Origin of the sequence: Bacillus sp. CH30_1T (assembly GCF_008364765.1) — a bacterium.
Classification (GTDB): domain Bacteria; phylum Bacillota; class Bacilli; order Bacillales; family Bacillaceae_B; genus Rossellomorea.
On sequence record NZ_VTUY01000014.1, the window covers coordinates 1 to 57,671 of the forward strand.

General features: G+C 37.5%; 65 protein-coding genes, 1 tRNA gene and 2 pseudogenes (1 of these 68 running past the window's edge). 52 read left to right on the forward strand and 16 right to left on the reverse strand.

Going from position 1 to position 57,671, the window contains the following annotated elements:
- Positions 1-188, reverse strand: a 188-nt coding sequence (locus tag F0342_RS21325) for a transposase (protein WP_464764950.1), incomplete at its 3' end; no start/stop codon positions are given.
- Positions 189-370: 182 nt separating this feature from the next.
- Here F0342_RS21325 and F0342_RS21330 point away from each other — a divergent pair.
- From F0342_RS21330 to phoU, 7 genes are all read left to right on the forward strand, one after another.
- Positions 371-1,585 carry an MFS transporter gene (locus tag F0342_RS21330; protein ID WP_149157846.1) on the forward strand — a complete coding sequence of 405 codons (1,215 nt, stop codon included), beginning with the start codon at positions 371-373 and terminating at the stop codon, positions 1,583-1,585.
- Positions 1,586-1,762: 177 nt separating this feature from the next.
- Positions 1,763-3,892 carry a peptidoglycan D,D-transpeptidase FtsI family protein gene (locus F0342_RS21335; protein WP_149157928.1) on the forward strand — a complete coding sequence of 710 codons (2,130 nt, stop codon included), beginning with the start codon at positions 1,763-1,765 and terminating at the stop codon, positions 3,890-3,892.
- Between the two features lie 357 nt (positions 3,893-4,249).
- On the forward strand, positions 4,250-5,185 hold the full coding sequence (locus F0342_RS21340) for a PstS family phosphate ABC transporter substrate-binding protein (RefSeq protein WP_149157847.1): 936 nt from the start codon (positions 4,250-4,252) through the stop codon (positions 5,183-5,185).
- Positions 5,186-5,316: 131 nt separating this feature from the next.
- On the forward strand, positions 5,317-6,222 hold the full coding sequence (gene pstC / locus F0342_RS21345; RefSeq protein ID WP_395940714.1) for a phosphate ABC transporter permease subunit PstC: 906 nt from the start codon (positions 5,317-5,319) through the stop codon (positions 6,220-6,222).
- A 2-nt stretch (positions 6,223-6,224) separates the two neighbouring features.
- Complete coding sequence (pstA, locus tag F0342_RS21350; protein WP_149157849.1) at positions 6,225-7,103, forward strand: phosphate ABC transporter permease PstA; 879 nt, start codon at positions 6,225-6,227, stop codon at positions 7,101-7,103.
- A 58-nt stretch (positions 7,104-7,161) separates the two neighbouring features.
- On the forward strand, positions 7,162-7,962 hold the full coding sequence (gene pstB / locus F0342_RS21355) for a phosphate ABC transporter ATP-binding protein PstB (RefSeq protein ID WP_316252643.1): 801 nt from the start codon (positions 7,162-7,164) through the stop codon (positions 7,960-7,962).
- Between the two features lie 88 nt (positions 7,963-8,050).
- The gene (phoU, locus tag F0342_RS21360; protein ID WP_188048648.1) at positions 8,051-8,710 is read left to right on the forward strand and encodes a phosphate signaling complex protein PhoU; all 660 of its coding nucleotides are present in this window, start codon (positions 8,051-8,053) and stop codon (positions 8,708-8,710) included.
- Between the two features lie 105 nt (positions 8,711-8,815).
- Here phoU and F0342_RS21365 read toward each other — a convergent pair whose 3' ends face one another.
- The gene (locus F0342_RS21365; protein ID WP_188048649.1) at positions 8,816-9,163 is read right to left on the reverse strand and encodes a helix-turn-helix domain-containing protein; all 348 of its coding nucleotides are present in this window, start codon (positions 9,161-9,163) and stop codon (positions 8,816-8,818) included.
- A 352-nt stretch (positions 9,164-9,515) separates the two neighbouring features.
- Here F0342_RS21365 and F0342_RS21370 point away from each other — a divergent pair, with 352 nt between their 5' ends.
- From F0342_RS21370 to F0342_RS21410, 9 genes are all read left to right on the forward strand, one after another.
- Positions 9,516-10,223 carry a DUF4912 domain-containing protein gene (locus tag F0342_RS21370; RefSeq protein ID WP_149157851.1) on the forward strand — a complete coding sequence of 236 codons (708 nt, stop codon included), beginning with the start codon at positions 9,516-9,518 and terminating at the stop codon, positions 10,221-10,223.
- Positions 10,220-12,535: a glycosyltransferase gene (locus tag F0342_RS21375; protein WP_188048650.1), complete on the forward strand. Its 2,316-nt coding sequence runs from the start codon at positions 10,220-10,222 to the stop codon at positions 12,533-12,535. Before F0342_RS21370 ends, F0342_RS21375 begins: the two co-directional genes overlap by 4 nt.
- Positions 12,532-13,539, forward strand: coding sequence for a nucleotidyltransferase family protein (locus F0342_RS21380; RefSeq protein WP_149157853.1), 1,008 nt, complete (start codon positions 12,532-12,534; stop codon positions 13,537-13,539). Before F0342_RS21375 ends, F0342_RS21380 begins: the two co-directional genes overlap by 4 nt.
- Before the next feature lie 6 nt (positions 13,540-13,545).
- Positions 13,546-14,127 carry a hypothetical protein gene (locus tag F0342_RS21385; protein WP_149157854.1) on the forward strand — a complete coding sequence of 194 codons (582 nt, stop codon included), beginning with the start codon at positions 13,546-13,548 and terminating at the stop codon, positions 14,125-14,127.
- Positions 14,128-14,184: 57 nt separating this feature from the next.
- On the forward strand, positions 14,185-14,334 hold the full coding sequence (gene rpmG, locus F0342_RS21390) for a 50S ribosomal protein L33 (protein ID WP_064091498.1): 150 nt from the start codon (positions 14,185-14,187) through the stop codon (positions 14,332-14,334).
- Between the two features lie 110 nt (positions 14,335-14,444).
- Positions 14,445-15,008: a 5-formyltetrahydrofolate cyclo-ligase gene (locus F0342_RS21395; protein ID WP_149157855.1), complete on the forward strand. Its 564-nt coding sequence runs from the start codon at positions 14,445-14,447 to the stop codon at positions 15,006-15,008.
- Positions 15,001-15,783, forward strand: a complete 783-nt coding sequence (locus F0342_RS21400; RefSeq protein WP_262481846.1) for a DUF92 domain-containing protein — start codon at positions 15,001-15,003, stop codon at positions 15,781-15,783. Before F0342_RS21395 ends, F0342_RS21400 begins: the two co-directional genes overlap by 8 nt.
- Positions 15,784-15,870: 87 nt before the next feature.
- Entirely contained in the window at positions 15,871-16,050 is a 180-nt protein-coding gene (locus tag F0342_RS21405; RefSeq protein ID WP_149157856.1) for a hypothetical protein, read from the forward strand.
- A gap of 647 nt (positions 16,051-16,697) precedes the next feature.
- Positions 16,698-18,221 carry a rhomboid family intramembrane serine protease gene (locus F0342_RS21410; RefSeq protein ID WP_149157857.1) on the forward strand — a complete coding sequence of 508 codons (1,524 nt, stop codon included), beginning with the start codon at positions 16,698-16,700 and terminating at the stop codon, positions 18,219-18,221.
- On the opposite strand, the gene F0342_RS21415 is transcribed toward F0342_RS21410, so the two are convergent.
- A complete protein-coding gene (locus tag F0342_RS21415; protein ID WP_149157858.1) occupies positions 18,218-19,096 on the reverse strand; it encodes a hypothetical protein in 879 nt (292 codons plus the stop codon). The two genes, F0342_RS21410 and F0342_RS21415, sit on opposite strands and share 4 nt — an antisense overlap.
- A 141-nt stretch (positions 19,097-19,237) precedes the next feature.
- Here F0342_RS21415 and F0342_RS21420 point away from each other — a divergent pair, with 141 nt between their 5' ends.
- The 7 genes from F0342_RS21420 to F0342_RS21450 all read left to right on the forward strand — a co-directional run bounded on the left by F0342_RS21420 (position 19,238) and on the right by F0342_RS21450 (position 27,408).
- Positions 19,238-20,698, forward strand: coding sequence for a spore germination protein (locus tag F0342_RS21420; protein ID WP_149157859.1), 1,461 nt, complete (start codon positions 19,238-19,240; stop codon positions 20,696-20,698).
- Positions 20,699-20,849: 151 nt separating this feature from the next.
- Complete coding sequence (locus tag F0342_RS21425) at positions 20,850-21,056, forward strand: YqgQ family protein (protein ID WP_113970503.1); 207 nt, start codon at positions 20,850-20,852, stop codon at positions 21,054-21,056.
- Between the two features lie 5 nt (positions 21,057-21,061).
- On the forward strand, positions 21,062-22,030 hold the full coding sequence (locus F0342_RS21430; protein WP_149157860.1) for an ROK family glucokinase: 969 nt from the start codon (positions 21,062-21,064) through the stop codon (positions 22,028-22,030).
- 358 nt (positions 22,031-22,388) lie between these two features.
- The gene (locus F0342_RS21435) at positions 22,389-24,257 is read left to right on the forward strand and encodes an LTA synthase family protein (RefSeq protein WP_149157861.1); all 1,869 of its coding nucleotides are present in this window, start codon (positions 22,389-22,391) and stop codon (positions 24,255-24,257) included.
- A 103-nt stretch (positions 24,258-24,360) separates the two neighbouring features.
- Positions 24,361-25,554, forward strand: a complete 1,194-nt coding sequence (locus F0342_RS21440) for a M14 family metallopeptidase (protein ID WP_149157862.1) — start codon at positions 24,361-24,363, stop codon at positions 25,552-25,554.
- Between the two features lie 433 nt (positions 25,555-25,987).
- Positions 25,988-27,094, forward strand: a complete 1,107-nt coding sequence (locus F0342_RS21445) for a YqgU-like beta propeller domain-containing protein (protein WP_149157863.1) — start codon at positions 25,988-25,990, stop codon at positions 27,092-27,094.
- Positions 27,094-27,408: an MTH1187 family thiamine-binding protein gene (locus F0342_RS21450; RefSeq protein ID WP_149157864.1), complete on the forward strand. Its 315-nt coding sequence runs from the start codon at positions 27,094-27,096 to the stop codon at positions 27,406-27,408. Before F0342_RS21445 ends, F0342_RS21450 begins: the two co-directional genes overlap by 1 nt.
- Positions 27,409-27,462: 54 nt before the next feature.
- Here F0342_RS21450 and F0342_RS21455 read toward each other — a convergent pair whose 3' ends face one another.
- Together F0342_RS21455 and F0342_RS21460 are read right to left on the reverse strand one after the other, a co-directional pair.
- The gene (locus tag F0342_RS21455; RefSeq protein WP_149157865.1) at positions 27,463-27,816 is read right to left on the reverse strand and encodes a winged helix-turn-helix transcriptional regulator; all 354 of its coding nucleotides are present in this window, start codon (positions 27,814-27,816) and stop codon (positions 27,463-27,465) included.
- 222 nt (positions 27,817-28,038) lie between these two features.
- The gene (locus F0342_RS21460) at positions 28,039-28,212 is read right to left on the reverse strand and encodes a DUF2759 domain-containing protein (RefSeq protein WP_148969664.1); all 174 of its coding nucleotides are present in this window, start codon (positions 28,210-28,212) and stop codon (positions 28,039-28,041) included.
- A 198-nt stretch (positions 28,213-28,410) separates the two neighbouring features.
- Between F0342_RS21460 and F0342_RS21465 the strand changes: the two genes are divergently transcribed.
- The gene (locus F0342_RS21465; RefSeq protein WP_149157866.1) at positions 28,411-29,046 is read left to right on the forward strand and encodes an MBL fold metallo-hydrolase; all 636 of its coding nucleotides are present in this window, start codon (positions 28,411-28,413) and stop codon (positions 29,044-29,046) included.
- Between the two features lie 46 nt (positions 29,047-29,092).
- Here F0342_RS21465 and F0342_RS21470 read toward each other — a convergent pair whose 3' ends face one another.
- The gene (locus tag F0342_RS21470) at positions 29,093-29,338 is read right to left on the reverse strand and encodes a DUF2626 domain-containing protein (protein WP_113970494.1); all 246 of its coding nucleotides are present in this window, start codon (positions 29,336-29,338) and stop codon (positions 29,093-29,095) included.
- A 524-nt stretch (positions 29,339-29,862) separates the two neighbouring features.
- Here F0342_RS21470 and F0342_RS21480 point away from each other — a divergent pair.
- Positions 29,863-30,249: a Spx/MgsR family RNA polymerase-binding regulatory protein gene (locus F0342_RS21480; protein WP_188048651.1), complete on the forward strand. Its 387-nt coding sequence runs from the start codon at positions 29,863-29,865 to the stop codon at positions 30,247-30,249.
- 235 nt (positions 30,250-30,484) lie between these two features.
- Here F0342_RS21480 and F0342_RS21485 read toward each other — a convergent pair.
- A tRNA-Gln gene (locus tag F0342_RS21485) sits at positions 30,485-30,556 on the reverse strand.
- Between the two features lie 82 nt (positions 30,557-30,638).
- Entirely contained in the window at positions 30,639-31,277 is a 639-nt protein-coding gene (locus F0342_RS21490; RefSeq protein ID WP_149157869.1) for a cupin domain-containing protein, read from the reverse strand.
- 219 nt (positions 31,278-31,496) lie between these two features.
- Here F0342_RS21490 and F0342_RS21495 point away from each other — a divergent pair.
- Positions 31,497-32,210, forward strand: a pseudogene (locus F0342_RS21495) (ATPase, T2SS/T4P/T4SS family); the annotation flags it as partial.
- A 102-nt stretch (positions 32,211-32,312) separates the two neighbouring features.
- Positions 32,313-32,600 (forward strand): hypothetical protein, encoded by a 288-nt coding sequence (locus tag F0342_RS21500; protein ID WP_149157871.1) that lies wholly within the window; start codon positions 32,313-32,315, stop codon positions 32,598-32,600.
- 363 nt (positions 32,601-32,963) lie between these two features.
- Here F0342_RS21500 and F0342_RS21505 read toward each other — a convergent pair whose 3' ends face one another.
- The gene (locus F0342_RS21505) at positions 32,964-34,415 is read right to left on the reverse strand and encodes a recombinase family protein (protein WP_149157872.1); all 1,452 of its coding nucleotides are present in this window, start codon (positions 34,413-34,415) and stop codon (positions 32,964-32,966) included.
- 66 nt (positions 34,416-34,481) lie between these two features.
- Positions 34,482-35,042: an ImmA/IrrE family metallo-endopeptidase gene (locus F0342_RS21510; protein ID WP_262481847.1), complete on the reverse strand. Its 561-nt coding sequence runs from the start codon at positions 35,040-35,042 to the stop codon at positions 34,482-34,484.
- A gap of 312 nt (positions 35,043-35,354) precedes the next feature.
- On the opposite strand from F0342_RS21510, the pseudogene F0342_RS25765 reads away from it, so the two are divergent.
- Together F0342_RS25765 and F0342_RS25770 are read left to right on the forward strand one after the other, a co-directional pair.
- Positions 35,355-36,410, forward strand: a pseudogene (locus tag F0342_RS25765) (HAMP domain-containing protein); the annotation flags it as partial.
- Positions 36,411-36,533: 123 nt separating this feature from the next.
- Entirely contained in the window at positions 36,534-37,352 is an 819-nt protein-coding gene (locus tag F0342_RS25770) for a methyl-accepting chemotaxis protein (protein WP_395940715.1), read from the forward strand.
- Between the two features lie 351 nt (positions 37,353-37,703).
- Here F0342_RS25770 and F0342_RS21520 read toward each other — a convergent pair whose 3' ends face one another.
- On the reverse strand, positions 37,704-37,904 hold the full coding sequence (locus F0342_RS21520; protein ID WP_149157874.1) for a hypothetical protein: 201 nt from the start codon (positions 37,902-37,904) through the stop codon (positions 37,704-37,706).
- Positions 37,905-38,067: 163 nt separating this feature from the next.
- Between F0342_RS21520 and F0342_RS21525 the strand changes: the two genes are divergently transcribed.
- Entirely contained in the window at positions 38,068-38,280 is a 213-nt protein-coding gene (locus F0342_RS21525) for a helix-turn-helix domain-containing protein (RefSeq protein WP_188048652.1), read from the forward strand.
- Between the two features lie 175 nt (positions 38,281-38,455).
- Here F0342_RS21525 and F0342_RS21530 read toward each other — a convergent pair whose 3' ends face one another.
- Positions 38,456-39,301 carry a hypothetical protein gene (locus F0342_RS21530; RefSeq protein ID WP_149157876.1) on the reverse strand — a complete coding sequence of 282 codons (846 nt, stop codon included), beginning with the start codon at positions 39,299-39,301 and terminating at the stop codon, positions 38,456-38,458.
- 136 nt (positions 39,302-39,437) lie between these two features.
- Between F0342_RS21530 and F0342_RS21535 the strand changes: the two genes are divergently transcribed.
- On the forward strand, positions 39,438-39,890 hold the full coding sequence (locus tag F0342_RS21535) for a hypothetical protein (protein ID WP_223145740.1): 453 nt from the start codon (positions 39,438-39,440) through the stop codon (positions 39,888-39,890).
- Between the two features lie 44 nt (positions 39,891-39,934).
- Here the strand turns inward: F0342_RS21535 and F0342_RS21540 are convergent, their stop codons facing one another.
- Positions 39,935-41,434, reverse strand: a complete 1,500-nt coding sequence (locus F0342_RS21540) for a hypothetical protein (RefSeq protein WP_149157878.1) — start codon at positions 41,432-41,434, stop codon at positions 39,935-39,937.
- 3 nt (positions 41,435-41,437) lie between these two features.
- Positions 41,438-42,505 carry a hypothetical protein gene (locus F0342_RS21545; protein ID WP_149157879.1) on the reverse strand — a complete coding sequence of 356 codons (1,068 nt, stop codon included), beginning with the start codon at positions 42,503-42,505 and terminating at the stop codon, positions 41,438-41,440.
- A gap of 257 nt (positions 42,506-42,762) precedes the next feature.
- On the opposite strand from F0342_RS21545, the gene F0342_RS21550 reads away from it, so the two are divergent.
- The gene (locus F0342_RS21550; RefSeq protein ID WP_149157880.1) at positions 42,763-43,677 is read left to right on the forward strand and encodes a DNA/RNA non-specific endonuclease; all 915 of its coding nucleotides are present in this window, start codon (positions 42,763-42,765) and stop codon (positions 43,675-43,677) included.
- Between the two features lie 97 nt (positions 43,678-43,774).
- Positions 43,775-44,221: a chemotaxis protein CheX gene (locus F0342_RS21555; RefSeq protein ID WP_149157881.1), complete on the forward strand. Its 447-nt coding sequence runs from the start codon at positions 43,775-43,777 to the stop codon at positions 44,219-44,221.
- A 412-nt stretch (positions 44,222-44,633) separates the two neighbouring features.
- Here F0342_RS21555 and F0342_RS21560 read toward each other — a convergent pair whose 3' ends face one another.
- Positions 44,634-45,020, reverse strand: coding sequence for a helix-turn-helix domain-containing protein (locus tag F0342_RS21560; protein ID WP_149157882.1), 387 nt, complete (start codon positions 45,018-45,020; stop codon positions 44,634-44,636).
- 166 nt (positions 45,021-45,186) lie between these two features.
- Here F0342_RS21560 and F0342_RS21565 point away from each other — a divergent pair, with 166 nt between their 5' ends.
- The 11 genes from F0342_RS21565 (at position 45,187) to F0342_RS21615 (ending at position 50,661) form a co-directional block, all read left to right on the forward strand.
- Entirely contained in the window at positions 45,187-45,444 is a 258-nt protein-coding gene (locus F0342_RS21565) for a helix-turn-helix domain-containing protein (protein WP_149157883.1), read from the forward strand.
- Between the two features lie 176 nt (positions 45,445-45,620).
- Positions 45,621-46,139, forward strand: a complete 519-nt coding sequence (locus tag F0342_RS21570) for a helix-turn-helix transcriptional regulator (RefSeq protein WP_149157884.1) — start codon at positions 45,621-45,623, stop codon at positions 46,137-46,139.
- Positions 46,136-46,384, forward strand: a complete 249-nt coding sequence (locus tag F0342_RS21575) for a hypothetical protein (protein WP_149157885.1) — start codon at positions 46,136-46,138, stop codon at positions 46,382-46,384. The genes F0342_RS21570 and F0342_RS21575 overlap by 4 nt, the downstream gene beginning before the upstream one ends.
- A gap of 218 nt (positions 46,385-46,602) precedes the next feature.
- Positions 46,603-46,818 (forward strand): YqaI family protein, encoded by a 216-nt coding sequence (locus F0342_RS21580; RefSeq protein ID WP_149157886.1) that lies wholly within the window; start codon positions 46,603-46,605, stop codon positions 46,816-46,818.
- A gap of 110 nt (positions 46,819-46,928) precedes the next feature.
- A complete protein-coding gene (locus F0342_RS21585) occupies positions 46,929-47,870 on the forward strand; it encodes a YqaJ viral recombinase family nuclease (RefSeq protein ID WP_149157887.1) in 942 nt (313 codons plus the stop codon).
- Complete coding sequence (locus tag F0342_RS21590; protein ID WP_149157888.1) at positions 47,870-48,715, forward strand: recombinase RecT; 846 nt, start codon at positions 47,870-47,872, stop codon at positions 48,713-48,715. Before F0342_RS21585 ends, F0342_RS21590 begins: the two co-directional genes overlap by 1 nt.
- On the forward strand, positions 48,708-48,887 hold the full coding sequence (locus F0342_RS21595; RefSeq protein WP_149157889.1) for a hypothetical protein: 180 nt from the start codon (positions 48,708-48,710) through the stop codon (positions 48,885-48,887). The genes F0342_RS21590 and F0342_RS21595 overlap by 8 nt, the downstream gene beginning before the upstream one ends.
- Positions 48,884-49,147, forward strand: a complete 264-nt coding sequence (locus tag F0342_RS21600) for an AbrB/MazE/SpoVT family DNA-binding domain-containing protein (protein ID WP_149157890.1) — start codon at positions 48,884-48,886, stop codon at positions 49,145-49,147. Before F0342_RS21595 ends, F0342_RS21600 begins: the two co-directional genes overlap by 4 nt.
- A 10-nt stretch (positions 49,148-49,157) precedes the next feature.
- Positions 49,158-50,027 carry a DnaD domain-containing protein gene (locus F0342_RS21605; protein ID WP_149157891.1) on the forward strand — a complete coding sequence of 290 codons (870 nt, stop codon included), beginning with the start codon at positions 49,158-49,160 and terminating at the stop codon, positions 50,025-50,027.
- 4 nt (positions 50,028-50,031) lie between these two features.
- Positions 50,032-50,235, forward strand: coding sequence for a hypothetical protein (locus F0342_RS21610; protein ID WP_149157892.1), 204 nt, complete (start codon positions 50,032-50,034; stop codon positions 50,233-50,235).
- 9 nt (positions 50,236-50,244) lie between these two features.
- Positions 50,245-50,661 carry a RusA family crossover junction endodeoxyribonuclease gene (locus F0342_RS21615; protein ID WP_149157933.1) on the forward strand — a complete coding sequence of 139 codons (417 nt, stop codon included), beginning with the start codon at positions 50,245-50,247 and terminating at the stop codon, positions 50,659-50,661.
- A 340-nt stretch (positions 50,662-51,001) separates the two neighbouring features.
- Here F0342_RS21615 and F0342_RS21620 read toward each other — a convergent pair whose 3' ends face one another.
- Positions 51,002-51,223: a hypothetical protein gene (locus F0342_RS21620; protein WP_149157893.1), complete on the reverse strand. Its 222-nt coding sequence runs from the start codon at positions 51,221-51,223 to the stop codon at positions 51,002-51,004.
- Positions 51,224-51,856: 633 nt separating this feature from the next.
- On the opposite strand from F0342_RS21620, the gene F0342_RS21625 reads away from it, so the two are divergent.
- The 8 genes from F0342_RS21625 to F0342_RS21660 all read left to right on the forward strand — a co-directional run.
- A complete protein-coding gene (locus tag F0342_RS21625) occupies positions 51,857-52,057 on the forward strand; it encodes an XtrA/YqaO family protein (protein WP_149157894.1) in 201 nt (66 codons plus the stop codon).
- Entirely contained in the window at positions 52,054-53,118 is a 1,065-nt protein-coding gene (locus tag F0342_RS21630) for a GTP pyrophosphokinase (RefSeq protein WP_149157895.1), read from the forward strand. Before F0342_RS21625 ends, F0342_RS21630 begins: the two co-directional genes overlap by 4 nt.
- A gap of 84 nt (positions 53,119-53,202) precedes the next feature.
- Entirely contained in the window at positions 53,203-53,703 is a 501-nt protein-coding gene (locus F0342_RS21635; protein WP_149157896.1) for a sigma factor-like helix-turn-helix DNA-binding protein, read from the forward strand.
- 73 nt (positions 53,704-53,776) lie between these two features.
- Entirely contained in the window at positions 53,777-54,520 is a 744-nt protein-coding gene (locus F0342_RS21640) for a DNA-methyltransferase (protein WP_149157897.1), read from the forward strand.
- An 89-nt stretch (positions 54,521-54,609) separates the two neighbouring features.
- Positions 54,610-55,011, forward strand: coding sequence for a hypothetical protein (locus tag F0342_RS21645; protein WP_149157898.1), 402 nt, complete (start codon positions 54,610-54,612; stop codon positions 55,009-55,011).
- Between the two features lie 65 nt (positions 55,012-55,076).
- Positions 55,077-55,511 (forward strand): terminase small subunit, encoded by a 435-nt coding sequence (locus tag F0342_RS21650; RefSeq protein ID WP_149157899.1) that lies wholly within the window; start codon positions 55,077-55,079, stop codon positions 55,509-55,511.
- Positions 55,501-56,787 carry a PBSX family phage terminase large subunit gene (locus tag F0342_RS21655; protein WP_149157900.1) on the forward strand — a complete coding sequence of 429 codons (1,287 nt, stop codon included), beginning with the start codon at positions 55,501-55,503 and terminating at the stop codon, positions 56,785-56,787. Before F0342_RS21650 ends, F0342_RS21655 begins: the two co-directional genes overlap by 11 nt.
- Before the next feature lie 10 nt (positions 56,788-56,797).
- Positions 56,798-57,671 carry the 5' portion of a phage portal protein gene (locus F0342_RS21660; RefSeq protein ID WP_149157901.1) on the forward strand. 569 nt of this gene lie beyond the right edge of the window, so the window shows 874 of its 1,443 coding nt (coding positions 1-874); the start codon lies at positions 56,798-56,800; its stop codon lies beyond the right edge, outside the window.

The window sequence follows — 57,671 nt, forward strand, 5'->3', positions numbered from 1 at the left end:
ATAAGAACGACGGGATCAATACTCGGTCGACCATTATCTAAACAATACTTATCTTTTACCAGGTCATAAATAAATTCAAAGTCAATCGCTTGTTCAACCTTCCTAACCAGATGATCCTCTGGAACAAGTTGGTCCAACGCAACCATTTCAATTTGATTTCTTCCATCCTCAACGTGTTTTGATAACATTTTATATCCCCCACAAAAATATCGATTCCATTCCATTATACAAAAAAAGCTTGTAGACTTGGTCTAATTTTTAGACTTTGTCTACAAGCTGGAGAGAGGTTCTTTCAAGAACCTCTCTTTTTTTTGTATAACTTCCCTCCCTTTTTCACAAGATAGGGGTACGTTAAAGGGGAGTTTTTCAAATGAGTAGCTATAAAAAGTTATTAGGCGATATTGATTTAACGAGAGACCTTACTCTGCTGCTGTTGATTGGCGGATTATATTCCTTGAGTATTGCGCTCTCAAACACATTTGTAAACATCTACTTGTGGAAGCAATCAGGTGAATTTATTGACCTAGGCATTTATAATTTAACCGTGGTGATCTTTCAACCAATAACATTTATTTTAGCTGGAAGATTGGCAAAGAAAGTAGACCGGGTGATTGTGTTACGCTTCGGGGTTATTTTTTTGGCTCTTTTTTACATATCTGTACTCTCGTTCGGGGAGTCGGCCGAAAATTACCTGGTTGTGTTAGGAGCGTTGCTCGGTATCGGCTACGGCTTCTATTGGTTAGCGTTTAATGTACTAACCTTTGAAATTACGGAACCTGAAACAAGAGATTTCTTCAATGGTTTCCTCGGTACGTTAACATCAGCTGGAGGAATGATCGGCCCGATCCTCGCAGGTTTTATCATCTCCAGATTTGCTTCGTATAAGGGCTATACTATTGTATTCGGTTTATCTCTCCTGCTATTTGCCATAGCCGTTCTTTTGAGCTTCTTTCTAAAAAGACGACCTGCATCGGGGCGATATCTATTCCTCAGAATACTGGAAGAAAGGAAAAACAATGCTAACTGGCGCTTCATTACGAACGCCCACTTCTTCCAGGGGTTGAGAGAAGGAACGTTTATCTTCATTATTTCTGTGTTTGTGTTCATCAGTACAGGTAGTGAGTTTGCCATCGGTACATTCGGACTCATAAACTCAGGGATCGCATTCGTAGGCTATTACATTGCATCGCGGGTGATTAAAAAAAAGTTTCGAAAAAAGGCTATTTTATTAGGTGGAATCCTTCTCTACCTGGCAATATTCTTGATTGTGTTTGATGTCACTTACACGAAGTTATTGCTCTATGCCGGGATGATTGCCATTGCATACCCCATCCTTCTGGTACCTTATATTTCAATGACATATGATGTAATCGGAACGGGATGGAACGCCGCTGAAATGAGAATCGAGTATATTGTCGTGAGGGAGATTTTCTTGAATTCGGGAAGAATTGTGTCAGTCCTGGCTTTCATCATTGCCGTCACATTTTTTAACCACGAAGAGAGTATCCCCATCCTCCTATTAATGCTTGGAGCAGGTCATACCCTCATATATTTCTTCGTGCGAAAAGTGGACTTACCCATTTAGGATATTCAAGCAAAGAGAGGGAAAGATTTCCTCTCTTTGCTTATGTCTAGATTATCCTTGTATTTTTCTATAAAATAAGAAGGGATGGTAACGATATAAAGATATTTTTACATAGAGGAAGGGTTGGAAAGATTGAAAAGAAATAAGAGAAAAAGAAAGACGCATGTTCCCGTTCGGATGAATTTGCTGTTTTTTGCCGTGTTCTTATTATTCTCTCTTCTGGTTCTTAGACTGGGACTCGTTCAAATAGTGAACGGAGAAAGCTACAAGAAGGAAGTAGAAAGAACAGAGGATGTTGTCGTCAATACAGGTGTGCCACGAGGGAAAATGTATGACCGTTATGGAAATGTGATCGTCGATAATGTACCGTTAAATGCGATTACGTATACACGTGCAAACAACACCAAGATCGAGGAGATGATGGAGGTTGCAGCCAAGCTTTCTGAGTACATTGAAAAAGATACCAAAGAAGTGACAGAAAGAGACAAGAAAGATTATTGGTTATTAAATAATAAAGAACAAGCAGACAAAAAGGTGTCAGAAGAGGAAATTAAAAAGCTTCAAGGCAATGAAGATTTATCTGAAGACGATGTAAACGCGAAAGTGTACCAAATGAGATTAGACCGGATCACAGAAGACGAGTTAGCATCACTGACTGAAAAGGATTTAGAAATCATTGCGATTTATCGTGAGTTCTCCAGCGGGTATGCATTAAATCCGCAAGTTGTGAAGAACGAAGGGGTCACCCCGGAAGAATTTGCCGTCGTCAGTGAACATCTCAGTGAACTACCCGGCATCAATACCACTACAGACTGGAAGCGATCCTACGTATTTGATGATATGTTGAGGACGATTCTTGGGAATGTTTCTTCCTCAAGAGAAGGTCTGCCAAAGAACCTGGTAGATTCCTATTTAGCGAAAGACTACAACCGGAATGATCGTGTAGGGAAGAGTTACGTTGAATTAGAATATGAAGATGTCCTGCAAGGTCAAAAGGAACAAATCAAAAATGTCACCAAAGGTGGTAGCGTGTTGGAATCTGTACTCGTACAAGAAGGTCAACGTGGAAAAGATATTGTTCTGACAATCGATATGGAGCTTCAACGTGAAGTCGAAAAGATTATAGAAGAAGAATTACGAAAACAGATTATAAATCGCGGTGAGTCTCCTAACCTGGATCGGGCTTACGTGGTCATGATTGACCCAAATACAGGGGAGATATTAGCCATGGCCGGAAAACAGTATGTGAAGAACTCTGAAACAGGCAAGTACGAGATGAGAGATGCTGCGTTAGGAACCTTTACGTCTTCTTATGAAGTGGGATCTGTGGTTAAGGGTGCCACCGTATTAACCGGTTATATGACAGGGAATTTAAAACCGGGAGAAGTGTTGATCGATGAACCATTAAAAATCAAAGGGACAAAGCCCAAATCTTCATGGTTCAATAAATATCAACGAATTCCCATGTCAGACTTGTTTGCTCTGGAGAAGTCTTCTAATTCATATATGTGGAAGGTTGCCCTTAAAGTAGCAGGAGGTCAGTATGTACCGAATGAGCCGATTGTGAATAATCCTGAAGCCTTTGACATCTTTCGGAATCACTACGCTCAATTCGGATTGGGTGTGCCGACTGGAATCGACTTACCTGGTGAGTCTTCCGGACTTACAGGTACTGACACCACTCCTGGTTTCTTGCTGGATTTAGCGATCGGGCAGTTTGATACGTATACAACCATGCAATTAGCTCAATACATTTCTACCATTGCCAATGATGGTTATCGTGTGGAACCACATATCATGAAAGAAATAAGAGAGCCGACAAATGATCAGGAAAGCCTGGGACCGATCCTGTTTGAAAAAGAAACGAATGTGCTGAATCGCATCGATGCGACACAAGCCCAGATCGAGCACGTTCAACAAGGATTCTATCGTGTGTACCACTATCCGGATGGTACGGCGTATGATCAATTCAAGGATGCACCATATAATGCGGCAGGTAAATCGGGTACCGCTGAGACGTATGTAGATGGAGAGCTGAACTATAACACGACTCTTATCGGATACGCCCCATTTGATAACCCTGAAGTGGCGTATGCCACAATGGTTCCTGCTTCTCATATCCAAGCAAGCGGAGTAGCCGATCCTTACGTCAATAAATACATCTCTAAACGAGTGATGGATAAGTACTTTGAACTGAAGAAGAAACGTGCAGAAGAAGTGAAGGACCCCACTTCAGTTAACAAGAAAGTAGAAAACGCTGAAGAGGCAGAAGAACAAATGCAAGAGGAAAGAGAACAGAATAACTAAGCAAACGGCAGCTGGTTTCCACGAAGTATCTTACTGGAAATCAGCTTTTTTCTTATGGTTTTTAAACCTTTTACTCAAAATCAAAAGAGCATTTATATTATGAAAACGAGAATCAGGATCAGATCGATATAAATTATTTGATTTTTATCAGTGAACTACATAATTTACAAATCATTGTCCAATCTATGTCTAATAAGGGTTTGAAGAGGTTTATCAGATTCTGGGAAGGGTCATGAAGATGAAGAATAATGTCGAATTTACAAAACCTTTACAAATGGTTAAAACCGCATTAACACTCATCTATTAATCTATTACTCGTAGGACAAAACAACCAAGTTTCTTAGGGGGAATTTAGGAATGAAAAGCTTTAAGTATCTAGCAATGTCAGCAATGATCGGATCAGCTCTTGTATTAGGAGCATGTGGTGCTCAAGGTGGAGCTGAAAGTGGCTCAGGAGAACAGCTGTCCGGCAGCGTGAAAATGGATGGATCATCAACTGTTGCTCCGATCATGGAAGCAGTTAATGAAGAGTATGCAGCTGCACAACCTGATGTAAAGGTATCTATCGGTGTATCAGGTTCTGGTGGTGGATTTGAAAAGTTCATCGCAGGTGAAACGGATCTTTCAAACGCTTCCCGTCCTATCAAAGACGAAGAAAAGCAAAAGCTGGAAGAAGCTGGTATAGATTTCACTGAATTCGAAGTTGCTAAAGACGGTCTTACAATCGTTGTTAATAAAGAAAATGACTGGGTAGAAGACATGACAGTTGAAGATCTTCAAAAGCTTTGGGTTGAAGATGGAAAAACAAAGAAATGGTCTGATATCAACTCGGAATGGCCAGATGAAGAAGTGAAATTCTATTCTCCTGGTACTGACTCAGGAACATATGATTATTTCAACGAAGTCATTTTAGAAGAAAAAGATATGACTAAACAAAACATTCAGCTTTCTGAAGATGATAACGTTCTTGTACAAGGTGTAACAGGTGATAAAAACGCCATCGGATTCTTCGGTTTTGCTTATTACCTTGCAAATAAAGAAGAACTTAAAGCGGTGAAAATCGGCGGAGTAGAGCCGAATAACGAAACAATCGAGAGTGGGGAATACACTCCACTATCACGACCATTGTTCGTATATGCTAAAAACGCTTCTGTTAAAGATAATGAAGCTGTATATGATTTCATGAAATTCACTCTTGATAACTCTGCTGAAATGGCAGAAGCAGTTGGCTATGTAAGTCTTCCTGAAGATAAAGTCAAGGAAGCTACTGAAAAATTAGAAGGTCTTAAATAAAATTAATCGTTGTTAAAGTCAAAATGAACAGGTGAGAAGCGATTACTTGCTTCTCATCTTGTCATGTGGATGAAAGGGGTTTGCATTATATGGCTACAAATTCAAAAGGATCATCATACTCTGTTGCGGAGATGATTTCACAAAAAAGTGGTAAAGGCTTGAATCGTTCTGTTGAAAAGGCTATACCATGGATCTTGTTTGCAATAGCCGGGGTTTCAGTATTAACAACCATAGGTATCGTATTTACTCTTATCTTTGAAACATTTACATTCTTCTCGAGAGTATCCGTATTTGAATTCATAACAGGAACAGAATGGTTTCCTTTTTCTAATCAGAATCCAAGTTACGGAATCATTCCTTTAATCTCGGGAACATTGAAGATTACCGGAATAGCTGTAGTGGTAGCAGTACCAATAGGACTTGCCTCCGCCATTTATTTGAGTGAGTATGCCACAGATCGTTCAAGAAGGTTCATCAAACCGATATTAGAGGTATTAGCGGGGATTCCAACGATCGTATTTGGGTTCTTTGCTCTAACATTTGTTACTCCTTTATTGGAGTCATTCATACCTGAATTAAGTATATTTAATGCATTAAGTCCTGGAATTGTAGTTGGGATCATGATTATTCCCATGATTGCTTCTCTATCTGAAGACGCGATGTCGTCTGTTCCGAATTCCATACGTGAAGGTGCACAGGCATTAGGGGCAACTAAATTAGAAGTTGCACTTAAGGTTGTTTTACCCGCAGCTGTATCAGGTATTGTTGCATCGATTGTACTTGCCATCTCCCGTGCAATTGGAGAGACCATGATTGTAACGGTTGCTGCAGGAGCTTCTCCAAACCTGTCTTGGAATGTTACTGACTCCATTCAAACGATGACAGCGTACATCGTTCAGGTAAGTACAGGTGATGCAGGGTATGGAACGACGATTTACTATAGTATTTATGCAGTAGGTTTCACTTTATTCTTATTCACACTTGGTATGAACCTGCTAGCCCAATACATCTCTAAGCGATTCAGAGAGGAGTATTAATCATGAAGTATATCAATCATGAAAATGTCTTAAAAAAGATGTCTTCCAGATTAATGGTGAATAGCGTTTTTAAAGGGCTTTTCTTCCTGGCGACTTTATTTGGCTTAGTCGTGTTGTGTGTATTATTATATCGGGTATTCACTCAAGGAATTGGATACTTGGATCTGCAATTTTTACAAAATGTGGGATCGAGGTTCCCTGAAAAAGCAGGGATTTATGCCGCCTTTATGGGGACGATTTGGCTAATGTTCGTTGTTGTTATCGTTTCGTTCATATTAGCAGTGGGGACGGCCATTTATTTAGAAGAGTATGCTAAACAAAACAAAATCAATAAATTTATCAAAGTGAATATTTCAAATCTTGCAGGTGTTCCTTCCGTTGTATTTGGTCTTTTAGGTTTAACGATCTTTGCCCGGGCCTTTGCCCTTGGTCAAAGTGTACTGGCCGCCGGTTTGACGATGAGTTTGCTCATTCTGCCTGTGATTATTGTTGCAGCACAAGAAGCGATTCGTTCTGTACCAAGAGAGTTAAGGGACGCATCTTATGGTATGGGTGCTACAAAGTGGCAGACGATTACTAGAGTAGTATTACCAGCTGCAATACCCGGGATATTGACAGGAAGCATTTTAGCGTTTTCCCGTGCAATCGGAGAAACAGCGCCACTAGTCGTTATCGGTGTACCAACGATATTACTATTTACACCAGGTTCCATCTTGGATACATTTACAGCTCTTCCAATGCAAATTTACGATTGGACAAAACGACCACAAGCAGATTTCCATGATGTAGCAGCTGCAGGGATTATTATCCTGTTAGGCTTACTGTTACTCATGAACTCGATTGCGGTGCTGATTCGTAATAAGTTTCAAAAAAGATATTAATATCGCATTTTTATTGGTTTTAAATGGATGAAGGAGGCTTTCAAATATGGAAACAACAATGGTGAACAACAATAATAAAGGTATGATCAATAGTTCAGTTAGAAAAGAGCCTGTTTATCAGACAAAGCAGCTTAACTTATGGTACGGTACAAATCATGCGTTGAAAAATATTGATTTAGATATTATGGAAAATGAAGTGACGGCCATCATCGGTCCATCCGGATGTGGGAAATCCACTTATATTAAAACATTAAATCGTATGATCGAGCTGATTCCAAGCGTAAAAACATCAGGTGATATCTTTTATCGTGAACGTAATATTTTTGATCGAAATTATCGTGTCGAGGAATTAAGAACGAAGGTGGGGATGGTCTTCCAAAAACCTAATCCGTTTCCTAAGTCGATTTATGACAACATTGCATATGGTCCTCGAATCCACGGAATTAAAAACAAAAAAATGCTGGATGAAATTGTTGAAAAAAGCTTAAGGGGAGCAGCGATTTGGGATGAAGTGAAAGATCGTCTGAATCAAAATGCATATGGTTTATCGGGTGGACAACAGCAGCGTATCTGTATAGCAAGATGTCTTGCTATTGAACCCGATGTCATTCTGATGGATGAACCTACGTCTGCTCTGGATCCGATTTCTACATTAAAGATTGAAGAGCTGGTTCAAGAGTTAAAAACAGAATACAGTATTATTATTGTTACTCATAATATGCAACAGGCTGCACGTATTTCTGACCGCACAGCCTTCTTCCTGAACGGGGAAGTCATTGAATTTGACAAAACAGATAAAATCTTCTCTACTCCATCTGATAAGCGTACAGAAGACTATATCTCCGGCCGTTTCGGTTAATTCACATTCAAAAAAAGGATAAATATCACCGGGTGTTTAATTCCTACTATTGAGAAGCTTAAGTGTTGAAAGAGGAAGGGGTATAATCATGGCAGTTAGGGGACAATTTGATGCGAATTTGAAAGAGTTGCAAACCAAACTAATGGATTTGGGTAACATTGCAAAGGTTGCACTTGAGAGAAGTATTGTAGCGTTAGAAGAGAAGGATGTTGATACGGCGCTTGCTATTATCGAAGGCGATCAAAAAGCCGATGATCTGGAAGAGGAAATCAATGATTTAGCCATTCTGACTATAGCTAAGCAACAACCTGTGGCAACTGACTTAAGAAGAATCATCGTTGCTATCAAAATTGCTTCAGACTTGGAAAGAATCGCAGATTTCGCTGTGAACGTAGCGAAATCAACGATCCGTATTGGTAATGAACCACTAATTAAACCGATTCATCATATTAAAGAAATGCATGCCATAACATCTGAAATGATTCAGCTAACTTTAGAGTCATTTGTCGAAGAAGATGTGGCGAAAGCAAAGAGAATCGCTGATATGGATGATAAGGTAGATGACTTATATGGTGAAACGATTGTAGAGCTTCTGACTCTCAATAAAGAAAAGCCTGAATTCACGGCTCAGATTACTCAGCTTTCATTCATCTGCCGATATCTTGAACGAGCTGCAGATCATTCAACAAACATTGCAGAAGGTGTATTCTATCTAGTGAAAGGTCGTCGTTACGATTTGAATGAATAGACACTACCAGAAAAAAAGCTGTCCCCATCAAGGGCAGCTTTTTCTATGCATTCTATTGAGTATCATTTTAATCAATAAATTTAATGTTAATTCATGACCCTCTCTTTATAGCTTTGAAATAAGTTGCTGGACTTCTGATTTAGAAAGTGCAGATTGCTTTGCGATTTGTTCGACAGGTATCCCTTGTTGATATAACGCAATGACTTGATTTTTCACAACCTCATGAATGGGTTTTCTGACAGAAGCTGTTTTTTGTAAAGGAGCATCGCCATTCACCATCAACTCTTCTTCCAGTACCCGTATTCTCTTCTTTAACTGATAATGCTCCTGAAGAACATTCATTGACAATTCTTCTATGTCTTTTTCAATATCACGATACCGATCCCGTTGGAAAAACGAAATGATTAGTAATAGGATAGAGAAGCTTACTAATCCAATGAATAGTAAATCCACTATATCACCTCATACAGTATTATTCTCCTTTAGTTATAGCATAGATAATGGCTTATCTCTATAAGATGGAAGGATAAATTTGTGGAAAGAACCAATATTTTGTCGAATGTCACTGGGCAGTTATGAAAGAATCTTGTCGTTCCGATAATGTAAACGCTTAAATATCATTTCAGCATAATAATTTGCAAAAAAAATGCATGATAAACCCCATTATCACCACGTTTAACAAGATACGACAAAATGCGTTTATTGTAGGTTTTTGAATAGGGTGTTACGATGAATTTATAGATAATTGTCATAATTTTTAGATTGAAATTATATAATATTTAGTTACTCTTTAGGAGGAATTGTTTTGATCACAGATATCATTCGGTTAAAAGAACAAGGAGTGTCATTCAGGAAAATTGCCAAAGAGCTGAATACTACGGTTGGGAAAGTTCAATATCAATGGGTGAAGTATCAGAAGGCTCAGGGAAACTCTACTGTAAATGAGGGTACCCCTGTTAAAGTGATTGAGCCGAAAATACCGAAAAAACGGGTAGGAAGAGCTTCCTTTGGGAGAAAGATGCCTAAGCCCCGTGCGAAAAACCCGCGTGCCACTGAATTATCAATCATGTTCTCTACGTCATCCAGAATCTATTGCTATTGGAACATTTCTCAAGAATGGATTCGCCATGTGAAAAGCCATTTTAAAATGAATGTTGACCCTCAACCTTTTGTCCTTCGTTTATATGATATTACATCGATTTCCTTTAACGGACATAATCATCACACATACTCAGATTCATATGTTCCCCATACGGAGAGTGATTGGTTTGTAAATGGTCTAAAGGAAAACAGAAGCTACTGTATGGAAATTGGATTACGCTTACCGTCAGGTGACTTTGTTGCATTCACCCGTTCCAATGTACTCCACACCCCAAGAACGTCCCATCATCAGGAGTATCATAGTATGAAAGAGTTATTTGAATATGAGCAAGGATTAATTAAAGAACCGAAATGGGTGGAGCATGTGAGCACCTATTCGTATTATGTAATGAATCAGGAGGAAAAGGCATGAAAGGACTTTCGGCAGTGATGATATATCCACAATTTAACGAACTGGCTTTTTCACAATGTAACGAACGGGAAGATCTACTTACTTCTATCCTTCTCGAAAATAGTGCATTGTTAGATCTTCTAGAGCGTAACGGAGCATCCTCTATACCTGTCGTGATGAACCCTACCCTCTTCTCGCTTTTTATGAGTGAAGAGTTTAAGGAGAAAGCTCACTCAATCATTCAATCCAACCTTCTACAAGCAGAACCGCATGAAAAGAGTAAATGGCAGCTGGTCTATTCTCAGTGGTCGACCCATGACATGAATTTCGTACAAGCCTATAAGAGTTTGGTGATAGAAGGTAAAGCTACCGTGATTCCTACGACTGTTAGCTCATTCCCACTGACACATTACAGGACTCCAAGGGCGATTGAGTCTCAAGTGCGTATGAGTACGCTGTTGTACAAGCAGTATTTTCAAATGATTCCTAAGTTTTTTTGGTTACCTCGGGCAGCGTATGTTCCTGGAATTGACTTATACCTTACTAAGCAAGGAATCGAATTCACATTTATATCCTCCCACTCGTATGAACATAGTGAAAAAGAGAAGGACAGCGGTGTCATTAGAACACCTAGGGGGTTAAGGTTAATACCGGTTTCAGAAGGGGGGATCGGAGCATTAGAAGAGGACGTTCATTCACTTTCCATTGTTTTCATCGAGGATCAATTAAGCTACGATGAATGGATAAATGGGGAGTTCACACACTCATTAAAGGAAAAGGTGGAATCTTCTACTGCTCTTTCCAGAGTAGGTTTTGGTTTTCTTGGAATGGAGAAGCAAACCCCTATTCTTTCTGACGCGGCCATGAAGAATATTCGAATCATTCATCGTATGGAAGAGAAACTTGACGATCTGTATTCATCTGCAGGGCAGACAGAGGTCGCACATCAACTAATGCGGGAATGGATCGCGAGCCTGGAAGGGACGAATATTGAGTCTGACTTAGGTACTATTCACTTTGACAGCTTATTTAATATGGTAACGGAAGGTCAGATTGATAAACATTTATTCCTTCATCGTAAAAGTGTCGTTCCATTTCCATCTGATGAAATCCTTGAAAAGCTTTTCGCAGGCAATTTAGAAGAAAAAGCAGTGAAACAGGATTCCGTTCTGATCCTCTCATGGGAATACCCGCCGAATATCGTGGGGGGACTCTCAAGGCATGTGTATGACCTGGCTAATAATCTTGTGAAAAAAGGGAAACAGGTGCACGTTCTTACGACCAAAGCAAATGATGCCCTTTCACTTGAGAAGATGGAAGGGGTTACGATTCACCGTGTACATCCCCTGCATCCATACGAAGAAGACTTCTTTAAGTGGGTATTTGATTTAAATCAGGCGTTCATTCATTACGCCCATGATCTGATAAGAGATGAAAGAATCACTCATATTCATGCCCATGATTGGATTGTGTCCACTTCAGCGATAAAACTGAAAGAGTACTATTCAATTCCTCTCATCACAACCATTCACGCAACTGAACATGGACGCAATCAAGGAATATATACCGATTTGCAACACAAGATTCACCGGGAAGAGCAGCTTCTCATTAGTGCATCTGACCACCTTATTGTGTGCAGTGAGCATATGAAAGAGGAAATCAAGAGCTTATTTACTATCCAAGCACCAGTCGCTGTGATACCAAATGGCGTAGAATTAGAGAAGCTCGATCAATCTTCCCCTTATAGCTTTGAACAGCCTTCCACTCCGTATTTCTTTTCAATCGGACGGATGGTTCACGAGAAAGGGTTCGACACGATTATAAGGGTAGCATCACAGTTAAAGAGAGAAGGATTCAACATCTCTTTTATCATAGCTGGAAAAGGCCCGATGTTAGAACACTATCGTCAAATGGTAGCCCATGAAGACCTGAGTGATTGTGTGTCCTTCATCGGATACATTTCTGATAGGGAGCGGAATGACTATTTGAAAAATTGTTTAGCGGTAATTTTCCCAAGTCTTTATGAGCCATTCGGCATTGTTGCCTTGGAGGCAATGGCTTTCCGTAAAGGGGTGGTCGCCTCCAATACAGGAGGACTTAAATCAATCGTGAAACATGAACAAACTGGCTTATTATTTGAGCCCAATCATGAACAAAGCCTTTATGGACAATTGGTCTCATTAATTGAAAATCCTTCAAAATCGGAGCAACTAGGGAATTTCGGTTTCAAAATGGCTCAATCCATGTTTAGTTGGGATCGGATCGCTGAACAAACCATCCACGTATACGATGATGTGCTTCTTCAATCAAAAGTAGAAGGCATAAAAAGATGAAGGCCGTGATATTGGCAGGTGGAGAAGGCAAGCGGTTAAGACCCTATACAATGTCGATTGCAAAGCCAATGGTTCCGATTCTGAATAAGCCAATTCTGGAATACAGCATCAACCTCCTCAGGTCATATGGAATTAAAGATATTCTCATCACCACCTGTTACAAAAGCGAAACGATTAAAGACTACTTTGGTGATGGGAAACGTTTCGATGTAAACATTACCTATCTGGAGGAAAAATCTCCCCTTGGAACAGCAGGAGGGATCTTCCTCGCCAGGCACCGACTTCGTGAACCGTTCCTGGTGTTAAGTGGAGATGCATTCACGAATATTCCAATAGATAAAGTCATTGAATTCCATTATGAGAAAAGAGCGGCAATGACCCTCGTCTCAAAAGAAGTAGAGAATCCAAAAGAATATGGGATATGTCATACAAACGAAAATCGTAAATTGGTTAATTTTATCGAAAAGCCGGAAGAGTGGATAGGAAATGAGGTGAACACCGGGGTATACATGTTAGATCCACGACTGCTTGATCGCTATGCTCACTTAGGAGCGAGGGATTTCGGTCAGGATTTCATTCCTCAGCTGCTTACGAACAATGAGGAAGTCTATGTTTTTAAAACAAGTGCTTATTGGAGAGATATCGGAAACCCGGAAGAATATAAATGCGCACGTGATGATCTCATGAAGGGGCAATATTCTCCCCCCTCCTTAAAAAAAGGCTTCCACCACTCTAAAGGCTTTATTGAGCCATTTATCACCAGACTTCAAGTAGCGTGTCCAAATGGTAAGAAACCCATCGTCCTTGCTAAATTACTGGAAAGCGTTCCGTCTTCCTCCAGTCAGAAAGAGATCGTTTTTGATCATAGAGATGGTGGCCGAACGAAAATCATAAGTGATCCAAAAAGAGGATTCATCATTTATTCCAAAGCTGACAGACGAAATCTGGCAAGGGAGCTTGCCAGATATTATGGAAAGAAAATAAAAATCTGGCAAAAGGTGTAGAGGCTAATGAAGGAGAATCCGTTTGAAAAGTTCCATATCCAAGGAATAGCCTGGAACAAGAAAAATGAATATGTACCCCTTTACTCAGAGAAACTAACCTCTCTTACCGGCATAAGTGTGAAAATTAACGAACATATTGAAGGCTGGGGAGAAGCCTTTGCCTTTGAAATGGAAAATACCACAAAGGAAAGCAGGGATCTTAAGGTTTTCTTTCTCATTGAATGGCTCGCTTGTAAAGAAGATGGAGTTGGGGTATTATCACTGTCCAAGGATACGTTCTGGAATTACAGTGGTAAACTTGTTGCCATCACGAACATTGTTTCCTGCGCGGGCTCTGTTAAGAAATCCATCTATCCCCTTAACTTGAAAGGCTTACAACTATGGAAGAAATCCCTGAGTAACGGAAGCCTTTACTACTATCCGATCACCAATGGTCTTAATATGATGGTCTATATGTTAGACTTTTCATTCAAGCCTTTTGAAGTGAAACAAGGCAAAGTGTATGCCATTGAAGGAGCTTTGGAAGAGGAGATTTCAAATTTAAGCGATAGAATAAAAAACGGACTAGCATTTCCGAAAGAAAAGTGATATTATAGAAAAGTCGTATGAATAGTAGATGATGTAAATGTTTGGAGGGAAACAATAATGCGTGTAAACATTACTTTAGCTTGCACAGAAACTGGTGAGCGTAACTATATTACAACCAAGAACAAGCGTAACAACCCAGACCGTCTTGAGCTAAAAAAATATTGCCCGAAATTAAAGCGTGTGACTCTTCACCGCGAAACGAAATAAGCAGCCGGATTTTATCCGCTGCTTTTTTTTATGCTCATACGGTTACAACATCGCATTTACATAGAGAATCCATTAAAATAATATCTGTATAGTAAGTATGGAGGGATATTATGTCTAAAAAAGAACTACGGAATCTTCAGCTTCAATCGTTAAAATTAATCGATTATACAGCTTTTCAACAAAAGTGTTTTAGAATAGAACAATTACTCTTTGAATCTCCTGAGTGGATGCAGAGCAATACCGTTGCGGTGACCATTTCAAAGTCTCCGGAAGTCAATACGTGGAATATCATCAAACGGGGCTGGGAGGAAGGGAAAACGGTAGTAGTCCCGAAATGTTTACCGAAAAACCATGAATTGGTCTTCTTTGAACTTCAGGATTTCCAACAGCTCGAACAATCCTATTTTGATTTGTATGAACCAGACCCCGACAAGTCGACCGTTGTACATATTAACGCTATTGAATTGATGATCGTTCCAGGTTTAGCTTTTACTGAAAAGGGCTATCGTCTGGGGTTTGGCGGGGGATATTATGACAGGTTACTCTCAACCTTTTCGGGTCTGACGATGTCCCTTGCCTTTGTGGAGCAAATGGTCGATACATTGCCAATCGAATCTTTCGACATACCCGTTGGAACGATCTTGACGGAAAAGGGACGAATCGATTGTGATTAATGAGTATTTCTTTCTGCTACTTTTTATTTTCTCTATCGCCATAGTAGGATGGAAAACCAGTAATTTAAGTCTCTCAGGCGCAATAATGGCCATAATGATAGGCCTGGCTATTGGCTGCTCCTATGGGTTTGAGGGGCTGTTTATATTAGGCGTGTTCTTCTTGTCATCAAGCATATGGTCACGCCTTTTTAAGAAAAGCAAGATAGGGATCGATGAGCGCTTAGCGAAAACGTCCATCAGGGACTGGCAGCAAGTGTTGGCGAACGGAGGTCCTGCAGCCCTCTTTGCCTTATTATTCAGTGTGACGGGAAACGAAGTCTGGACACTAGCCTTCATTGCGTCAGTCGCAGGGGCAAACGCTGATACATGGGCATCAGAAATCGGTCCTCTCAGTCATAAAATGCCGTTTTCCATAAGAACGTTCAGGAGAGTTCCAAAAGGCACGTCAGGTGCTGTTTCCATCATCGGAACGGTAGCGGCTTTCTTGGGTTCTGCTCTTATCTCACTAGCCTCATTGATTTTGTTGAATGTCATAGATGTATATCTCTTATTACTCCTTCTCCTTTCCGGATTTTTAGGAAACATCCTGGATACAATGCTGGGCGCGTTCATACAGTTGGAGTACCGGTGTCCGGTCTGCAATCTTCGAACAGAGTCAACAATTCATTGTGAACATTACACAGAAAAAACGAAAGGGCTTCCTCTCATGAACAATGAGACAGTAAATGCTCTGTCTAGTCTTTTTGCAGGAGTACTTATGCTCATATTCTATTGACGGTAACGAAAGAAAGTATCGTTTCCTTGCAATTTAGTGGGATAAGCTTCTCTATAATGATCCAAACTACTAGCAGGAGGGATCATCATGAACGGATGGACAAAATGGTTAGTGCTGGGCGGTTTAATTCTTTTCCTGATTCCGAATCGGTATCGACTGTTAAATGTACTTCTAGGGAACTTTCTCATTAGAAAATTTGCTGTGAAAGCAGCGATGGGGATACCTGGTATCCGCTCTAAATTCATTCAAGGTGCATTCAGAGGATAACAGTCAAAAAGACTGTAAGGGGGAAAGTCTCTCTTACAGTCTTTTTGTTTTACAGTTTAAGAAAAGGTTCGGTATAGTAGGGGGAGAATAGGATTTCTTAAATAGAGAAAAGTTTGTGGCAAGCTTAAAGAAGAAAGTAGTAGTTGATTTCCGCTACAGGATGCTCGCTTTCCGCGGGGCTGGCGGTGAGCCTCCTCGGCAAGCCTCCGGGGTCTCACCTGTCCAGCTATTCCCGCAGGAGTCGAGCATCCTTCCGCTCCAATCAACTTTCTGAGCATGTTTATTTTAAAAAAGTAAATAACAATAAAATCTTTTAGTAAACAACCTCTTTTAGGTTAAGTAGAAATTGATTTCCTATTAAGGAAGAAGAATTCTGGTTTCTAGTTACATTGTCTTTTTTGCACACCTTAAAGCTCTGTCATGAACTTTCTCTTAAAGATGGTGAGGGGAACTGCGCAGACTCCTGCGGAAGTACGGTCGTGCCGAGACCCCGGAAGCGAAGCTGAGGAGGCTCGGCCGAACGCTAGCTGCAAGCGAAGCAGTTCCCCTCACCATCCAGCATAAACTAATTGACAGGGCGCCAAGCAGACCCTATGTTATAAAACAACAATCTTTAAGAAAAGAGCAAAAAGAAAGTAGTGGATGATGTGGATTTACGTTATCATTATTTGTTTTGGAAGATAGCTTACCATTTGGTTGAAGATAAACAATATAGAATTCTTAATCTCTCACCAAATCAGGATGAAATATGGCTTGAGAATACCGGGAAGAAAGAAGCGAACGTCATTCGAATGGTACGGAAAGATCTGGATTGGGGAAACTGGGTCAAACGGGATATGGAATTGACCTCGGTGAATGGGGAGAAAATCAGAAAATCCCTTGGGAAAAGGCAGCTTCAAATGAAGAATATCTATGTCTCCACTTATCCACCTGTAGATGCAGATCCAGATTTATTTCAGGAATCCCTGAACAATCAAAAGACATCCGTTCAGCCACTTCTTCTTCATGGGGATCAGAGTGTCGAAACTCTTAGGAATGACCCTTTTTTCAATGAAGGGGATTGGGATCTTCCTTCTGAAGTATTAGATGCCAATGTAGAGTGGATTAAAAGCATGACCATGTATTCTTCTTCCAAACAGATACAAAAGGAAAGGCAGTTGTTTGAAAAAGGAAAGCCGTTCTTTACCTATTTCTTCATTGCGCTCCAATTGGTCATGTTCTTAATTCTTGAACTAAATGGAGGAAGCAAGGACCCACAAACACTGATTGAGTTCGGTGCTAAGTACAATCCCCTCATGATTGAAGGAGAGTGGTGGCGCCTTGTAACCCCAATCTTTCTGCATATTGGAATACTTCATTTACTTATGAACACACTTGCCCTATTTTATCTGGGAATGGCAGTGGAAAAAATGTTCGGACGTCTCAGATTCATCTTCATTTATATGATTTCGGGAATCACGGGATCTCTGGCCAGCTTCCTTTTCACATCTAATCTCTCTGCAGGAGCCAGTGGCGCAATCTTCGGCTGTTTCGGTGCACTGCTGTATTTCGGCGTATTATATCCGAAGATTTTCTTTAGAACGATCGGTACCAATATTATTGCGGTGATCCTGTTGAATTTAGTCCTGGGGTTTACGATTCCGGGAATTGATAATGCAGGTCATATCGGTGGATTGGTGGGTGGTTTTCTCGCAGCAGGAATTGTCAGCTTGCCGAATGGTCACCGCCCACTGCGTCAATTGCTTTTTCTGACGGGAAGTATCCTACTTGTTGGAGTTCTTGTGTCGAGGGGGATTGGTTCAGATCCAACATCTTGGGATGTTAACACTGTGAATGGCGTGGCTCAAGAAAAGATTTCCAATCAACAGTGGGAGGAAGCGGAAAATATTCTTGTCCCGGTGGTTGAAGAAGGCTCGCCAAATGCACAGACATATTTCTACTTATCATACGCTGAAATCAAGATGAACAAATTAGCACAAGCAAAAGATCATTTGAGAGCTGCGATCCAAGAAGATGGTGAGTTTCATGAAGCTCATTACAATCTTGCGTTGATTCTGATCGACTCAGGTGACAGAGAGGAGGCTCTTGTTCTTGCGAAAAAAGCCTATGAATTAAATAGGCAGGATGAAAATTATGAAAAACTTTATAAAGAGTTACAGGAGAACACTTAAATGGAAATCTGTTGTTTAAGTAAAGAAGCTTCTCCGTTTTTATCAATCAGTAACACGAGAACTTCCTTTCGATCTTTTTTCACTAATATAAGTGGGATAGCACTGTCTATTGACTCAATGACAGAGCCGTCCTCTTTTTTAATTCCTAAATAATAGTTTTTATATAGTCCTTCCCAAAGGTTTCCTATTACACGTTCCCATTCTTGCTCGGTGAATCCTTCCAAAGGTTGATTTTCTAATTTAGGGAGATGAGTTAATGGAAAGGATGTATAGTCTTCCATAGGGATTTGCATGGATGTGATTGCCTTTTCCCTTAGATAGTCAAGTTGTTGAGAGGTCACTTTGTCCAGTATGTTCTTCCATTCTTTTTCTGCATCTGTACCGGGTTGTCGGAAGGCATTTAAAGGGCTGAAATTTGAATCAATCACATACAATGTATCTTCAGACATTTTCTGAGCACTCGTAAAATCTGTTTCCGTTTCATGAATTTCAGAATAGTGGAAAGACACAGCTTGAAGGAGACTACTTTCTTTTCCTTTTATGATTGATTCCTCAACAATTTGATCGGTGTCCTGTTCCCATTCGTTCATAAGCCCTTTTAGTCTCCCGTTCATAAATAAAAAGCCGACATCCTGACGTAAATAGGCAGGTGTATCAAGCTTTGAAGATACCTTCCAATTTACCTCATAATGATCATTTTTCTTCTCGGGTTGAAGCATCAGAATTGTAGTGGCAGATTCATAGGAAACATGTTCATTTATTGGGAAAAAAATAATGCTTTCCTCCGTTTGGGGCTTGTAAACAAATTGAATCCCAAGAGCAACAATGCACATGATGACAAGAAAGGGCATGGCTTCTTTTAGTCTTTGTTTCATTTCGTTCACTCCAGTAGTATGTCCATTTAGTAAATAGTATGAAGCGCATGATATCAATATGATAGGATGTATGTTTTCTAGCTGCTTTGTCTAGGATGGTAAAGATGGAAATTCATGTAAAGTTATTAGGAGTGAAGGCTAATGACAAATCAAAAGAAAAAGCCTGTCTCTACTCAGATTGAAGAAAACACCAATTATCTAAGGGATACCTTAGCAGTAGACAAAAGCTTTGATGTCATTCAACTGGATTTGGAGTATGCTGAGAGAAAAATGGCGATGTTTTTAGTTGATGGCTTTGTTAAAGATGATATTATGCATTATCTAATGAAGCTTTTGTCAGGACTTAGTCCTGAACAATTAGAAGAAGACACTTTAGAAAAGTTATTGAAGACGTACATCCCATACATAGAGATCGAGCAAGTAAATGATCTGAACCAAGTGATTGATTTAGTATTGGCAGGTCCCACAGCACTTGTGGTGGATGGCATTGACAAGGTCATTATGATTGATGCTAGAACGTATCCAGTCAGAGGACCACAGGAACCTGATATCGAACGGGTGGTGAGAGGTTCAAGGGACGGGTATGTCGAGACGATAGTGTTTAATACAGCTTTGACAAGAAGGAGAGTTCGTGATCCTTCGCTTCGAATGGAATATATGCAAATTGGGAGAAGATCCAAAACGGATATAGTCGTCAGTTATATTGAAGACATTGCCGATCCAAATTTGGTCCACAAAATCAAAGATGCCCTATCGAAGATCGATACAGATGGTCTTCCTATGGGAGAGAAGACATTGGAAGAGTTTATTGCCGGGCGTCACTGGAATCCATATCCCATGGTTCGCTATACGGAAAGGCCGGATACAGCTGCAGCACACTTATATGAAGGACACGTCATTATTATGGTGGACGGCTCACCAAGTGTCTTGATTACACCTACAACTTTTTGGCATCACCTCCAGCATGCAGAAGAATATAGGAACAAGCCTTCAGTTGGCGCATACTTGCGCTTTGTCAGGTTTATTGCTGTGTGGAGTTCGATTTTCTTACTGCCGTTTTATTATTTATTTGCGATTCATCCTGAACTATTGCCCGAAGCATTGAGTTATGTAGGTCCAAATGATGTAGGGGAAGTACCCTTATTCCTTCAATTTTTAATCATTGAAGTCGGAATCGATATTCTCAGGATGGCTGCCATTCATACCCCATCTTCCTTAGCTACGGCCCTTGGTCTCGTTGCTGCATTAATGATTGGACAAGTGGCAGTGGAAGTTGGTCTCTTTATTAACGAAGTCATTCTTTACCTGGCCATTGCAGCAATCGGTACCTTTGCAACGCCAAGCTATGAGATGAGCTTAGCCAACCGGTTAGTCAGGATTTTCTTATTGATCTGCACTGCCTTATTTGGAGTGTATGGATTTGTTGTGGGTATACTGCTATGGATTATCATGTTGTCAAGAATGAACTCCTTTGATATTCCATATATGTGGCCATTTATTCCGTTTAACCTGAGAGCATTCCGAGACGTCTTCCTGCGTTCGCCTATGCCCTTAAAAAACAGACGACCACGATTTCTCCATCCGAAAGATCCCGATCGTTAATATAAGTTGAAGAGATTTCCTTATTGAAAATTCCATTAAGGAGGTCTTTTTTTGTTTGTTATTTAGATAGGATATTTAATAGCTGCGTATTGAGAAGATAGGGATTTTCACTTATACTTTAATGTGAATGATAGAAAGCAGGGTGTATGTTATGAAAACGATTTATGATATCCAACAGTTATTAAAAAGTTATGGGACCATTATCTATGTTGGGCATCGTCTTTCCGACCTGCAACTAATGGAAGGCGAACTAATAGAACTTTATCAATCCCAGCTGATCGAAACGCGGGATTTTCAAACAGCTTTGTTTTTGTTGCGACATGAAATAGAAATTGAAAAAGAAAAACAGGACAGGTGATAGAGATGACAGAAAAATGGTTGGTCGGTGTAGATTTAGGAGGCACGACGACAAAAATCGCGTTCTTGAATAAGTATGGTGAGCTCTTACATAAATGGGAAATCCCCACTGATAAATCAGAGAATGGCAAAAATATTATTGTAGATATTGCTAAAGCGATTGATAAGAAGCTTGAAAGCTTAGATCAATCAAAAGATAAACTAGTCGGAATCGGAATGGGTGCGCCGGGACCTGTCGATATGGCGAAAGGGATTATATACGAAGCCGTTAATTTAGGCTGGGACAAGAATACGCCATTAAAAGATTTACTTGAAATGGAAACAGGTTTAACAGCCGTTATTGATAATGATGCAAACTGCGCGGCACTGGGTGAAATGTGGAAAGGTGCAGGAGACGGAGCAAAGGATATCGTCTGTGTGACACTTGGAACAGGTGTTGGCGGGGGAGTCATAACAAATGGAGATATTGTGCACGGGGTAAAAGGTGCAGGTGGTGAAATCGGGCATATTACCGTTGTTCCTGAAGGTGGATTCCAATGTAATTGTGGGAAGACAGGTTGTTTGGAAACGGTTGCTTCTGCGACTGGAGTCGTTCGTCTCGCAAATGAAAAACTGGATGCGACAACAAAAACGTCTGTCCTGCGAGGAATAAGAGAGTCCCATGGAACAGTCAGTGCAAAGGATATTTTTGATGCGGCCAGAGAACATGATGAACTTGCCCTTGAAGTCATTGATCAATTATCTTTCTATTTAGGGTTGTCCCTCGCAAATTTAGGGAATGCCCTGAATCCTGAAAAGATCGTCATTGGTGGAGGAGTATCCAAAGCAGGTGAAATCTTATTAACCCCGGTCGTGAAATATTTTAAGCAATTTTCATTCCCTACCGTCCGTACTTCAACAAACTTGAGTATTGCTACACTTGGAAATGACGCAGGTGTGATCGGTGCAGCCTGGTTAGTAAAGAATAAGATCTGATGAAATAAGTCATAATTTTTTTAAAGAAAGAGCTTTCCTGAAAGGGAGGGTTCTTTTTTCTGTTATTCTACTAAATAGCTTCGCTGATTAATATGACCTAGGGACAAAGGGACCGTTTTGAAAAAATATAGTTATTTTGAAACTTTCACCTGTTTCAATCGTCTAATAGTATGGGTAAGAGAATAAGACTTAAATAATTATCATACATCATCGATGTGAATTGGAGTTTGACGTTTTGTAAAAAAAGTATTAAGATAGGTCAAGGTTGCACGTCCGATATTACCTAATTTTACCATTAAAAATATTACATGAATTTGTTACATACGAATGAACCGTTTGTAGCAAGGAGGTTGATTAAATGAATTTGAAAAAGACACCAAAGGCTTCTCTTATTATCATCGCTGCATTGCTCCTTTGGGTTAAAACGTACATTGTCTATAAAACTAGTTTTGATATAAAGATAGAGAATACACTCCAAGAACTTATACTCTTCATCAACCCACTAAGTTTCTTACTTTTTATTTTCGGAGTAGGATTACTTCTTAAAAAGGATAAGTCTCGCACCCGCTATATTATCGCTGCAAGCTTCGTCCTTTCGTTTATCCTATACGGAAACGTTGTTTTCTATCGATTCTTTGATGACTTTTTGACACTCCCCGTCCTGTTTCAAACGAGCAATTTCTCTGATTTAGGTACGAGTGCCAGTGCAATAATGAGCTGGAAGGATTTATTCTATTTTACAGATGTCATTGTGTTAATTCTTATCATCAAGTTAAAGCCAACATGGTTCTCTCTGCAAAACTATAGCAGAGCCAATCGACGTGCGTATTTCCTGGTTGCCACGGCCCTTGTTTTCTTTAACCTTGGCTTGGCAGAATCGGAACGACCACAGCTGTTGACAAGAACGTTCGATCGAGAAATGTTAGTGAAGAATATTGGAACGTATAATTACCATGTGTATGATATTTTCTTGCAATCAAAGTCTTCTGCTCAACGAGCAATGGCAGACGGCAGTGAATTAGCGGATATTGATAACTATGTTCGTGCAAGTTACATCGAACCTGATAAAGAAATGTTTGGTGTGGCAAAGGACAAGAACTTGATCATGGTATCACTTGAGTCACTACAGAACTTTGTCATTAACAGCGAAATGAATGGTCAGGAAATTACACCTTTCCTTAATGAGTTCATTGGGGAAAGCTATTATTTCGATAATTTCTACCATCAAACCCAACAAGGGAAAACGTCTGATTCCGAGTTCTTACTCGACAATTCTCTTTACCCATTGAACCGTGGGGCGGTTTTCTTCACTCATTCAGGAAATGAGTTTGAATCCATGACGGAAAAACTTGGTGAAAATGGATACTATACAACTGCTATGCATGCAAACAATAAAAGCTTCTGGAATCGTGACATTATGTATGATTCCTTAGGATACGAACGTTTCTACTCTTTACCGGATTATGAGGTAACGGAAGAGAATTCTGTTAACTGGGGTATGAAGGATATTCCTTTCTTTAAGCAATCTGTTGAGCATATGAAAGAGATGTCTCAACCGTTCAGTACGAAGATGATCACACTGACGAACCATTATCCATTCACATTAGACGAAGAAGATAAGCTTATCGATCCTTACACATCCAATGACGGTACGGTCAATCGTTATTTCCAAACTGTCCGTTACATGGATGAAGCTGTAAAGAACTTCATTACAGACTTAAAGGAATCAGGTTTATATGAAAACTCTGTTATCGTTATGTACGGAGATCACTACGGCATTTCCGAAAATCATAATAAGGCCATGAGCCAATATCTTGGCAAAGAAGTTACACCAGTTGTAAGTACACAACTTCAAGAGGTTCCTTTAATCATTCATGTTCCTGGACAGGAAGGGAAGACCATTTCTAAAGTTTCCGGGCAAATTGACTTAAAACCAACGATTATGCATCTTTTAGGAATCGATACGAAGGAAGATATACAGTTTGGTTCTGATATATTCTCCAGTCAGCATGAAAATCTGGCCATTCTCCGTGACGGTCGATTCATCACTGAGGACTATGTCTTTGCAGGTGAAAAGTGCTGGAATAAAGAATCCGAAGAAACAACGGATATGAAATACTGTGAGCCATACAAAGAGCGTGTAAATGAGGAGCTGGAATACTCCGATAAGATTATTAATGGAGACCTCCTTCGCTTTTATGGTGAAAACGAAGACCATGATGAATAAGTAAGAAAGAGCTTGCGAAGAGATTCGCAAGCTTTTTTTTTGTCATGAATTATAGAACCATTCATACATGTAAGTAAGGACGTATGTAGAGGGAGGTTCCTTCATGAAAGTGAAAGTTCGTAGTGGCGATTCTCTTTGGTACTATAGCCAGTTGTTTTATATTCCAATCCAATTAATCATTGATTCGAACCCTTCTGTTGATCCGAATGGATTGAAGATAGGTACAGAGATAGAACTCCCTGGATTCAGAAAAGAAAGCCATACAATTAAAAGTGGAGATTCCTTTTGGACGCTTGCGGAGCAGAGGAATATTGGAGTAGACGCCTTAATTCTACTGAACGAAGGAGTTAATCCTAACCGTTTACAAATAGGGTCAAACATTTTTCTGCCATCAAGAGTGGTTTATCCGATAATCAATGGGAAACAAGCCTATTGCTCAGAAACATTCGAAGAAGATGTGAAAAAATTAAAAGAGGTCTATCCGTTTATCAAATTAAACTTGGTCGGCGAAAGTGTCCTTGGAAAAGATCTCATTGAAATGAGAGTTGGAACTGGAAAGAAAAAGGTTCATATAGATGCATCTTTTCATGCAAATGAATGGATAACCACTTCCATCTTAATGACGTTCATTAATGACTATTTATTATCGTTAACGAATGGAAGTCTCATGAGAGGAATTCAAACCCTCCCTTTATATGAAGTGGTGACGATATCGTTTGTACCTATGGTTAATCCGGATGGAGTAGATCTCGTCTTGAATGGTCCACCGAAGGACAAACGAAAAGAATTAATCGAAATCAATCGGGGAAGTTCCGACTTTACAGGTTGGAAAGCAAATATAAGAGGAGTAGACCTGAATAACCAATTCCCTGCCAAATGGGAGCTGGAAAAAGAAAGAAAGGAAGAAAAAGCACCAGCTCCGAGAGATTTCCCAGGATATAAGCCTCTTTCAGAACCTGAAACAGTCGCTATGGCAAAACTGGCCCGACAGGAAAAGTTCGACCGGCTGCTTGCCCTCCACACTCAAGGGAAGGAATTCTACTGGGGCTACGAGGGCTTAGAGCCGCCGGAAGCTTCAAAGTTGGCAGAAGATTTTAACAGAGTAAGCGGGTATGAATCAGTCAGATATATAGATAGCTATGCGGGTTACAAGGATTGGTTCATTAAAGATTTCAAGAAAGCGGGGTTTACCATAGAGTTAGGAAAAGGAATTAATCCCCTGCCTCTCTCTCAATTCAACGAAATCTACCAAGACATGCTCGGTATATTCCTCGTATCCATCTATCGCTGGTACTAACAAAAGCGGAGGCGGCTTGATCAGCCCCGACAAGCATAAGACGAACCTGGCGAAGAGGCGTCCTTTGCCTTTTTGGCAGGTTTGACTTATGACCTCGAGGGGCTAGCCGCCGGAGCTGGATGAAACAAAAGCGGAGGCGGCTTGCTCAGCCCCGACAAGACTGTATGAATTTCGACTTATCACAAAAAATGACTCGAAAAATCTTTTGACAGGTTCCATAAATAACTATTGTAGAAAGTGAAAATCAGGAGTAAAATAAATCATCATCCTATTTAAAGAATAACCGATCGTGGTGACCCAAATGGTGTGTGTGAGTGAACATTTGGTCATCACTTTTTTGAATTTTTGTAATGTTTTTTTAATAATTTTGAAACATTTTCTGCTTTGAAACGTACTAATTATTATGGAATGAATTGAGGGAGGGAGAAGGATTTTGAATAAGAAAAAGATAAGTGTTTTGCTGTTTTTTCTATTATGTATACTGTGGCTATCAGCTTGTCAATCTGAACAAACTCAAACTTCTCCCCCCGAGAAAGAGAAGACTGAAAACAAGGAAGTCATTTCAGGCATTCTTGCTCAAGACAGTTTTGTAGAAAACATAGGCTGGCTTTCAGATTCAGAGATTCTATCCGTACAAAATGATGATGGCATACCTTCTTTATACATATATAATCTCTCTGATGGAAGCCATAAGAAAATCTATGGTATCCCTTCGTCTTTTGTAAGTGCAAGCATTTCACCCGATAAGAAAAAAATACTCATCCATTCTGCACCAGCATCGTATTCAGCCCGGGTGACGATTATAGACAGAGCAGGAGAGGTGCTATTTCAAGAAGACATCCCATCCTACGAACTGACTCATTCTTGGAACAAGTTTAATGACAATGCTTTGCTCATGACCAGCTTCAGCGAAGATTGGAGCTATCAAGTCTTTCATATTGATATAGAAGAAGGAACAATGGATCCTATTGAAGTAGAGCAGCCATTTGTGCAGTGGCAATCGAAATCTTCCATTCTTTTTCAAGATTGGAATACGGAAGAAATCAGTGTTGCGGCTCCACTCATATCCCAGAATATTCAGGGTGGTGCGAAGGAAATGATTGTGGATTCAAGCGTCCACTTCAATCAATTTAACGATTCCCTCTTAGCTGTCTTTTCTCGTGAAGAAGAAGGTCCGTTTACGTATCAATTCATTACTTCAAATGGTGAGATTCAGTCAGAATTTACAGTAGATCTGTTGAGTCGTTATTCTGATTGGTTAATTCCTCATTATGATATGATAGAAGGGAAGGGTCAGTTGATTACTTTCGTGGCAAATGAACCAGGTTCCTTTGATACTTACTCTGGTACATTCTCATTAGAAAGATGGGATACGGTTTCTGGAAAAGACAATGTTCTTTTTGAGGATCTTCCATTAGAACCTATTCAGTGTTCACCTAATGGGGATTATTGTTTATATGGAAATCAACTTGAGAAAGTAATCGATTTGACAAACTCAACCATCATTCAACTACTGAAAGAAGAAGGAGCAGATCTATAATGGCAATCGTTGATGTTACAGTCATTCCAATCGGGACGGAATCACCAAGTGTAAGTTCCTATGTAGCGGACTTACATAGAATACTTAAAGAGTATGAGGAAAAAGGGAAAATCCGTTTTCAATTAACTCCGATGAATACCATCATCGAGGGGGATCTTCCTGTTTTGTTTCAGGTCATACAAGACATTCATGAATCGCCTTTCCAACAGGGAATCAAACGGGTAGCAACCAATATTCGAATTGATGATCGCCGTGATAAGAAGACGACGATGGAAGGAAAACTATCTTCTGTACAGCGTCAACTCGAACAATAAGCAACTAACAAGGGGTGAGCATCATAAAGTTACTCACCCCATTGGCTTCCTGAACTATGCTTCCTCACTATCCACCAACACTTCGCTTTTGTCAGGATAGGTTTTCTCAATATGCTGCTCTCCCCATTCACATAGCATATCTAAAGGTCCTTTTAACGACCATCCATACTCAGTTAATTCGTATTCTACTTTTGGGGGAACTTGATTGTAAATAATTCTATTGATGACTCCATCTGATTCGAGCTCTCTTAGCTGTTGCGTCAGCATTTTTTGAGTGATTCCAGGCATTAGTTTCTTCAATTCGCTAGTTCTTCGCTTGCTTTTAATCAAATGACAGAGAATAACAACTTTCCACTTACCCCCGATGACTTCTAAGGAAGCCTCCACAGGTATATTATATTTTTTCATTAGTAAACCTCCGTTCCCTGACGATATCTTTCCATATAGGATAGACTTCTACACTGGCTATTATCCTGATCGGCTTAAACATATTTCTATTATAACGTACCCATTGTAAAGGTCTATAGGGTACTTTTTAGTACCTACATAACTTTAAAGTACCCTAATCGAAAATAAAAAAGCCTTCCGTTGTGAAACGGAAGGCTTTTTTATGATGATTCATTTGTTTAATTAATGCCCACCTGGGTAACCAGAGTGAAGGACAGTCATAATTGTAAACCAACCAAAAACACCTAATGTTGCCAGGGAGAATAGAATTCCCATAGCGTTCTTGTTTTTGAAAGTGCTTACTACCGCAAACAAAGCTAATAATGTAACCAATGCTGTAATAATTACAAGACCCATTTATATGACCCCTTTCATTAAAATGCGTTTTACTACCTGATAACCATATGTACATAAATGCACTCATTAACATTTTATATTTTTTTCCTCTGTTTGTCGAGGTCAAAAATTTGAAACTTCTATGGCCGCTTTCCACCATGTTTTAATGATGCGATAAGTTCTGCTACAATAATAGTATCACATTTGGAGGTGGATACGTTGCAGTGGAAACAAATTCCGTTAGGTCCCTTACAAACTAACTGCTATATTCTATGGAACACAAAAAATGAATGCCTGGTCGTGGATCCGGGTGGAGAAGGGGAGAAGCTGATTCAGTGGTTAGAGAATCATTCGTTAACTCCGTTAGCCATTCTCCTTACTCATGCTCATTTTGATCATATTGGAGCAGTTGATCAAGTACGTGATAACTATAGCATTCCGGTATATGTTCACGAGCGAGAAGCTAAGTGGCTACTGGATCCTGCTTTAAACGGATCTCAATTGTTCATGATGGGTGACCTTATCCGGCTCAAGCCTGCTGATTACATATTAACAAATGAAAAACACCTGACCATTAGTGATTTTCAGCTACAGTTATTTGAAACACCTGGTCATTCACCTGGTAGTATTTCTTATTATGTACAAGAAAGTGGCATCGTATTAGCAGGAGATACGTTATTTATGGGCAGTATTGGGCGATCCGACTTACCTGGAGGAAATCATAAAGAGCTCCTGGCAAGCATTCATGAAAAGTTGTTAACGTTGCCTGAGACTACGACGGTACTACCTGGTCACGGTCCGGAAACATCGATTGAAGGTGAGATGGATTCAAATCCATTTTTAAATGGATTTTAACATTCACAAAAAAATTCCCTTTAGCCATAAGCTAAAGGGAATTTTTTTAGTGTCCTCCTGCACCCGGAGTCATCATAAAGGTCGTCCAATAAGTAAATCCAGCAAAGAACACTGTTAAGTAAGCACCGAAAATGTAAATATACATACGTTCGGACAGTTTTAAATAGCTAAGCATAATGAAGAATCCTGTTTGGCCTAAAAAGATTAATGATGTCGTGGTCATATCACCAAGATAGAACATTACAGCAAAAATACCAGTCCAAAATCCAAGAACCCTAAACATACGATCCATATGTAACCCTCCTTTGCACCCTAAGTCCATCATTCAATATTATAAATGAATACTACCATAAAAGTAAATATCCGTTTGCTTTTAGTTTGTGACGATTACGTGATATCTACACGTGGAACAGTCATTTATCATATTTTCTTCTTGTTTAAATTCTTCCACATAGTATAGAGTTTCAAACATTCCTTTTAATAATGCGTTGTGTAAACCGCATATGAACAAGGGTCCAACTGAGCATATTCATTAAAAGGGCAATGATCATAGTGGAACTTGATAGGATCTGTATCACTAATTGACTCCACTAAAGTAAAGCCGATCAATTTGGCAATTTCTGATAATAGAGGCGACTTTTCAGCTTGAGTTACCCCAACTAAAAAAGTATGGATAGGAATGGAAAGCCTATTATTCATTCAGTGTTTATAAAAATTTCACAAATTTCCAAGGGATATTACTATACAAAAGTTATACAATAAATGTACAATATGTTTAATAAATCATAAACATGCAAGCTTATATTTAAGGAGGTCATGAAAGTGAATAACCTGACATTTTTTACTTATCCAAGTTGTACCTCTTGCCGAAAAGCTAAAAAATGGTTGACTGCTCATTCCGTTGAATTTGATGAAAGACATCTATTCAGAGAGACACCTACCCATAGAGAGCTAATGGCGCTACTTTCCCTTACCACCGATGGACTCGATGAAATATTGGCTACAAGAAGCCAAACCTTCAAAGAATTAGGTAAAGATGTGAACGATTTACCTCTATCAGAAGTGATTAAATTAATTATTGAAGAGCCAAAACTACTACGCAGACCCTTGTTAACAGACGGTAAAAAGCTGGTGGTCGGATACAATCCAGAGGGATTACAAAGCCTTGCGAACAAGAACCAATCGTTGAAGAAAAGCAGCTGAATGTAATAATTAAAAATAGGTTGGATTGAAAACGGCAGGCACTTTTCACAAAGTGCCTGCCGTTTTCAATGTGATTGTAAGGCTGATCAAGCCGCCACCGCCTTTAGATTGTCCAGCTCCTGCGGCTAGCCCCTCGAGGTCATAAGTCAAACCTGCCAAAAAGGCAAAAAGCCGCCTTTTCAGCAGCTTCGCCTTATGCTTGTCGGGGATGATCAAGCCGCCTCCGCTTTTAATACTGGGCTAGCTGGATTCGAACCAACGCATGTCGCAGTCAAAGTGCGATGCCTTACCGCTTGGCTATAGCCCATTGGATCGTCTTTACAAAATATATTATGGTTGTATTTGGAGATTCTATTCATTAGTTTTTATAAAAAGTTCCTTCCCACTTTCTAAAAGGTTTTTGGAATGCACTGACGATAAAAATAAGGGTTTGGCTGATATTGATAGTGATATGGGGAATGGGCGAATTGGGACTGTCGTTTAGATGAATGCCCTTGAGGTGCTAAGCAAGCCGGACCAATGTAAGTACTTGGTTTCACCTTTTCTGTTGTTTTGATCCAAGCGCTTTCATCCATGCAATAATTGTACGCCATGACACTTGAAGGGGTGAACTTTAAGATATCCGAACCTAATATCACTTCCGGGGTAGGGGCATTAAAAATGGCCAATAGGTGAGTTTGATCTTGGGTTGCTTCCTCATAATGCCACCACCCTTGTGGGACATTGGCCACCTGTCCCGGAGAAATGGGGAAATTTAAAATTTGTTTCGTATAGGGATTGAGCATGGAAACGGTAGCTCCACCAGAAATGCAATAGACCAGTTCAGCTGCGTTCTGATGATAGTGTGGTTCCACAAAATTATGCTTACTTAAATAAATATCAAGCAGGGAAGAGTTATCCAATGTATTCAATTGATTTACACCCAAGACATTTATTAAATTTTGATTGTCTTTTTTAAATAAGGGACTCTTATTAACATCAAAAGAAAATTGTGCTTCCGGAGAGGTGTAATCCATGTATTTACTCATGGGATATTGTCACCACTTTCGATTTTATGATTTTAATTCTTTTTATGTATATGGGCTAGGCATGAAAGTGTGAATGACTGGGGTCGGGTTTGAGTATGGAAGAAATGATTTCAATTACCCCAAAAGTATTTGGTGTGAAAAAATTTCAAGAAAAAGAAGGATTTTGTAAGTTAATGTCGTATATCTTAAGTTAGGAAAACAGAAAGGTGGTGCCTAAGTATATTTCACTCAGTTGAATCCCTATCGGAAGTAATGATTGGAGAAGCTTTCAGCAGTGATGCGACAGATGTTCATGTAATACCGAGAACGAAAGATTACTTGATTCAGTTTAGAAAGCTCGGGGTATTAGTACCGTTCCAGACCATTGATTCGGATCAGGCAGAACGATTAATAGCCCATTTGAAGTTCATGGCTTCCATGGACATTGGAGAAAAACGAAAACCTCAAAGTGGCTCCTTCAGTCTTACCGTTCGAAGTACACCTCTATCACTCAGAATTTCTACCTTACCAACCACACATTTAAAAGAAAGTCTCGTCATTCGAATACTCCCCCAAAAGTATCAATTACCAATCGATAAAATGTCCCTGTATCCTTCTTCTGCAAAAAAATTACTCGCTCTACTTATGTATTCTCATGGTCTCATTGTATTTACAGGACCAACTGGCAGTGGGAAAACGACAACTTTGTATTCCCTTGTCCACCATTGTTCCGTTGCCCTGAACCGTAATGTGATCACTCTTGAAGATCCCGTAGAGAAGCTGCATGAAGAAATGGTGCAAATTCAAGTGAATGAAAAAGCGGGAATTACGTATTCCGCTGGTTTAAAAGCGATATTGAGGCATGATCCGGATATTATTATGGTGGGGGAGATACGGGACCGGGAAACAGCGGAAATAGCGGTGAGGGCTGCTTTAACAGGTCACCCAGTCATATTAAAAGAACCATGCGAAAATTTAATGTTAAATAAGCTTCCGTTATATCAGAAAGGGAGCTATTCTAGAATAGAAGGTATTTAGTACTAAAGGAAAGTAAAAATGCAAGAAATAATTCAATCATTCTTAGAGGACGAAATCACCGATCAGGAATTTTATGATGGAATCATTGGTTTTATATATTCCTTCAATATTAGGTGTGGGGAATATGAATGTAATCGCTTTGTTATTAAAAAAATGGACCATTTAAACTTTATTATCTTCGATGAATATGAAATTGAAGGCAAAAGGGAAATTCATAATTCAGTTTCACTAAATAAGAATGTAATAATAAGTATGGTCAATGAATTTGCAAAAAAGCAAGGTTTTACATTAAGAACTTCCTTTTAAACAGCCTGGCGCAATAACTGAAGATTAGGTTCATAATCTCCAGATGTCTTTATTCCATAGGCAGTATTGTTGAATAGAGAAATTATTTTATATTCATTAGTAACTTAGGAGGATACAGATGAAAGATATTATAAAGAAACACCCATTTTTAAAATATAGTCTATTTGTTATTTTCGGCTTTTTATGCCTTTCATTAGGATATACTCTAGGAAAGTGGACTATTGCATTTTCCTAATAAATTTATGCCGGGATAACGAGCAAAGCCAATTAAATAGATAATGCACATTTCCATTATGGGTGGCTTAAATTGAAGGAGGAAATAACAAAACACCTAGACACTTCTAGGTGTTTTAACGTTTGAACCTAATAAAACTCAACCTCTATAATCTCCAAACAATCAGGTTTCAACTGATCACTAACACGATCAACAACAATACTTTTGGTGAACATCTGAAGCAACATTTTTTTCTCCAATGCATCAAGCTGGTTCCAATTAGATTTTATATCAAGGAGAATTTCTGAAAGATCTTCAGTATTCCTTTTGTCTCCTGCAGGTTGAAGGGAAGAGAGCTGCTTATTTACATCTTCTTCTTTATTTTTTTCCTCTTCCATTCTAATAGAAAAATCTTCGTCACTGATCATTTCATTTACCCAAGCATATTGCCATTTTTTCCTACGTTTATCTATCTCCTTTAGTTTTTTATGAAGTATATCTAGTCTATCTTTAGATTCATCGATTTCATCCATTTGAGTAAGGTCTTCAACAATGCCTGGATTAATATCAATTGTATCCAAGTACTTGATAAATTGTGTTTCTAAATAACGCTCTGACATATTTCTCTGATCGCATTGACCCAACCTACTACTAGAACAATAATAGGCTCTAGGCTTATACACGTTTTCTCCTCTTTTAGAATATCCATATTTGCCAGCGAGAGGACTGCCACATCGTGCACATCTAGCGGTTCCTGAAAAGATGAATTTACTTGTAGCTGCTCTTGGATGATTAACAGACCTACTCTCCCTTATTCTTTGTACACTGTCATAAGTTTCTTTAGAGATAATCGGAGGATGCGTATTTTCTACTTCAAAGTAATTTTCCTTGTTCACTCTAAAGTTATACCTCATGTTTCCAATATAGGTGGGGTTAGTAAGGATGTATCTTACCTTAAAATCATTCCATGTGGCATTTGTTTTTGTGCGAATTTGCAACCGATTTAATTCTACAGCAATGCTATTTACTCCCTTCCCTGCAAGGTAGTATTCAAAGATTCTTTTTACAGCAAGAGCTTCCTCTTCATTAATTTTAAGCGTCTTGTTTTCTTTGTCTAATTCGTATCCATAGGGAGCCTGGTTGATTACCCAATTGCCCTCACGTGCTTTTTGTTCCATCCCCATACGAATGCGTTCCCCAGTATTTTCTCTTTCCCATTGAGCCAATGCAGCCACAATCGTTATGAACATTCTACCCATTGCAGTGGTTGTATCATATACTTCGGTGGCTGACTTGAATTTGCAATCATATTTATCAAACGTTTCTAAAATGTTATATAGGTCTCGTACGGATCTAGTCAAACGGTCCAGACGATAAACTAGGACACAATTAATTAAGTTTTGCTCTATGTGCTTCATCATTCTTTCCAGATTAGGCCTGTTCGTGTCTTTTGCGCTGTAACCGTCATCTATATAGATTTCGAATATATCCCATCCTTGGGAGACACAGTAAGCTTTTAAACGGTCTGTCTGGGCTCGGATGGAATAACCTTCTGCTGCTTGTTCAGTTGTACTAACACGGACGTATACTGCTGCTTTCATTCAATCACTTCCTTTAAAACTAAGGTACTCGTAATTTAAGAACAAAAAAATATAGCACTTGGTAATTTAATATAAGCTCTGTTTTATTGAATTCCTACGTATAATTTGTTTCAATCGTTCTTCACAAAGCTCTGGAGAGACCAGGAACATATCTGACATTTGTTTAATGACATCTCTATCATTGAAGGGGATAAATTTAATCATGTGGTAAGGGATAGCTGCATACTGAGTAAAATGATGTGCATCCCATTCTTGTAGTTCTCTAAAAGAAGAGGGCATGATGGACTGTATCCCTGAATGCCTTAAGATATGGCATAACTCATGAAAGAAAATTTCTCTGTGCTTTTCGAACGGTTCTCTACTGTCTATTACAATGTCTTGATATCTTCCGATTACATGAAAACTGCTGGGTATAGGTTTTTTCTTTACATAAATACCTAGGAACCTTGATATTCTTTCCTCACTTATAGAATTTGGAGTTGTTATTCCAAGATTCATATAGAATCTTGAAACCCAATCTTCTAATTCGGTGGTCCTGTATGCTAACTGGTACATTTTGTTCACCTCGGAAACATTATACAAACATACGTTCTGTTTTTCAACTGAATTAATTTTTATTATATCCACTCCATTTATTAGAGAATAGTTTGGTTCATCAGATTAATTTGAGTTTTTAGAAAAGAATTACTTCTTATTTTTCTACATTTTTTTACATAATGTTTAAATTATGGTGTTATAATCAATTTTTGAAATAATGATTTGAAAGTCTCACGAAAAGTAATTTTATGTAAATTAAAAAGGTAATAAGTTTGTGTATGAAAAGGGGAAATTTCTAAAAACAATCAAGGGGGAACAATTATGTTGAAAAGTTTGCAAAGTAAGTTTGGAAAAAGGGAAGGGTCCAAAACTGCTTTTTCATTCAATAGCCTACGGATGAAGATGATTTTGATTTTTTTATCGGTATTTACCATCATTCTAATTGGATTAGCTGTTTTTCTATACTCCCAACAAAGTGTAAAAATAAAAGACGATGTACAGAAAAAATCAGAATCGATTGTGAAACAAATCGACTTTGGTATTAATATGTTTCTTGAAAAATATGATTCAAATATCGATATTTTAAGTAATCAAGCTCTTATAGCTGATTATTTAAAGGGTTCAGTAAATAAGAAAGAAGAAAATTCCTTTGAATCTAAACTACTTCAAACAAGAGTTTCAAATGAATTTGCATCCTTTATTAGGAATAATCCAGCAGTAACAAATATCTATGTAACCGGTATGAACAAAAAGATATTAATAGAACCACATGCAACTCTTCCTTCTGATTTTAATCCATTAGAAGCCCCTTGGTTTAAGGGAGCTAGTGCGAATCTAGATGAAGCCTTTTGGAGTGAACCTTATGAAGATAAATCTTCTGGTGAATTTATTGTGACCTTATCAAAAGTAGTTAAGGAACAAAATTCAAACAAGGTTTTAGGGGTAATTGCCTTCGATATAAAAATCGATCAGCTAAATGAATTAGTAAAATCAATTAATGTTGATTATAGTGGTTATGCGTTTCTCTTTGATCAGAATGCGGTTGCGATGGTTCATCCAACAGAAAAAGGGAAAAACCTAATGAATCTTGATTTCATTAAAAAAATGTATGATTCCAATGAAGAAAGTGGAAGATTAGATTACGTTTTTGACAAACAAGAAAGAGTATTATTTTACGACACAATTGACGAAACAAACTGGAAAGTTGGAACTGTATACATAGAGAAAAATATGTTAGCGGAAGCAACAGACCTTAGAAACACTTTACTTGTTATTACGATAGCTATCATTTTGATAATCTCTTTAATTACTACTCTAGTTGCAAGAAATATCACAAAACCTCTAATCGAATTAAACAAACAAGTAAGTAAAGTAGCTCATGGCGATTTAACAGTGTCTGTACAATCAACTTCAGAGGACGAAGTGGGACAACTTACCAAGAATTTTAATTCTATGGTTGTTAGTATGAGAGAAATAATACATTCTGTACAAAACTCAGTGACTCAAGTAAAAGAGTCGACTGAGAACCTAAGTGCCATATCAGAGGAAACTACTGCTTCAAGTGAAGAAATAGCAAGAGCTATGGATGAGGTAGCGAATGGTGCAACACAGGCAGCCTCAGATGCGGAAGTGGGGAACCAAAGAACCATTGATTTATCTACTCAAATTGAAGAAGTGGACGAAGCATCAAATCAATTAATTTCACTTTCAAATAACGCGTCCATGACAAGTGAAAATGGATTGAAACAGATGACAAATCTAAAAGAGAAGGCAACTCGATCAAATGAGGTTCTGCACTCAGTTGAATCAGTTATTGAAAACCTAACAAAGAAAATTAATGAAATCGATACAGTTATTCATTCCATCAATGAAATTTCTGATCAAACTAATTTGCTTGCACTTAATGCAAGTATTGAGGCTGCGAGAGCAGGAGAACACGGTAAAGGTTTTGCAGTAGTAGCTGAAGAGGTTAGAAAATTAGCAGAGCAATCAGCCAGGGCAACCGATCAGGTACGACATACCATTAAAGATATTCAAAATGAATCTGATCACGCTAAAAACGAGATGAAAACCACTAGATCAATCGCTGATGAACAAAATGTAGTGGTTATAGAAACAGAAAAAGCGTTCAATTCAATTTCATTAATGATCGATAATATGGTCTCATCTATACAAGGAATTTCACAAAAGGTTGAATTCATGACGAGTCATAAAGATGATGTTGTGGGAACTATTCAAAGTATTTCTGCAGCTGCGCAACAATCAGCAGCGGCTAGTGAAGAGGTCAGCGCATCAACTGAGCAGCAATTAACGGCACTAAACTCAATTAATGAGTCAGCATCCATATTAAATGAAGCAAGTACAAATTTAGCCGAGATAAGTAACAAATTTAAAGTTTAATATACATTAGAAGGAAAAGGTGTAATAGTAAAATGAGCTCTGAAGAATACAAAATATATTGTTATTGTGTTGAATTTCATTCCGAGTTAAAAAGAAGATTTTCGATGAATGAAACATCTATTCAACTTTTTAGAAGGCTCTCAAAAAAGTTAAAGTGTTCTCAAATACAACAAGTGATTCAAGACATTGAACTGATTAAAAGAAGAAATGGGAGTGTATTGAACTACTTTATCACTTTACTTTATCCCATTTTTAATGCTGACCATAGCAAGCAACCCTGAAGTAACATAGAAATTAGCCTCTTCTTTAAAAGAAGAGGTTTTTCTTATATTGGTAGAGTCCTGAAAAAATTCAATTATCCATAAATGGTTCGATGTTTTCTTTACACTTCTGACAAGAAATCTCTTTAACCTCTCTAAAATAAATTGACTTCATTGCCTGTTTATCATCTTCATAAAAATCAGGATAAGGAATACCACACTCGGTCATTTTAGAATCTTTAATAGCATGTTTTTTGTCAGACACAGGTCCTTCGATTACAGGGAAAAGCAATTTAAAACCTCCGAAAAGTATGAATTATTAAATTGTATTCTATTACGTATCTATAGAGGAAAACATTAGTAAATTATGGAATGTTTAGTGTAGGGGTCTGGATATGAAGGTTTAGTCTAAAATATAATCATTTTATCAAATTTCATATTAAGGTTGTGAGATATTGAATATCACAGAATTTGTCGGAAAAAAAATAAGACATTACAGAAAAAATAAGGGGAAAACATTAGAGGAATTGAGTAGTGCATCTGGACTAACGGTAAATTATTTATCAATGATTGAGAAGGGTGAAGCAAATGCTACTCTCATGAAGCTAGAGCCTGTTATTTATGCTTTAGAGATTACCTGGACAGATATTATACCTAAAAACGATTGAGTACCTCAAGTTTAGTCCTATAAGCAAATCGGTACAATTTGCTCACCTCGGGAATGATACACAAACGTACGTTCGTAAAATCAATCGAAAAATGACAAAACATGCGTATGCTATGGAAGAAAAAAACACCTATCTATTGTCTAGAAAGGTGTTTCAAATTAACCAAGCTTATTATTTATTTGAGGCTTTCTTCATTATTTTTAACAACTTTTCTATATTCGTAATAAGAGTTTGAATCAAAGTTATACAATACATAACAATCTGTATCACTTTCCCTTACAAGAACGGCTCTATTTCCATCTAAATTATATTTAAAGATTAATTGGTCCTTTTCAATCGACTGGTTATCTAAAACAGAAAAGTAATAAGTTACTGTTAACTCTTCAGTAAATTTTTTTAATACGAAATTGTAAAGAAAATAAAGACCTACTGGTAGAAAGATTGTTACTAAAAAATTAACTATACTTTGCGGCATAGTAGTTACAAATATAAAATAAATTAAAGTTACATAAAAAAACAAAGTTGTTACGATATTAATATAAATTATAAGCTGAAAAACTGTGCTTTTAAATATTTTAATTCTAAAGAATAATGTTTGCAGGATTTTTGGATTCTTCAACCCTTTAATCAGAATTAATGGTGTAAGAAGAATAAATGATAGTGTACAAATCAAAAGGTTTAATAAAACTGCCATAATTAAAAATTGTTTATTAATATCTAAGAATCCTAATAGAAAAATAACTAATATTGAATAACTAAAATAACTTACTAACATGACTAAAGGTCCTTTTGCTTTATTTAGTAAGTCTACAAAGCTTTTTTCTTTTCTGGTTAGTACTAATCTTTCAAATCCATCCATAGTTAAAAGAGCATGCGATTTTTTAAATAAGGGAAAAAGTGAAAGTACTGTGCCTCCAAGTATTATTAGTAGAATAATAATCTCTGTTGAAGAGTTTAATTCTTGAAAATCTTTTAGTGAAATTATTGTTTTTTCTAATTCGTCTAATTTTGGTAATTTCATGTTTTGCTCCATTTCTTTTGAAGTTTGTGATTTTTTGTCTTAACAAGTATAAAATGAAACTATATACCTATCAATCTCATTTTTATATTCAGTTTATTCTTTTAGTTATTAAAAATAGTGGGAAGGAGTGGTTTGGTTGAATAATTTCCAACGTGTAGATTCAATAAGCAATGCTCATGCGGGTAGAGAATTCGAGGATTCTGCATATAAGTATTTTCAGGGCTTAGGCATTCCAGTTAGTAAGGCAGTAAGTGTACCATGTGGTGTGTCGGATTTTAAGAAGCAGCATGTATTCGACTTAGGAAACACCCAAGAAGGAAGCAAAGTAATAATTGAATGTAAGTCACACAGGTGGACTAGTGGGGGAAACGTTCCAAGTGCTAAATTAACAGTTTGGAACGAGGCTATGTATTATTTCATGGCAGCTCCTGAAGGTTACCGAAAAGTGTTCTTTGTTTTAAGAGATTATTGTGGAAAAAGAGGGTTAACTTTAGCCGAATACTATGTAGATAAATATAAACATCTTATACCAAAAGATGTAGAGATATGGGAGTATAATCAACCTAATGATACAGTGAAGGTCATATAATAACCTCGATAAATTTCTAGCCCCCTTATTTGAAGGGGACTTGTTTAAATTTTAATAAAAAAAGTTAATATTGTTGATATAAGAAGTAAAACCATAATCTCAATAATCCAAAGTCTGGTGTACCTTTTTACAGTAGTTCTAATAAAATTTTTGCTGTCTAATAAGTGAGTATGACTAAATAAATTGTTCAATTCCCTAGGCTCAAAAATGTCCTCATATATTTTTTTCATTGAAAAGAAGTAATCTTCATTAGAATCTATTTCGTTCTTATATTGTTTCAAGGTAATAGTTAAATATATAGAAGATATAAACAAAAAGCCAATAGTAATAATGAATTTTTCGGTGTTAAAGATCTTACTATCCGGGTTTGAAGATAAAGAGTTAAAAATAAACAGAGATATAAAATATGTTAATAATGTCAGATTATTATTTTTGAAACTGGAAATAAAAAATTGGTTTACTTCCTTACTTTTGACTGAAATCTCAGTTACAACTTCAGCGACCTTATTTTTAGTTTCTATATATTTCTCAACATTCTCTTTAAGATAAATTGCATGGGCTGACTGAATAGCATTTATACAGTCAACAGCCAAATGCCAATTCCCATTCATTGTTTTAAAATATCTACCAATAATATTTCTGGCCAATTCTAGTTTATCATGTGGATCGCGCTCTAGATAAATCCATTCATATATATCAAAAAATGAATGCACATCAGATATTGCTAATTCGGAAAAGTCCCCACCAAATTTTATGAATTTATGACCGAAGAGATTGAATGAGATATGATCGTGATTAGTTATTTCAGATGAATTAGCTATGAATGAAATAGATAACAAAATCTTTAACTTAGCAAAAACATCTCCAAGAATGCTAGCTGTGCTTATTTCATTATGAAAGTCATCGGGAAGAAATTTGTACTTTGCTAATGTTTGTGGACTCGTGTTTGCTAGCCGATTCTTGATTGTTTGCATTCTAAAGGAGCTGTTTGGGTAATCATTAATCTCTATTTCATCACCAGCATTTTGCGTAGCCACAAGCAATAAATCACTTTTGAACAGTACTAGTTTGTCTAATGAATTTTGGATTTCTAAATTAGTACAATGATTTGGATCAAGAAATTCGTTCATTACATTAAGTAGGTGTTCCAATTTTAGCTTGTTAATATAACTTGTAAAGCTGTTCAGATCATAAATTGATATTGTATTATTATAATTATTTTTTTTAACCTCATATTTGACATTAACAATTACTTCATCATCGTCAAATGTTAGCTCATTAATAGATAAAAGCACTTCATTTACTTTATCAGCATTGTTTAATGGTAAATTAAAAGGGTCGCCACCATCAATTGTAATATTTAAACTTATAGAATCCCTTTTGTTTATATATTCTTCAATGAAATATATGTCATCAAAATCAAATTCTCTTTTTAATAGGAGGAGGTTTAGAGATAGGGTAAAAGATTGAAAGTTGTCATCCATCTTAATAATTTCAACTTTATTTGCTATTTCTTCTTTAAAGTAATCAATTACCCTATTCATAAATTACTCCTCCTTTCTCAAAAACTTTTGATAAACTTCCTCATTTATATCTTTAATTTCTAGTACTTTTTCTCCTAAACCATTTTCCTTTGCAATTATAACATTCTTTAAATTTTTGATGTAATCAGAAGTTCTTAATTCAATTTGCTCTGAAAGTTTATAAGAACGTTTAAATCTAGCTTTTATTACCTCTTTTTTAATTTCAAAAGCTGTATCAAATTTACCTTGTTGTCTGAGTTTTTCTAAAGCGTCTTTTACCTTTGATATTTTCAATTTTTCACTTTCTGGCTCATAATCTCCAATAACATGTTGAACCATATTCTCAAAGTTAAAAGATAAATTGTTTCTATAATAACCTACTAATGAATTTCTGAGTTCAGTGTAATCTGTTTTAGAAACACTATTGACATTTCTTAATAACACCTTCTCTATTTGGTTAAACGAATCTTTAGTGTTCTTATCGTCATCGCTTATTTCCGTTAATTCAAGGAAATCTTGTGCCCAGAATGTTGATATTTTTGGATTGGTGTCAGTTACTACAATTTCTTTTAATTGATATTCATCATTCACAATATTAAATGTGAAGGCACAGGACTTTTGGGTAGCTTTATTTTCTGGTAAACCAGCTTTTAATAAGGAGTCCTCTAAACTAATGAAATTTTCTTGATCAATCTTGGAAATTAATATATCGACCGTATCCTCATGTTTACTCAATATAGTTACTAAGCTTCCTTTTTTTAATTCGGGTAATCCAGAATAACGTTCATTATATTTTCCTTGAGTATATAGTAATCTACCGGCGATAGTTTCAGCATAATTTTCAAAAATAACATCTAAATTATCCTTGTCAATATTTGATATCAAGTCATTCACAATCGTTGCTATCTCTGTAGTTTCACTTCTGTATCTATATCCTCGAATATTCTTTGCATTTAAACTCTGATAAAAAAGATTTCGAGTATAAGCTTCAATATCATTTGTTGCTATGTTTACACTTAATGCAACGTTATTGGTATTGTCTATTTTATGTACTGCGAATAATTTAAAATTAGCTTCTGTAGTAATGGACATTTCTCTATTCCTTTCTTTTACCAGTTGTACTTCTATTTAACCAAATTTCACCACATTTTTACAGGGTAATTTTAGATTGATAGTCATTTTATGCTATATTTAGTTATGAATAATAAAAGGTGTTTTAGTTGCATAACGGTCTTCAACAATTTAGCTCTTCTTCATAGTAATCAAACACTCTTGTAACAATGAAAGTAAATAATTCATATTCCACCATAAAAATGAACAATATGAAACTGTTAAAGGAGAGTCTAAAAATGCAAAAGAAAAAGAACTATTTAATAATACTTTTAACGACCATCTTTATGGTTGGTTGTACGAGCGTAGAAGATGTATCCACTACAGAGGGAGAAACAGATTCACAAGAAGTAACCACAGTAAGTACAAATGAAAATGATGATGAACCAGTAGTAGAGGAAACACAAACCCAACCAACGAATGAACTGTTCCCAGGATACAAACTTATTGAAGTTGATGGTGGCGATTTGTCTGGATATCGTGAACCTAACGTCGTCGTTGACATTGGTTATGGGAACCGTGAATATTGGGCATTTACTAATGAATACGGGCAACTAGTACGTGTCATTGCTGACGAAATCATTATACAAGATGATAGTAAGGAACCTGTATTATCGTCTGGTAGATATTACTCTGATGAGGCAAAGGTTCCTGGGGTAGAAAGTGACGTTTTAGATGAAGGACATATCATTGCTGATTCTCTCGGAGGGGTATCGAATGCTTATAATATTACCCCGCAAGATAGTACGCTCAACCGACATGGTGACCAGGCTTACATGGAGGACGTAATCCGTAAAGCAGGTGGAGCGACAAATTTTGAAGCAATTATCACCTATCCAGACACGGAAACTCAGATTCCTTCAAGTTATCAGTATACCTATACTTTAATGGGTGAAGAGATTATTGATAGTTTTGACAACGTGAACCCGGATGAAGTAAACGAATCCCTCGGTTTAACAGAAAGTGAGCCTTCCGATTCAACTTCAACCAGTTCAGAAAAAAGCGGTGATATTTCAAGTGTTGATACAAACGGTAATGGCCAGGTGACGATTAAAGAAGCAAAAGACGCAGGTTTTAGTATGCCAATAATGAGTGATCATTGGTTATATCCCTATATGCGCGATAATGATAACGACGGTATGGTAGGGGAGTAAAATCCGGAACTTTGAGACAAAACAAATATTTAGAGAATAGTAAAATCCATGGATAAGCCAACCGATATATAAATAAGAAAAACTAAGGAGTGTTGGTATGTCCAGTCAACTAGTAACGCATCTACTAAATTCAACAACAACAGCAATTAAGTCAGTAGTTCCATTTGAGGTACAAATGGAAAAACCAACTCTCTTCAGAGATAAGGATATCAAGACAGAATTAGGTGTTGTAATTGGTATCACAGGAGATATAAAAGGAACCATGTACCTGATGACAAAGAAGCATACAAGCAGCAGCATAGCTGAAAAAATGTATGGAGTCACTGTAGAAGGGGATATGCTCACGTCCTTCCAAGGAGAGTTTGGAAACATGATCTCAGGGAACATCAGTAGGATAATTTATAGTGAAAATGTTGAGATAGATATTACCCCACCAACGGTAGTGGAGGGAAAAGTCACAACCAATGGTCATAAGGTTGCTCTTAAATTGTCTGCGAGTATTTTAAATATTGGAGAGATGGATGTCATATTGACTATTCACTAACTAGAACCCCAGTTGATTCGGGGTTTTTGTAAGCCGGCACATCTTAATCAAGTTAGTGAGGTCACACTTGAGTAAATAAGAATTTATTGAAATAATTGGTATTAAGTAAACGGTAAGTTAATGGAATAGTTGGAGGATGAGGTAATATGACTTTAGGTTGGCTAGGTTTTATTTCAATTTCGCTAATAATTATATGTTTTTTCTATACTCTAAATTTTATAGAAAACCTACATGAAGGTGACAAACGTGTTGCTGTACAATCAAAAATAGCAGCAATTATTTGTTTGGGACTATCCCTTTTTATTCTTTTGTTTATTCTTGTTAACTTATAAGCACTATCTTCTGCTAAAGTGGTTTAATGGAAGTCAAAAAAGCTCGGAGAATATTCTCTGAGCTTTTTTGTGCGATTATTTTATTCCTCTTTGTTTCTCTGTTTAGCCTGAAACACCACATATTCAAAATGCTTCTTAATCTCTTCAATATCCTCAGAAGAAAGATCCTTCCACTTTTCAATATCAAAGAAACCAAATTGTTCTATGCCGTACTCTTTAACGAGTTTGTTTACTTCCTCAAGGGTATCTTCTTTTTGATTCCCCTTTTCCTCTCTGCCAAGTAAGAAATCGATGGAAACCTCAAAGTAATCAGCAATCTTCTTTAACATGTCGTAATCTGGTTTTCTTTCATCCTTTTCATAGCGAGACAGAACAACATTGGAAATTCCTATTTTTTGGGCAAAGTCTTTTTGTGAAATATTTTCTCGTTCTCTTAATTTTTTTATATTACTTCCTAATGAAGACATTAGCTTCATCCCTTTACCGTTATATTTATATATTTAGATTATCATTTACCAAAGCGGTAAGAAATAAAATTGACAAAATGGTAATTATTTTATTGACATTACCAAAAAGGTAATTTATTATATAGTTAAAGTTACCGATTCGGTAATTATATAAGGAGGTGAGTAAATGAAAGTACAAAGGAAACTTTTAAATCTTGAAAAGATAAAAACTCTAAGAATTAAGCAAAACTTTACTATTGATGATATGTCAAGGGCTCTAGGCTACGAAGGATACAATGCTTATTACTATAAAGAAAACGGAAAAAGAAAAATAAGTGCTGAAGAAATAGCTATTATTGCGAAGGTTCTAAATGTACCGATAGAAGAGCTTTTTTTTGAGAATAAAATTACCAATTCGGTAATTAAATTCAAGGAGGTGATCTGAATGAATCAACCATCGGATGAAACAATCAAAAAAATCCTACGCTACTTCTTAAAAACCTCAGTCCCAAGAATCATTGAAGAACGCAAACAAAAATCTGAAAAAGCAAGTTAACTTCATTTTATGAACTAAGCCCGAACATTGAAATCCACATATAGGTAAAGGAAGGAGCAACCCTAATGAAAGTCATGGAAGGGGAGGAGCTTGCTAGTGCGAGAAGGCGCAAAGGTATAACCCAACAACAACTATCGTTAAAGCTTCCGATTTCAAGAGAAAGCATTGCCAAGTATGAAACGGGGAGACAGCGTTTCCCTAAAGATTTAAGAGCCCTAACAGCTGAAGCGATCGACGATGAAGAATACTACTTCGTTAGATGGAACGAGTCAGCAGGGGATGTATCAATACCATATCTAAACGGAGAATTTATTGAACATCATCCAACTGCCATGATGCTTCTGGTCAAAAAAGAATCACTAGAAGCTCTGGAACATCTTGAAAAAGCATGTTGGTACAAGCCAGTAAAATCTCAAAGCGATACAGAGAGAGAGGAAATGAAAAAGGTTGCCTTTGAAGTATTAGATGCTGCAGCCAGTATGATCAACCTTGTCGCTCTAATATCAAAAGAATATCAATTTTCCATGATACAGATTTTCAAACAATGGAGATTAACCCTAAAAGCACGGAGGTTACAAAAGTGATCACTCAAACATTTAAAAATGAAGATTTACGTAAGGTAGTGCAACATCAAAGAGGTTCATGGAATTCAATTCAGGCAATCGAGGAAAGAATGGAAGAAGGAAAATATAAAGATGCCATGCTATCAGCCGTTGATTTACTTAATTCGATTAAAGAGCTTGATAGATTGGCAGAGAAAAAAGTAAAGCAAGATGAATTACATCATATTACTCAAACATTTGTGAACGTCATGATGAATCGAAGCTAGGAAGGGGTGAAGGACTTGAATATTAAAGCAGGTGAATGGTTAAAGCTTTCCTCATTTGAAAAATCACTTTTACTTAGAAACAAAACAAAAAAAGCAGCAAGCTAAGGCTGGCACCAAAGCTTACTGCATCTCACTATTTTATGCGCAAAAAGAATTATATAACGTGAATGGAAGTGAAAGCAAATTTCATGCATTACCAATTTAAGGAGGTGAAACAAATGTTAGAACATCCGGATATCACAAGGTTAGAGAGATATGGCTATACCAATATGGTCTCTCAGCCGGAACATAATGGAATTGATTATTTTGGGAGCGAGATTTTGGTTGGAGATTCAATTATAACCGATCCTGATAATGGGGAAGTCATCCTGGAAGAAAACTTAGAGGATTACTTGATTGAAAAATGTAAGTTTCATTTCTCAATAGCAAAGTAAAGACCTGTGCGAGGAACACAGGTCAAGTTGGAAAGAGGGGTCAATTCCTCTAGAAAAAGTTTCTTTTATTCTATAGTACTTTGAAAACTAAATCAATCGGAGGGAAATTTATGCCAGCGATATTAGCAACTACCAATGATATGGATCGTAATGAATGGTTAGAAATGAGAAGAAAAGGAATTGGTGGATCAGATGCTTCCATCATCCTCGGACTTAATAAATATAAAACACCTTTTGAATTATGGCTTGAGAAAACCGGTCAGGTACTTATTGAAGAATCATCCAGTGAAGCTGCTTACTTTGGAAACCTCTTTGAGGATATGGTCGCAAAAGAATTTGAAGTGCGTATGGGGAAGAAGGTACGAAAAAGAAATGCCATCATTCAACACCCTGATCATGAGTACATTATCGCTAACATTGATCGTAAGGTTGTAGGGGAAGAAGCGTTGCTTGAATGTAAAACAGCTAATCAGTTTCTTGCAAAAGACTGGGAGAGCGAAGAGATACCCGAGTCTTACTTGGTACAAGTGCAGCATTACTTAGGAGTGCTTGGATACCCGAAAGCATACATCGCGGTATTAATTGGCGGTAACAAATTTATCTGTAAAGAAGTGGACCGGGACGAAGAATTGATCAGCATTATTTTCAAGGCTGAAAAGCATTTTTGGGAATACCACGTAATGGGAGGGAATCCCCCGGCCCTAGACGGATCGAGTGCTGCTGAAAAGTACTTAAAAGAAAAGTACGCAAAAGCTGAAAAAGGAAAGTCTATCGAGCTACAGAGTACCAATAAAGATCGTATCCTTGAGTACTTCGATTTAAAGAAGACCATTAGTGTATTAGAAAAACAGAAAAAACATATTCAGCATGACCTGCAGCATGAATTAAAAGAAGCAGAATTAGGCTTCTGCTCGAATTACGAAGTAGCCTGGAAGCCAATAGAATCAAATAGAGTAGATTCAAAGCTATTAAAAGAGAAGTTTCCGAATATATATAAAGAAGTAACAAAAAAGAGTGCTTATAGACGATTTGATATCAAGGAGGCTAAATAATGGCCACCAATCAATCTCTTAAAACGCAATTAGCTAACAAGAACGGACAAGCTCCTTCTACCCAAGGATCCACTATGAAAGGGTTACTAGCTAGTCCTAGTGTGATTAAGCGCTTTGAAGAAGTATTAGGTAAACGAGCAACACAGTTTACCGCCTCTATCCTTAGCCTTTACAACAATGAAAAGATGCTACAAAAAGCTGAGCCAATGTCAGTTATCTCTTCAGCGATGATTGCAGCCACTTTAGATCTTCCAGTTGATAAGAATTTAGGGTATGCCTGGATTGTCCCATATGGGGGCAAGGCACAATTTCAACTTGGATATAAAGGTTATATTCAACTAGCCCTTAGAACCGGACAGTACCGGTATATAAACGTCACACCGATCCATGAAGGGGAATTGATTAAATGGAATCCCCTCACAGAGGAAATCGATATCGATTTTGAGCAAAGAGAATCAGAAGCCGTCATTGGATATGCAGCTTATTTTGAACTACTAAATGGATTTAGAAAAACTGTCTACTGGACCCGAGAACAAGTAGAAAAGCATCGGAAGAAGTTCAGTAAATCCGATTTTGGTTGGAAGAATGACTGGGATGCTATGGCCATGAAAACGGTACTGAAAAGTCTCTTATCTAAATGGGGCATTCTTTCAGTCGAAATGCAAAAGGCTGTTATTGAAGATAATGAGGATCGTGAATTGAAAGATATCACACCTGAAGAGGATGACAACACAATCGAATATGAGGTCCAGGAAGAACAAACGGAAGAACCGGCAAAAGAATCTAAATCAAAGAAAAGCAAAAAAGAATCAGCACAAAACACGATGGACATGAAGTTTGATTAACCATGAAGTACCTTACAGAGTCCTTCTTCCAAAATGGATTTGGGAGAAGGCTCAGAGTAAGGAAGAGCTGAAAAGTCTCGTATTGGACTATATGAAGCGATATCCCCACTACCATGTTAAAGGTATTAAAGAGGGGAAAGCAATTTGTGAAAGGAAGGAAGAGGAATTATGAAAGCAACTGGAATCGTGAGAAAGATTGATGAATTGGGTAGAGTGGTTATCCCAAAGGAGATTAGAAGAACACAGGGTTTGAATAGTGGCACGCCATTAGAAATGTTTCTGGATCATGGAGGTATTGTCTTCAGACCTTATCAAACCGATGTAACGAAGAACAATACACTCACATGGCTTGAGAATGCTTTGTCAGACGCAACGAATCAGGAAGACAAGGAATCTATTTCAGCAGCTATTTCATACGTAAGACAAGCATAGAGGTGATGACTTGAATTATCTAAAGGAACTCAAAGCTTTTAAGGATTGGCTGCTACTGAACGATCTTAATACCAGCGCAATTGCGTTATGGCACACACTGATGGCTATAAACAATATGGCTGGCTGGAAAGAACGATTCAATGCGCCCAACTCCACAGTAGAGAAATTAACGGGCCTTTCTAAACAAGGGCTGGTTAATGCTCGAATAAGGCTTATCGAAAATGAATTGATTGAGTACGAAAAAGGAAAGAAAGGGAAGGCTCCCATCTATAAGGTAAAGTCATTGGTCAACTCAGTTGACCAATCGCTATACCAATCCGATACCCAATCCGTATACCAATATGGATACCAATCCGATGACCAACAGTTGACCATACCTAAACATAAACAAAACAAAACGAAACTAAAAGAAGATGTAGTAGATGATGCACCTGCATCGCTCAATCCGTTTCAGTTTTACGAGCAAGAGGGGTTTGGGATCTTGGGAGGCTATATACCGCAAAAGATTGTGTCTTGGTGTGATGATCTCTGCGAGGAGTTAGTACTGGAGGCCATGAAAATTGCTGTAGAGCAAGGAACGAAAAAGTGGGGATACGTTGAAGCCATTCTTAAGAACTGGTTTCAGAAGGGGATTAGAACTCTTGAGCAGTCTCGAGCTGAGCAGCAACAATTTAAAGAACAGAGGACTAAGCGGACACCTGTGAGGTCTTCTGGGAAGGTCAGGCCCATTCGTACTGAGAGATTACCAGATTGGTTTGAGGAGAATAAGAATTCTACACAGAATTCTACACAGAATCAACGCAGCGACTCTAGCGACTATGACTTTGAGAAAGAAAAGGCAAAGCTTGAAGCCGAGCTTTTAGCATTTAAAAGGGGGTAATGAAATGGGTGTATTATTTAATTCTATTAAGATTACTCAGGAAACGAAGTCACAAGGGATGATTAATGAACTCCTTACCTTAGGTGTTACTGATACGAAGAGTGGGACAAGCATATATGAGCTGAATTATTATGATCTAAGGCAAGAATTAGCCATCGCTAAATTTAGAAACAGAAATGTTGAGAGTTCTGAGAATGGGTGGTTTTGATTAATGAAGATGATTCAGTTTACGGTCTATGGAACTCCTGTAGCCCAGGGGAGACCAAGGTTTAGCTCTCAAGGAGGAATAGCCAGGGCTTATGATCCTAAGAAATCTAAGGACTTTAAGAAATATGTAAAGTTGGTTGCTGCTGAGCATCGACCGAAGAAACTGCTTGAAGGACCACTTCAGTTATTTATTAGGGTCTATAAACCAACGTTAAAGAACTTTAGCAAAAAGAAGTTAGAAGATGCTGAAAGTGGTGTTTTGAGACCAGTGACGAAACCTGATGTAGACAACTACGTGAAAGGGATCAAAGACGCTTGTAACCAGATCCTTTGGAAGGATGATAGCCAGGTGGTGGAGTTATTAGCTAGTAAGTGGTATAGCGAGAAGCCTAGGATTGAAATTATGGTGGTACCCATAGAGCAATAAAAAAACAGGAGAAACGACTATGTGCATCGTTTCTCCTGATAATAGATTTAGAAGTTCTAAGATTTCTAAGTAATAGTTAGTTGACGAAAGAATTCATTTTTTTTAAATCATTTTTAAGTTGGAGTGCATCTTCAACCATTCTAATGAAATCTATGGAAGTACCGATTCTTTTTGAATCTATCAGTATGTCCTGGAGCTTTTCTTCTGATAAGACAATTAATGAGTTCAAAAAAATCACCTTTCTTACGACTACCAAAATAACGAACTAGGATATTTTACCGTAATTTACTTAAAAATGGAAGAGTCAAAATTAAAAACACCACTAAAATTAGTGATGCTTCTAATTTGTTTGTAATAAATTTTCTAATATTGATAATGCAGAATTTATGTCATCATAAGCTTCGATCTTTTCATTTTGGATGATGATAAATGATTCAGTTTCCTTACAATAGTAAACTAATAATACATCGGAGTCGTTTTTAGAAAAAGACTGAGTAATATCACATTCTGCATATATTTGTAAGGTCTTTAATACATTTATTAATTCGTGATGCTTTGACATTTTCTCTATCACCTTTCTCTTAAAAGGAAAGAATTTGTCTTGTTTTGGGTAATTTTAGCATAGAGAAAACTCATATTTAAGTTACTAAAGACACAGTACCAATTTATTAATTCTTAAACCATTGGCTTATTATCTTTTAGCTTTAACTAGTGTGAGTTCAGAGACGTGAGCTAGTTCACAATGATATCGATTATCCTTAGATAGCTCTATATACTCACTATTATATATCCAAAACACATAATACTCTTCTTCCTTATACAAAACTTTATCTCCAATGTTAAAAATCATATAATAACTCCTCTACTAAAAACTAGGTATATTATACCATTAAAGGGGTTTGGCGGAATTTAGGATATTCCTTTAATTGATAACCGTTTAACACATTTTTGTATGAATTCTCTATAGATCAAAATTAGATATTCATCTAGGAATAATTTATATTTGGAAAAAGAAATGAAATAAGGAACCGAGTGACTAGCTCGATTCCTTGAAAAGAGGTTAAAGACATTTCCCATATTATCCTATGCTGTTTTCGAATTCTGGTGTAGATGAAATTATTAATTTTGGAAATGAATAAAAAAGCCAGGATTTCTCCCGGCCAGCCACTTTAATTATAACATAGGAGGGATTCTGGTGAGGTTATCAGATGTAGGAATTAATCCTAGTACTTTGAAACTAGAAATTGATATAATGGATAAAGAAGGAAGTTTTGCTGTTGTGGTGTGTGATGGGAAGGCGAAGGTTACAAAGTTGCCACCTCATGGTGAGACGAATATTGTTACGCATCAAGGGAAAGTGAAACGGGTTAGGTGGAATGAGGGGGAAGAGTTTTGAAGGACATTTTAGAGGAATACGATGTGAAGAAGGTAATCTATCTTGAATATGAGGAAAAGATAATTAGTTTAATTAGATCCTTACTAAAGGAACATGGAATAACTATTCATGCAATTGAGTCTCGAGTAAAAGACAAAAAAAGTTTAGAGAAAAAAATAGAAAGGAAGGATGGGAAATATTCAACACTAGATGAAATTACCGATACTGTGGGTCTACGAATAATAACTTATTTTGAAGATGATGTAGATAAAATTGCTGAAATATTAGAGGAAGAGTTTTACTTAGATACACAAAACTCCGTAGATAAACGAAACAGTTCTAATCCAGAAGCATTCGGTTATGCATCTTTACATTATATATTGAGACTTAAAGAGCCAAGAGCGTCATTACCTGAGTATCAGAGGTTTAACTTTATAAATTTTGAAATTCAGATTAGATCTATCTTACAACATGCTTGGGCAGAAATTGAGCATGATATAGGATATAAAAGTTCAGTGGAGATACCAAAAGATATTCGACGGAATTTCTCTAGAGTATCAAGTTTACTTGAATTAGCGGATATTGAATTTATTAGAATTAAAAAAGAAATTAGTGAGTATTCAATTAAGGTTAAAGAAAACATACAGAATGAAAAATTAGACATACCTCTTGATAAAGTAACCCTTGAAGAATTTATAACAGATTCTAAGGTTGTAAGGGAACTGGATGAATTTTTACTAGATAAACTTAATGGGGATCATATTGAATTCGAAAAGAACTTTTCAGAGAGAACATTAATACGCCTGAAGTTGTTAGAAATATCTTCAGTAGAAGAACTAAAAAATAAACTCGAGTCTAAGAAGACAAAAATTAAAAAATTCGCAACTATATGGCTCAGTGATTCTCCAAGAGAAGAGGTAATTAAAAGCATAGCAATGGGCCTTTCAATATTTTATTTAATGTATGTTCTAGCAGGAGAAAGTGAAAATGAGAATTTTGTAATTGAATATGCAAAAACTTTAAGTGAATATGAAAAAGAGGAACTAGCAGAAAGGATTATTGAAACAATAAATAGTATATAGTAGTACCTACCAGTTAACTGGAGGCACTAATCTTACACTTTTTTAGTGGTATGATTAGTGCCATTTTTTATTTGAGGTGATATCTTGGAAAAACTTATATTGAGTTATAAAGAGAGCTTAAAGGAAGCTAAATCTATAAAAAAAAATGCTTCTGATCGTGACAAATCCTTGATTAATGGGTTCATAAGAGACTTGCAATATGCTATAGAATGGATGGAAACAGGAAGGCAACCTGGTAATAAGCGAGGTGTGGAGAGACTAGCTGCGTATCAAAGAGAAAGACCATTTGATCCATTATTAATGCAACGATATTTCAGAAGTAATGCAGTTATTTATCCTTGGGATAATTATAGTAAGGACAATAAAGTAACTTCTGAGGAACGAGAAAGAATTGATGATGCTCTCTCGGTTCTTACAGCAAAGGAAAAAGAGGTGTATTTAATGTCTCGTGGCCATTGTTTATCATATGGTCAAATTGCGAATTACTTATGCATTAGCTCAAGCAGTGTTCAAACAATGATTGAAAGAGCTGAAAAGAAAATTGCCAAAAGAAGATATGATAGTCTCTTCTGCTTAAGCAGTTGAGCCTATTTTTTTACATTGTTAAACGAACGTATGTTCTGATATATTTATTGAAGTGAGAATGGAGTTGAAGGTTATGAGAACAAAGGACTTACATAACACAATTATCTTAGGGGATTGTTTGGAGCAGATGAATTTAATTGAAGACAAGAGCATCGATATGATCTTATGTGATTTACCCTATGGAACCACCCGGTGCTCCTGGGACGAAATTATCCCGTTCGATAAACTTTGGGAACAATATGAACGAGTTATAAAAGATAACGGAGCGATTATTTTAACTGCTTCACAGCCTTTTACTACTAAACTGATAAGTAGCAACATGAAATTATTTAGGTATGAATGGATCTGGAAGAAAGGTAAGCATGTTACCGGTTTTCCGAATGCTAAGAGAATGCCTATGAAGAATCATGAAAATATTTGTGTGTTTTATAAGAGACTACCTACATATAATCCTCAGGGGATCATTCCTTTGATGCAGACAAAGAGAAGGAAACGGAAAAAGGTAACTGATCTGATGGCTAATACTGATTCCTTGAAACGTGAGTATGTTACAACTCATAAGAATTATCCTAAAAGCATTCTTGATTATTCTAGAGACTCAAAAACCAAACATCCAACACAAAAACCAGTTGCTCTTTTTGAGTATTTGATTAAGACGTATACCCACAAAGGTGAAGTGGTTTTGGATAACTGTATGGGTAGTGGTACGACTGCAGTTGCTTGTTTAAAAACTGATAGGAAGTTTATTGGAATTGAGAAGGATGAGTTTTGGTATCTTGAAGCTCTAGAGAGAATAAAATCAATGAATTTGTCGTAGGAAAGCCACTTATTAGTAAGAGAATTAAAGGATAGTGCAGGAAAATATCTCCTTTTGTCGAAAGTTATATAAAAAGGAGATGGTAATTAATGAATGGAACTCATATTCAATACGCCAAGGCAGTAGGTAAAATCGGAGAAGCCGTGAGTAAAACTGGAAATAAATTTGGAGAAGTCAGTGAAAGACAAATGAAGACACCGGAAGAAATAGTAAAGGCTAAGAATGACTATGATATCCTGATAAAAGAGCTCAAAAGGCAAAAAAGAAAATTGGAGAACATCATCCCTCCAAGTCCAGTAAAAGATCAACACGCTGAGTTAATCAATAATTATCAGCAGTTTATCGTTGGAACAGAAGCAATGAATACAGCTTGGGATTTTGAAAATGCTACTCTGAATGAGGAACAGTTTGCTAAGGGCAAGGAAGCTCAACAAGAGTCTAGTAAAAATATTAAGCAAATTTCAGAGACAATTGCAGATATCTTGTTTTAGAATTTAGCACCCAATCGGGTGTTTTTTTATTTTTTAGGTTTATTTTCGGAGGTGGGTGAGATGAAGTGAAGCTAACAGAGAAACAAAAACGCTTTGCAGATGAATATATAAAATCAGGGAATATTTCAGCTGCATATAAAAGCGCCTATCCTAGCGTAAAAAAGGATGCAGCTGCCAGAGCATCCGGAAGCAGGCTGCTAACAAAGGCTAACGTGAGATCGTATATTGATGAGCGATTAGAAGAATTGAAAAAGAAATCAATTGCTGAACAAGATGAGATTCTTCAATTTCTCACTGCAGTAATGAGGGGAGAACATACAGAACAAATCCCGATAGGCATTGGTGAAGGTGCTCAACAGCTAGAAGACAAGGATCCTTTTCTGAAAGATAGAGTTAAGGCAGCAGAGCTCTTAGGTAAGAGATATGTCATGTGGACCGATAAGCAGCAAGTTGAGACAATAACCCCTGTTTTTGTAGAGGATGTACCTGATGAAGACTAAGCAACATAAAATCTCCATCAAAATGAAAATAGGTGGAGGTTACAACCGGTTTTGGAACAACAAGCAGTTCTACCGGGTAGTAAAAGGTTCACGTGGTAGTAAGAAATCAAAGAACACTGCAATAAATTTCATTCATAGAATCATGAAATACTCCTGGGCGAATCTACTAGTAGTTCGGAGATATTCAAACACCAACAAACAATCTACTTATACTGATTTAAAATGGGCAGCCACGCAATTAGGGGTTGCCCATTTATTTAAGTTCAATGAATCAATGCCAGAGATAACGTACATGCCTACTGGCCAGAAGATCTTGTTCAGAGGTCTTGATGATGAATTGAAGATCACATCAATCACCGTTGATGTTGGGATATTATGTTGGGCTTGGTTCGAGGAATGTTACCAGGTCGAATCAGAAGCAAAATTCCGAACAGTAGTTGAATCCATACGTGGTAGTTATGATGATCCTGAATTTTTTAAGCAGGTCACAGTGACGTTTAACCCGTGGTCGGATCGACATTGGCTTAAAAAGGTCTTTTTTGATGAAGAGACCAGGGAGAAAGACACTTTTGCTATTACAACAACATTCAGGGTTAATGAGTGGCTAGATGACGTTGACCGTGCAAGATACGAGGATTTATATAGGACCAACCCTCGACGTGCCAGGATTGTTTGTGATGGTGATTGGGGAGTCGCAGAGGGTCTAGTCTTTGAGAACTTTGAAGTAAGGGACTTCGACATTCATCAGAAAATCAAAGAGATTCAGGAAACTGCACATGGTATGGACTTTGGTTTTACAAATGATCCTACTACCTTACCAAGTTCAGTAGTGGACCTGAAAAATAAAGAGCTTTGGATATATGATGAGCATTATGAGAAAGCGATGCTCACTGATGACATCTATAAAATAATCATTAGAAAAGGACTTCTTAAATCAGTCATCACAGCTGACTCTGCAGAACGACGATTGATTCAGGAATTAATCAATAAAGGTGTTAGAAGGATGAGAGCTTCAGTCAAAGGGAAAGGCAGCGTGAATCAAGGAATACTGTTCATTCAAGGATTCAAGGTGTACATTCATCCCACATGTGAACATACCATTGAAGAATTTAATACGTACACGTTTGATCAGGATAAAGACGGTAAGTGGTTGAATACACCGATTGATGCAAATAACCATATTATCGATGCATTGAGATACAGCTTGGAACAATACCATTTGGGAGTTGCTAAGAAAGACGACACTTACAATGCTTTAAAAGGATTAGGTTTATAGGAGGTGGAACATGAATCACGTAAATAATTTTGAGCTTGGAGAAGATAAGTACAGCAGGACGAAGAAGAGGCGGTTTAGTAAAGAAGCAAATATTCAATATACGTTTGAATCAGCTAAATCGCTGGTCCAAGATACAAGTGAACTTTCTGCCATTCTAAAACATCATATCGAACACCAACGTCCAAGGCTCAATGTCTTGGACGATTATTATCTTGGAGAGAACACGACAATCTCAGCCTCCAAACGGCGCAAAGAAGATGATAAGGCGGATCACCGGGCCAAGCACAATTACGCGAAGTATGTATCTAATTTCATGCAGGGATTTTTTGTAGGTGTGCCTGTTTCAGTCCGTCATAAGGATAAAACCACTCAAGAGAGAATTAATGAAATCAACGAGACAATCGAAGATGCAGCGCTTAATGCAGATATAGTTCTTGATTTATCTATATACGGTCGGGCATATGAACTGATACACCGGAACCAACGAGATCAAACCAAGGTATATTTATCTTCACCATTAGAAACCTTCTTAATCTATGACACTACTATAGAGAAGAACGTTATTGCTGGGGTCAGATACTTCTCAGTTGGGTATGGAGGACAAAGAAAAATTAAAGTCATTCTATATACAGACAAGAAAATCTACACGTATTTCACTTCGAATATGGGTGACTATAATTTGACGATTGATAGTGACCTTGATCATCCGTTTGCGGAAGTCCCGATTAATGAACACAGTAACAATCGATTCCGTCAGGGGGACTTTGAGAATGTACTAGACTTGATCGATTTATATGATGCAGCACAATCTGATACGGCAAACTATATGACTGATCTGAACGATGCAATGCTGAAGATACTCGGTAATGTCGAATTGGATGCAG

What these genes read in the sequence shown, in the direction of transcription:
- F0342_RS21330 (WP_149157846.1), top strand. Translation starts at nt 371, where the DNA reads ATGAGTAGCTATAAAAAGTTATTAGGCGATATTGATTTAACGAGAGAC.
- F0342_RS21335 (WP_149157928.1), top strand. Translation starts at nt 1,763, where the DNA reads ATGAATTTGCTGTTTTTTGCCGTGTTCTTATTATTCTCTCTTCTGGTT.
- F0342_RS21340 (WP_149157847.1), top strand. Translation starts at nt 4,250, where the DNA reads ATGAAAAGCTTTAAGTATCTAGCAATGTCAGCAATGATCGGATCAGCT.
- pstC (WP_395940714.1), top strand. Translation starts at nt 5,317, where the DNA reads ATGATTTCACAAAAAAGTGGTAAAGGCTTGAATCGTTCTGTTGAAAAG.
- pstA (WP_149157849.1), top strand. Translation starts at nt 6,225, where the DNA reads ATGAAGTATATCAATCATGAAAATGTCTTAAAAAAGATGTCTTCCAGA.
- pstB (WP_316252643.1), top strand. Translation starts at nt 7,162, where the DNA reads ATGGTGAACAACAATAATAAAGGTATGATCAATAGTTCAGTTAGAAAA.
- phoU (WP_188048648.1), top strand. Translation starts at nt 8,051, where the DNA reads ATGGCAGTTAGGGGACAATTTGATGCGAATTTGAAAGAGTTGCAAACC.
- F0342_RS21375 (WP_188048650.1), top strand. Translation starts at nt 10,220, where the DNA reads ATGAAAGGACTTTCGGCAGTGATGATATATCCACAATTTAACGAACTG.
- F0342_RS21380 (WP_149157853.1), top strand. Translation starts at nt 12,532, where the DNA reads ATGAAGGCCGTGATATTGGCAGGTGGAGAAGGCAAGCGGTTAAGACCC.
- F0342_RS21385 (WP_149157854.1), top strand. Translation starts at nt 13,546, where the DNA reads ATGAAGGAGAATCCGTTTGAAAAGTTCCATATCCAAGGAATAGCCTGG.
- rpmG (WP_064091498.1), top strand. Translation starts at nt 14,185, where the DNA reads ATGCGTGTAAACATTACTTTAGCTTGCACAGAAACTGGTGAGCGTAAC.
- F0342_RS21395 (WP_149157855.1), top strand. Translation starts at nt 14,445, where the DNA reads ATGTCTAAAAAAGAACTACGGAATCTTCAGCTTCAATCGTTAAAATTA.
- F0342_RS21405 (WP_149157856.1), top strand. Translation starts at nt 15,871, where the DNA reads ATGAACGGATGGACAAAATGGTTAGTGCTGGGCGGTTTAATTCTTTTC.
- F0342_RS21415 (WP_149157858.1), bottom strand. Translation starts at nt 19,096, where the DNA reads ATGAAACAAAGACTAAAAGAAGCCATGCCCTTTCTTGTCATCATGTGC.
- F0342_RS21420 (WP_149157859.1), top strand. Translation starts at nt 19,238, where the DNA reads ATGACAAATCAAAAGAAAAAGCCTGTCTCTACTCAGATTGAAGAAAAC.
- F0342_RS21425 (WP_113970503.1), top strand. Translation starts at nt 20,850, where the DNA reads ATGAAAACGATTTATGATATCCAACAGTTATTAAAAAGTTATGGGACC.
- F0342_RS21430 (WP_149157860.1), top strand. Translation starts at nt 21,062, where the DNA reads ATGACAGAAAAATGGTTGGTCGGTGTAGATTTAGGAGGCACGACGACA.
- F0342_RS21435 (WP_149157861.1), top strand. Translation starts at nt 22,389, where the DNA reads ATGAATTTGAAAAAGACACCAAAGGCTTCTCTTATTATCATCGCTGCA.
- F0342_RS21440 (WP_149157862.1), top strand. Translation starts at nt 24,361, where the DNA reads ATGAAAGTGAAAGTTCGTAGTGGCGATTCTCTTTGGTACTATAGCCAG.
- F0342_RS21450 (WP_149157864.1), top strand. Translation starts at nt 27,094, where the DNA reads ATGGCAATCGTTGATGTTACAGTCATTCCAATCGGGACGGAATCACCA.
- F0342_RS21455 (WP_149157865.1), bottom strand. Translation starts at nt 27,816, where the DNA reads ATGAAAAAATATAATATACCTGTGGAGGCTTCCTTAGAAGTCATCGGG.
- F0342_RS21460 (WP_148969664.1), bottom strand. Translation starts at nt 28,212, where the DNA reads ATGGGTCTTGTAATTATTACAGCATTGGTTACATTATTAGCTTTGTTT.
- F0342_RS21470 (WP_113970494.1), bottom strand. Translation starts at nt 29,338, where the DNA reads ATGGATCGTATGTTTAGGGTTCTTGGATTTTGGACTGGTATTTTTGCT.
- F0342_RS21480 (WP_188048651.1), top strand. Translation starts at nt 29,863, where the DNA reads ATGAAAGTGAATAACCTGACATTTTTTACTTATCCAAGTTGTACCTCT.
- F0342_RS21490 (WP_149157869.1), bottom strand. Translation starts at nt 31,277, where the DNA reads ATGAGTAAATACATGGATTACACCTCTCCGGAAGCACAATTTTCTTTT.
- F0342_RS21500 (WP_149157871.1), top strand. Translation starts at nt 32,313, where the DNA reads ATGCAAGAAATAATTCAATCATTCTTAGAGGACGAAATCACCGATCAG.
- F0342_RS21505 (WP_149157872.1), bottom strand. Translation starts at nt 34,415, where the DNA reads ATGAAAGCAGCAGTATACGTCCGTGTTAGTACAACTGAACAAGCAGCA.
- F0342_RS25770 (WP_395940715.1), top strand. Translation starts at nt 36,534, where the DNA reads ATGGATGAGGTAGCGAATGGTGCAACACAGGCAGCCTCAGATGCGGAA.
- F0342_RS21530 (WP_149157876.1), bottom strand. Translation starts at nt 39,301, where the DNA reads ATGAAATTACCAAAATTAGACGAATTAGAAAAAACAATAATTTCACTA.
- F0342_RS21540 (WP_149157878.1), bottom strand. Translation starts at nt 41,434, where the DNA reads ATGAATAGGGTAATTGATTACTTTAAAGAAGAAATAGCAAATAAAGTT.
- F0342_RS21545 (WP_149157879.1), bottom strand. Translation starts at nt 42,505, where the DNA reads ATGTCCATTACTACAGAAGCTAATTTTAAATTATTCGCAGTACATAAA.
- F0342_RS21550 (WP_149157880.1), top strand. Translation starts at nt 42,763, where the DNA reads ATGCAAAAGAAAAAGAACTATTTAATAATACTTTTAACGACCATCTTT.
- F0342_RS21555 (WP_149157881.1), top strand. Translation starts at nt 43,775, where the DNA reads ATGTCCAGTCAACTAGTAACGCATCTACTAAATTCAACAACAACAGCA.
- F0342_RS21560 (WP_149157882.1), bottom strand. Translation starts at nt 45,020, where the DNA reads ATGTCTTCATTAGGAAGTAATATAAAAAAATTAAGAGAACGAGAAAAT.
- F0342_RS21565 (WP_149157883.1), top strand. Translation starts at nt 45,187, where the DNA reads ATGAAAGTACAAAGGAAACTTTTAAATCTTGAAAAGATAAAAACTCTA.
- F0342_RS21570 (WP_149157884.1), top strand. Translation starts at nt 45,621, where the DNA reads ATGAAAGTCATGGAAGGGGAGGAGCTTGCTAGTGCGAGAAGGCGCAAA.
- F0342_RS21580 (WP_149157886.1), top strand. Translation starts at nt 46,603, where the DNA reads ATGTTAGAACATCCGGATATCACAAGGTTAGAGAGATATGGCTATACC.
- F0342_RS21585 (WP_149157887.1), top strand. Translation starts at nt 46,929, where the DNA reads ATGCCAGCGATATTAGCAACTACCAATGATATGGATCGTAATGAATGG.
- F0342_RS21590 (WP_149157888.1), top strand. Translation starts at nt 47,870, where the DNA reads ATGGCCACCAATCAATCTCTTAAAACGCAATTAGCTAACAAGAACGGA.
- F0342_RS21600 (WP_149157890.1), top strand. Translation starts at nt 48,884, where the DNA reads ATGAAAGCAACTGGAATCGTGAGAAAGATTGATGAATTGGGTAGAGTG.
- F0342_RS21610 (WP_149157892.1), top strand. Translation starts at nt 50,032, where the DNA reads ATGGGTGTATTATTTAATTCTATTAAGATTACTCAGGAAACGAAGTCA.
- F0342_RS21615 (WP_149157933.1), top strand. Translation starts at nt 50,245, where the DNA reads ATGATTCAGTTTACGGTCTATGGAACTCCTGTAGCCCAGGGGAGACCA.
- F0342_RS21620 (WP_149157893.1), bottom strand. Translation starts at nt 51,223, where the DNA reads ATGTCAAAGCATCACGAATTAATAAATGTATTAAAGACCTTACAAATA.
- F0342_RS21640 (WP_149157897.1), top strand. Translation starts at nt 53,777, where the DNA reads ATGAGAACAAAGGACTTACATAACACAATTATCTTAGGGGATTGTTTG.
- F0342_RS21645 (WP_149157898.1), top strand. Translation starts at nt 54,610, where the DNA reads ATGAATGGAACTCATATTCAATACGCCAAGGCAGTAGGTAAAATCGGA.
- F0342_RS21655 (WP_149157900.1), top strand. Translation starts at nt 55,501, where the DNA reads ATGAAGACTAAGCAACATAAAATCTCCATCAAAATGAAAATAGGTGGA.